Annotated in this window: 45 protein-coding genes, 4 tRNA genes and 3 rRNA genes (2 of these 52 running past the window's edge); 35 read left to right on the forward strand and 17 right to left on the reverse strand. The window is 58.2% G+C overall.

All coding sequences use genetic code 11. The features are described from left to right. From ftsH to AB4P94_RS10865, 15 genes are all read left to right on the forward strand, one after another. A protein-coding gene (gene ftsH, locus AB4P94_RS10795) for an ATP-dependent zinc metalloprotease FtsH (protein WP_395610511.1) crosses the window boundary here: on the forward strand, positions 1–336 show its end. Its footprint begins 1,575 nt before the window's first position; 336 of the gene's 1,911 nt are visible here — the last part of the coding sequence; its start codon lies beyond the left edge, outside the window; the stop codon is at positions 334–336. Between the two features lie 8 nt (positions 337–344). Continuing rightward, positions 345–1,196 carry a dihydropteroate synthase gene (folP, locus tag AB4P94_RS10800; protein WP_395610512.1) on the forward strand — a complete coding sequence of 284 codons (852 nt, stop codon included), beginning with the start codon at positions 345–347 and terminating at the stop codon, positions 1,194–1,196. 16 nt (positions 1,197–1,212) lie between these two features. Next, positions 1,213–2,550, forward strand: a complete 1,338-nt coding sequence (gene glmM / locus AB4P94_RS10805) for a phosphoglucosamine mutase (protein ID WP_395610513.1) — start codon at positions 1,213–1,215, stop codon at positions 2,548–2,550. A gap of 66 nt (positions 2,551–2,616) precedes the next feature. Continuing rightward, a complete protein-coding gene (gene tpiA, locus AB4P94_RS10810; protein ID WP_003194193.1) occupies positions 2,617–3,372 on the forward strand; it encodes a triose-phosphate isomerase in 756 nt (251 codons plus the stop codon). A gap of 4 nt (positions 3,373–3,376) precedes the next feature. Beyond that, positions 3,377–3,760 (forward strand): preprotein translocase subunit SecG, encoded by a 384-nt coding sequence (secG, locus tag AB4P94_RS10815; RefSeq protein ID WP_010206600.1) that lies wholly within the window; start codon positions 3,377–3,379, stop codon positions 3,758–3,760. 22 nt (positions 3,761–3,782) lie between these two features. Continuing rightward, positions 3,783–3,868 (forward strand) — tRNA-Leu (locus AB4P94_RS10820). A 96-nt stretch (positions 3,869–3,964) separates the two neighbouring features. Next, a tRNA-Met gene (locus AB4P94_RS10825) sits at positions 3,965–4,041 on the forward strand. Between the two features lie 139 nt (positions 4,042–4,180). Continuing rightward, positions 4,181–4,639, forward strand: a complete 459-nt coding sequence (gene rimP / locus AB4P94_RS10830; protein ID WP_003235029.1) for a ribosome maturation factor RimP — start codon at positions 4,181–4,183, stop codon at positions 4,637–4,639. Between the two features lie 47 nt (positions 4,640–4,686). Beyond that, positions 4,687–6,168, forward strand: coding sequence for a transcription termination factor NusA (gene nusA, locus AB4P94_RS10835; protein WP_078739144.1), 1,482 nt, complete (start codon positions 4,687–4,689; stop codon positions 6,166–6,168). 27 nt (positions 6,169–6,195) lie between these two features. Continuing rightward, positions 6,196–8,718: a translation initiation factor IF-2 gene (gene infB / locus AB4P94_RS10840; protein WP_395610514.1), complete on the forward strand. Its 2,523-nt coding sequence runs from the start codon at positions 6,196–6,198 to the stop codon at positions 8,716–8,718. 159 nt (positions 8,719–8,877) lie between these two features. Beyond that, positions 8,878–9,273, forward strand: coding sequence for a 30S ribosome-binding factor RbfA (gene rbfA, locus AB4P94_RS10845; protein ID WP_003176137.1), 396 nt, complete (start codon positions 8,878–8,880; stop codon positions 9,271–9,273). A 3-nt stretch (positions 9,274–9,276) separates the two neighbouring features. Beyond that, positions 9,277–10,194, forward strand: coding sequence for a tRNA pseudouridine(55) synthase TruB (truB, locus tag AB4P94_RS10850; RefSeq protein WP_017139248.1), 918 nt, complete (start codon positions 9,277–9,279; stop codon positions 10,192–10,194). A gap of 115 nt (positions 10,195–10,309) precedes the next feature. Beyond that, positions 10,310–10,579, forward strand: a complete 270-nt coding sequence (gene rpsO, locus AB4P94_RS10855; protein WP_003177875.1) for a 30S ribosomal protein S15 — start codon at positions 10,310–10,312, stop codon at positions 10,577–10,579. A 196-nt stretch (positions 10,580–10,775) separates the two neighbouring features. After that, positions 10,776–12,881 (forward strand): polyribonucleotide nucleotidyltransferase, encoded by a 2,106-nt coding sequence (gene pnp, locus AB4P94_RS10860; protein WP_395610515.1) that lies wholly within the window; start codon positions 10,776–10,778, stop codon positions 12,879–12,881. 294 nt (positions 12,882–13,175) lie between these two features. Beyond that, positions 13,176–13,775 (forward strand): BON domain-containing protein, encoded by a 600-nt coding sequence (locus AB4P94_RS10865; protein WP_395610516.1) that lies wholly within the window; start codon positions 13,176–13,178, stop codon positions 13,773–13,775. Between the two features lie 291 nt (positions 13,776–14,066). On the opposite strand, the gene AB4P94_RS10870 is transcribed toward AB4P94_RS10865, so the two are convergent. From AB4P94_RS10870 to dksA, 13 genes are all read right to left on the reverse strand, one after another. Then, positions 14,067–17,000, reverse strand: coding sequence for a DUF748 domain-containing protein (locus AB4P94_RS10870; RefSeq protein WP_395610517.1), 2,934 nt, complete (start codon positions 16,998–17,000; stop codon positions 14,067–14,069). Between the two features lie 87 nt (positions 17,001–17,087). Further along, positions 17,088–18,104, reverse strand: coding sequence for a class I SAM-dependent rRNA methyltransferase (locus tag AB4P94_RS10875; protein WP_395610518.1), 1,017 nt, complete (start codon positions 18,102–18,104; stop codon positions 17,088–17,090). A 111-nt stretch (positions 18,105–18,215) separates the two neighbouring features. Beyond that, a complete protein-coding gene (gene acs, locus AB4P94_RS10880; RefSeq protein ID WP_395610519.1) occupies positions 18,216–20,153 on the reverse strand; it encodes an acetate--CoA ligase in 1,938 nt (645 codons plus the stop codon). A 104-nt stretch (positions 20,154–20,257) separates the two neighbouring features. Next, on the reverse strand, positions 20,258–21,922 hold the full coding sequence (gene pgi, locus AB4P94_RS10885; protein WP_395610520.1) for a glucose-6-phosphate isomerase: 1,665 nt from the start codon (positions 21,920–21,922) through the stop codon (positions 20,258–20,260). Between the two features lie 240 nt (positions 21,923–22,162). Continuing rightward, positions 22,163–23,014 carry a pantoate--beta-alanine ligase gene (gene panC, locus AB4P94_RS10890; protein WP_395610521.1) on the reverse strand — a complete coding sequence of 284 codons (852 nt, stop codon included), beginning with the start codon at positions 23,012–23,014 and terminating at the stop codon, positions 22,163–22,165. Next, positions 23,011–23,811, reverse strand: a complete 801-nt coding sequence (gene panB, locus AB4P94_RS10895) for a 3-methyl-2-oxobutanoate hydroxymethyltransferase (protein ID WP_395610522.1) — start codon at positions 23,809–23,811, stop codon at positions 23,011–23,013. The genes panC and panB overlap by 4 nt, the downstream gene beginning before the upstream one ends. A 369-nt stretch (positions 23,812–24,180) precedes the next feature. Further along, positions 24,181–24,666: a 2-amino-4-hydroxy-6-hydroxymethyldihydropteridine diphosphokinase gene (gene folK / locus AB4P94_RS10900; RefSeq protein WP_395610523.1), complete on the reverse strand. Its 486-nt coding sequence runs from the start codon at positions 24,664–24,666 to the stop codon at positions 24,181–24,183. A gap of 2 nt (positions 24,667–24,668) precedes the next feature. Further along, positions 24,669–26,072, reverse strand: a complete 1,404-nt coding sequence (locus AB4P94_RS10905) for a polynucleotide adenylyltransferase PcnB (protein ID WP_395610524.1) — start codon at positions 26,070–26,072, stop codon at positions 24,669–24,671. A 710-nt stretch (positions 26,073–26,782) separates the two neighbouring features. Further along, positions 26,783–28,213, reverse strand: a complete 1,431-nt coding sequence (locus tag AB4P94_RS10910) for a sigma-54-dependent transcriptional regulator (RefSeq protein ID WP_395610525.1) — start codon at positions 28,211–28,213, stop codon at positions 26,783–26,785. A 22-nt stretch (positions 28,214–28,235) separates the two neighbouring features. Beyond that, the gene (locus AB4P94_RS10915; protein WP_395610526.1) at positions 28,236–31,190 is read right to left on the reverse strand and encodes a sensor histidine kinase; all 2,955 of its coding nucleotides are present in this window, start codon (positions 31,188–31,190) and stop codon (positions 28,236–28,238) included. Further along, positions 31,174–31,350 carry a hypothetical protein gene (locus AB4P94_RS10920; RefSeq protein ID WP_003176118.1) on the reverse strand — a complete coding sequence of 59 codons (177 nt, stop codon included), beginning with the start codon at positions 31,348–31,350 and terminating at the stop codon, positions 31,174–31,176. The genes AB4P94_RS10915 and AB4P94_RS10920 overlap by 17 nt, the downstream gene beginning before the upstream one ends. Before the next feature lie 62 nt (positions 31,351–31,412). Continuing rightward, entirely contained in the window at positions 31,413–32,300 is an 888-nt protein-coding gene (gene gluQRS / locus AB4P94_RS10925; protein WP_395610527.1) for a tRNA glutamyl-Q(34) synthetase GluQRS, read from the reverse strand. Positions 32,301–32,384: 84 nt separating this feature from the next. Continuing rightward, on the reverse strand, positions 32,385–32,825 hold the full coding sequence (gene dksA / locus AB4P94_RS10930) for an RNA polymerase-binding protein DksA (RefSeq protein ID WP_026083092.1): 441 nt from the start codon (positions 32,823–32,825) through the stop codon (positions 32,385–32,387). Positions 32,826–33,145: 320 nt separating this feature from the next. On the opposite strand from dksA, the gene AB4P94_RS10935 reads away from it, so the two are divergent. Further along, positions 33,146–34,318, forward strand: a complete 1,173-nt coding sequence (locus tag AB4P94_RS10935) for a pyridoxal phosphate-dependent aminotransferase (RefSeq protein WP_395610528.1) — start codon at positions 33,146–33,148, stop codon at positions 34,316–34,318. Beyond that, positions 34,318–35,031, forward strand: a complete 714-nt coding sequence (sfsA, locus tag AB4P94_RS10940; protein WP_395610529.1) for a DNA/RNA nuclease SfsA — start codon at positions 34,318–34,320, stop codon at positions 35,029–35,031. Before AB4P94_RS10935 ends, sfsA begins: the two co-directional genes overlap by 1 nt. Here the strand turns inward: sfsA and AB4P94_RS10945 are convergent. After that, a complete protein-coding gene (locus AB4P94_RS10945; RefSeq protein ID WP_395610530.1) occupies positions 35,028–35,345 on the reverse strand; it encodes a Rieske (2Fe-2S) protein in 318 nt (105 codons plus the stop codon). The genes sfsA and AB4P94_RS10945 overlap by 4 nt on opposite strands. Positions 35,346–35,500: 155 nt before the next feature. On the opposite strand from AB4P94_RS10945, the gene AB4P94_RS10950 reads away from it, so the two are divergent. Genes AB4P94_RS10950 through AB4P94_RS10960 form a run of 3 tightly spaced genes read left to right on the forward strand, consistent with a single transcriptional unit; the run spans position 35,501 to position 38,180 of the window. Further along, positions 35,501–36,379 (forward strand): hemin ABC transporter substrate-binding protein, encoded by an 879-nt coding sequence (locus AB4P94_RS10950; protein WP_395610531.1) that lies wholly within the window; start codon positions 35,501–35,503, stop codon positions 36,377–36,379. After that, complete coding sequence (locus tag AB4P94_RS10955) at positions 36,376–37,413, forward strand: FecCD family ABC transporter permease (RefSeq protein WP_395610532.1); 1,038 nt, start codon at positions 36,376–36,378, stop codon at positions 37,411–37,413. The genes AB4P94_RS10950 and AB4P94_RS10955 overlap by 4 nt, the downstream gene beginning before the upstream one ends. Further along, positions 37,413–38,180, forward strand: a complete 768-nt coding sequence (locus AB4P94_RS10960) for a heme ABC transporter ATP-binding protein (RefSeq protein ID WP_395610533.1) — start codon at positions 37,413–37,415, stop codon at positions 38,178–38,180. Before AB4P94_RS10955 ends, AB4P94_RS10960 begins: the two co-directional genes overlap by 1 nt. 243 nt (positions 38,181–38,423) lie before the next feature. On the opposite strand, the gene AB4P94_RS10965 is transcribed toward AB4P94_RS10960, so the two are convergent. The 3 genes from AB4P94_RS10965 to AB4P94_RS10975 form a co-directional block, all read right to left on the reverse strand. Further along, the gene (locus AB4P94_RS10965; RefSeq protein ID WP_395610534.1) at positions 38,424–38,696 is read right to left on the reverse strand and encodes a TfoX/Sxy family protein; all 273 of its coding nucleotides are present in this window, start codon (positions 38,694–38,696) and stop codon (positions 38,424–38,426) included. Between the two features lie 205 nt (positions 38,697–38,901). Beyond that, positions 38,902–39,246 (reverse strand): pentapeptide repeat-containing protein, encoded by a 345-nt coding sequence (locus AB4P94_RS10970; RefSeq protein WP_395610535.1) that lies wholly within the window; start codon positions 39,244–39,246, stop codon positions 38,902–38,904. Positions 39,247–39,339: 93 nt separating this feature from the next. Next, positions 39,340–40,896, reverse strand: a complete 1,557-nt coding sequence (locus AB4P94_RS10975; protein WP_395610536.1) for an AAA family ATPase — start codon at positions 40,894–40,896, stop codon at positions 39,340–39,342. A gap of 118 nt (positions 40,897–41,014) precedes the next feature. Here AB4P94_RS10975 and mrcB point away from each other — a divergent pair, with 118 nt between their 5' ends. The 15 genes from mrcB to recC form a co-directional block, all read left to right on the forward strand. Further along, the gene (gene mrcB, locus AB4P94_RS10980; RefSeq protein ID WP_395610537.1) at positions 41,015–43,339 is read left to right on the forward strand and encodes a penicillin-binding protein 1B; all 2,325 of its coding nucleotides are present in this window, start codon (positions 41,015–41,017) and stop codon (positions 43,337–43,339) included. A gap of 16 nt (positions 43,340–43,355) precedes the next feature. Further along, positions 43,356–44,090 (forward strand): tetratricopeptide repeat protein, encoded by a 735-nt coding sequence (locus AB4P94_RS10985; RefSeq protein ID WP_395610538.1) that lies wholly within the window; start codon positions 43,356–43,358, stop codon positions 44,088–44,090. Then, positions 44,090–44,419: a YqcC family protein gene (locus AB4P94_RS10990; RefSeq protein ID WP_395610539.1), complete on the forward strand. Its 330-nt coding sequence runs from the start codon at positions 44,090–44,092 to the stop codon at positions 44,417–44,419. Before AB4P94_RS10985 ends, AB4P94_RS10990 begins: the two co-directional genes overlap by 1 nt. Before the next feature lie 431 nt (positions 44,420–44,850). After that, positions 44,851–46,575 (forward strand): acetolactate synthase 3 large subunit, encoded by a 1,725-nt coding sequence (locus AB4P94_RS10995; RefSeq protein WP_395610540.1) that lies wholly within the window; start codon positions 44,851–44,853, stop codon positions 46,573–46,575. Positions 46,576–46,577: 2 nt separating this feature from the next. Continuing rightward, the gene (ilvN, locus tag AB4P94_RS11000) at positions 46,578–47,069 is read left to right on the forward strand and encodes an acetolactate synthase small subunit (RefSeq protein ID WP_003176102.1); all 492 of its coding nucleotides are present in this window, start codon (positions 46,578–46,580) and stop codon (positions 47,067–47,069) included. Positions 47,070–47,115: 46 nt separating this feature from the next. Beyond that, positions 47,116–48,132, forward strand: a complete 1,017-nt coding sequence (ilvC, locus tag AB4P94_RS11005) for a ketol-acid reductoisomerase (protein ID WP_003176099.1) — start codon at positions 47,116–47,118, stop codon at positions 48,130–48,132. 144 nt (positions 48,133–48,276) lie between these two features. Next, positions 48,277–49,134, forward strand: a complete 858-nt coding sequence (gene pssA / locus AB4P94_RS11010; protein WP_395610541.1) for a CDP-diacylglycerol--serine O-phosphatidyltransferase — start codon at positions 48,277–48,279, stop codon at positions 49,132–49,134. A 63-nt stretch (positions 49,135–49,197) separates the two neighbouring features. Next, positions 49,198–50,211 carry a protein-methionine-sulfoxide reductase catalytic subunit MsrP gene (gene msrP, locus AB4P94_RS11015; RefSeq protein ID WP_395610542.1) on the forward strand — a complete coding sequence of 338 codons (1,014 nt, stop codon included), beginning with the start codon at positions 49,198–49,200 and terminating at the stop codon, positions 50,209–50,211. Next, a complete protein-coding gene (msrQ, locus tag AB4P94_RS11020; protein WP_395610543.1) occupies positions 50,211–50,831 on the forward strand; it encodes a protein-methionine-sulfoxide reductase heme-binding subunit MsrQ in 621 nt (206 codons plus the stop codon). Before msrP ends, msrQ begins: the two co-directional genes overlap by 1 nt. 545 nt (positions 50,832–51,376) lie before the next feature. After that, positions 51,377–52,913: ribosomal RNA gene (locus tag AB4P94_RS11025) — 16S ribosomal RNA — on the forward strand. An 82-nt stretch (positions 52,914–52,995) separates the two neighbouring features. Beyond that, positions 52,996–53,072: transfer RNA gene (locus AB4P94_RS11030), tRNA-Ile, on the forward strand. A 30-nt stretch (positions 53,073–53,102) separates the two neighbouring features. Further along, positions 53,103–53,178 (forward strand) — tRNA-Ala (locus tag AB4P94_RS11035). A gap of 247 nt (positions 53,179–53,425) precedes the next feature. Then, a 23S ribosomal RNA gene (locus AB4P94_RS11040) occupies positions 53,426–56,317 on the forward strand. 155 nt (positions 56,318–56,472) lie between these two features. After that, positions 56,473–56,588: ribosomal RNA gene (gene rrf, locus AB4P94_RS11045) — 5S ribosomal RNA — on the forward strand. Together the 16S, 23S and 5S rRNA genes with 2 tRNA genes alongside form the textbook arrangement of a ribosomal RNA operon. Before the next feature lie 166 nt (positions 56,589–56,754). Beyond that, positions 56,755–57,671, forward strand: partial view of an exodeoxyribonuclease V subunit gamma gene (gene recC / locus AB4P94_RS11050; protein WP_395610544.1) — the 5' end (the start) only. It continues 2,536 nt past the right edge of the window; only the first 917 of its 3,453 coding nucleotides appear in the window; its start codon is at positions 56,755–56,757; its stop codon lies beyond the right edge, outside the window.

The raw sequence follows: 57,671 nt of genomic DNA on the forward strand, positions 1-57,671 counted from the left end.
GAGGTATTCCTGGGTCGTGGCGGCGGCGGTCAAAGCGCCAGCTTCTCCGGTGAGACAGCCAAGCTGATCGATTCTGAAGTGCGCAGCATCATTGATCAGTGCTACGGCACGGCCAAGCAGATCCTGACCGACAACCGCGACAAGCTGGATGCCATGGCTGACGCGTTGATGAAGTACGAGACGATTGATGCCGATCAGATCGACGACATCATGGCGGGGCGCGCGCCCCGTGAACCTCGCGATTGGGAAGGTGGTTCGGGAACCTCGGGCACTCCCCCTGTCGTTCAAAACGAGCGCCCGGAAACCCCGATCGGCGGCCCGGCGGCTGAGCTCTAAGGTTTGAAATGACTTCTGCTTTATCCTCCACCCGGTTGCCTTGCGGCAACCGGGTTCTTGATTTGGCCCGGACGCACGTCATGGGCATTCTTAACGTAACCCCTGACTCCTTCTCTGATGGCGGCCGCTTCAGTCAGCTGGATGCTGCGCTGCGTCATGCCGAGTCGATGGTGTTGGCCGGTGCGACCTTGATTGATGTCGGTGGCGAATCCACTCGGCCTGGCGCGCGCGTTGTTTCTCCCTTGGAGGAGTTGGAGCGCGTGGCGCCGATAGTCGAGCGTATCGCCCGCGAGTTGGATGTCATTATCTCCGTTGATACGTCGACACCAGCCGTCATGCGCGAAACAGCGCGTCTCGGTGCGGGCCTGATCAATGATGTGCGCTCTCTTCAGCGCGACGGCGCTCTGGATGCAGCAGCGGCCACGGGGTTGCCTGTATGCCTGATGCACATGCTGGGAGAGCCCGGTAATATGCAGGACAACCCGCACTACGACGATCTTGTTGGTGAGGTGAGTGGGTTTCTCTCGGAGCGAATCGCTCAGTGTGCTGCGGTGGGCATAACCCCTGAGCGGATTATCCTTGATCCTGGGTTTGGTTTTGCCAAGACCCTGCAACACAATTTAAGCCTGTTTAAACATATGGAGTCCTTGCATGCCCTTGGTCGGCCCCTGTTGGTCGGTGTTTCGCGCAAGAGCATGATAGGGCTGGCCTTGAATCGTCCTGTGGGCGAACGGTTATATGGTGGGCTTGCGCTCGCGGCGCTTGCGGTGACCAAGGGGGCGCGCATCTTGCGCGTGCATGACGTTGCCGAGACCGTGGATGTGGTTCGCATGATTGCCGCTGTAGAATCCGCCGAATAAGAATGATGGAGTACTTATGACTAAAAAATACTTTGGCACCGACGGTATCCGTGGTCGGGTCGGCGAGTTTCCGATCACTCCTGATTTCATGCTCAAGCTGGGGTGGGCAGCAGGCATGGCGTTCCGCAGCATGGGGGCGTGCCGCATCCTGGTGGGTAAGGACACCCGTATTTCCGGGTACATGTTTGAGTCCGCGCTGGAAGCTGGTTTGTCCGCCGCGGGTGCCGATGTAATGCTGCTCGGTCCTATGCCGACGCCCGCAATCGCCTACCTGACGCGTACCTTTCACGCTGAAGCCGGTATCGTGATCAGCGCCTCGCATAACCCTCATGATGACAATGGGATCAAGTTTTTCTCGGGGCAGGGCACCAAGCTGCCGGACGAGATCGAGCTGATGATCGAAGAGTTGCTGGATGCGCCGATGACGGTGGTTGAGTCCAGCAAGTTGGGTAAGGTTTCGCGTATCAACGATGCGTCCGGCCGCTATATCGAATTCTGCAAAAGCAGCGTGCCGACCAGCACCAATTTCGCCGGGCTTAAAATTGTCGTCGACTGTGCCCATGGTGCGACCTACAAGGTTGCGCCGAGTGTGTTCAAGGAGTTGGGCGCGGTTGTAACTGTGCTTTCAGCGCAGCCGAATGGCTTGAACATCAACGAAAACTGCGGCTCCACCCACATGGAGCAGCTGCAGGCGGCCGTTTTGGCCGAGCACGCCGACCTGGGCATAGCGTTTGACGGCGACGGTGACCGTGTGCTGATGGTCGATCACACCGGTACTGTGGTGGACGGCGATGACCTGTTGTTCATCATCGCTCGCGACTTGCACGAGCGTAACAAGCTCCAAGGTGGTGTCGTCGGTACGCTGATGAGTAATCTTGGGCTTGAGCTGGCTCTGGCTGAGTTGGGGATTCCCTTCGTTCGCGCCAATGTCGGTGACCGCTATGTCATCGCCGAGCTGCTGGAGCGTAACTGGCAGGTCGGTGGTGAGAATTCCGGGCATGTGGTGTGCTTCCAGCACACCACCACGGGCGACGCCATTATTGCTGCGTTGCAAGTATTGTTGTCCTTGCGCCGTCGCGAAGAGAGTCTTGCTCAAGCTCGCCAGGCGCTGCGCAAGTGCCCGCAGGTGTTGCTCAATGTGCGTTTCGCCGGTGGCGAAAATCCAATTGAGCACCCTGCTGTCAAAGACGCCTGCGAGCGTGTGACTCTGGCAATGGCCGGGCGTGGGCGGGTATTGCTGCGTAAGTCCGGCACAGAGCCTCTGGTGCGCGTCATGGTCGAAGGCGAAGACGAAGCACAGGTCCGCGGGCATGCCGAAGACCTGGCAAAACTGGTAACTGAAATTTGCGCCTGAATTCGGCTTGCCAGTGATGATGGGGTTGGGTAACATCTGCGCCCACTTTGACCGACGAGGTACAGCATGCGTCGCACTATGGTAGCTGGTAACTGGAAGATGCACGGTACCCGCGCCAGTGTCGCTGAGCTGATCAATGGCCTTCGTCACTTGGCCTTGCCTAGCGGTGTTGATGTCGCGGTTTTTCCGCCTTGCTTGCATATCAACCAAGTGGTTGATGGCTTGAAAGGCAAGTCGATTCAGGTCGGCGCGCAGAATTCTGCGGTGGAACCGATGCAAGGTGCGTTGACCGGTGAGATTTCACCGAGTCAGCTGGTTGATGCGGGTTGTTCCTATGTGCTCGTCGGGCACTCCGAGCGCCGTCAGATGATGGGCGAGCGTGATGGGACACTCAATCGCAAGTTTGCAGCGGCACAGGCTTGTGGCTTGATTCCAGTGTTGTGCATAGGGGAGACCCTGGAGCAGCGTGAATCAGGCAAAACTCTTGAAGTTGTCTCGCGTCAGCTGGGCAGCATCATTGAGGAGCTGGGTGTTGGTGCGTTTGCAAAGGCAGTGATTGCTTACGAGCCGGTCTGGGCCATAGGTACCGGGCTGACTGCTACACCGCAACAGGCGCAGGATGTGCACGCAGCTATCCGCGCGCAGTTGGCGGCAGAGAATTCTGAGGTCGCGCAAGGTGTGCGGCTTCTATACGGCGGCAGCGTGAAGGCGGCCAATGCGGTCGAACTGTTCGGCATGCCGGATATCGATGGGGGGCTCATTGGTGGAGCTTCCCTGAATGCAGATGAGTTCGGTGCGATCTGTCGCGCCGCGGGAAACTGAAAAAATGCTGGAAACAGTCGTAGTCGTTTTTCATCTGTTGGCTGCCCTGGGCGTAGTTGCCCTGGTTTTGTTGCAACAGGGTAAAGGTGCGGATGCTGGTGCGTCTTTCGGTGCAGGTGCTTCAAATACTGTGTTCGGAAGCCAAGGTTCCTCTACCTTTCTTAGTAAGTTTACTGCTATACTTGCCGCAGGTTTCTTCATAACCAGCTTAGGGTTAGGTTACTTTGCTAAAGAGAAAGCTCATGTGCTGACTCAAGTAGGTTTGCCAAATCCAGCAGTGTTGGAAGTTCCAAAAGCAAAACCGGCTTCTGATGATGTCCCGGTGCTTCAAGAGCAAAAGTCGGCTACTCCAGCGACTGACGTGCCTCCAGCTCAAGAGCAAAAGTAAGAAGGGTTGTAAACGCTGTATTGCCGAGGTGGTGGAATTGGTAGACACGCAACCTTGAGGTGGTTGTGCCCATAGGGTGTAGGGGTTCGAGTCCCCTTCTCGGTACCAATTATCAGGAGAGCCCGCTGTTGCGGGCTTTCTTGTAGGTGGAAGGTTACATTGACCCTGTAAGGGATCGGTCGTATACTTCCGCCCCAGCTTTGTCGCGGGGTGGAGCAGTCTGGTAGCTCGTCGGGCTCATAACCCGAAGGTCGTCGGTTCAAATCCGGCCCCCGCAACCAGTTTTACGGAGCCCCTTTTAAGGGGCTTTTTGTTAGCTGGACACTTTCAACGCCGCTGTTCGACGGCGTTTCAAGGATGGGCGTTTCGCCCATTTTTTTATTTTGCACAGCATGCACATACATGCACGAGGGGGTTCAGGTGTCGAGCAAGCTAGAAGAGTTGCAGGCCTTGTTGGCCCCGGTGGTCGTGGCCCTAGGCTATGAATGCTGGGGTATTGAGTTTTCGGCTCAAGGTCGCCACTCAATGTTGCGCGTTTATATCGATAAAGAGGGCGGCGTGCTGGTGGACGATTGTGCCATTGTCAGCCGTCAGATCAGCGGTGTGCTGGATGTTGAAGATCCAATCTCCGTTGAATACACCCTCGAAGTTTCCTCGCCAGGCATGGAACGCCCACTGTTCACTATTGATCAGTTTGCAAAATTTGCCGGTGAACAAGTGAAGATCAAGCTGCGATCTCCCTTTGAAGGGCGGCGCAACTTTCAGGGCCTTCTGCGCGGTGTAGAAGAACAGGATGTCGTGGTGCAGGTAGAAGACCATGAGTTCCTGTTGCCGATCGATATGATCGACAAGGCCAACATTATTCCCAGTTTTGACTGAGACGCGGATCCCGCGGATCCAATGGCTTGCGAAAGGCGAGGCGTACGATGAGCAAAGAAGTACTGCTGGTTGTTGAGTCGGTATCCAATGAAAAGGGCGTACCGGCAAACGTGATTTTTGAAGCGCTGGAGCTGGCCTTGGCCACTGCTACCAAAAAGCGTTTTGAAGACGAAGTTGATCTGCGTGTGGAAATCAACCGCCACACCGGTGCCTATGAGACTTTCCGTCGCTGGACGGTCGTCGAAGAAGCCGATCTTGATGATCCGGCCATCGAAACCTGGCCGAGCAAGGTTGCCGAAACGCACCCTGGCGCCAACGTCGGTGATGTCGTCGAAGAAAAGATCGAATCCATCGAATTCGGCCGTATTGCTGCACAGACCGCCAAGCAGGTCATCGTGCAAAAGGTTCGCGAAGCCGAGCGCGCTCAAGTCGTTGACGCCTATCGCGAACGCCTGGGTGAAATCATCTCCGGCACCGTGAAAAAAGTGACCCGCGACAACGTGATCGTTGACTTGGGCAACAACGCCGAGGCGTTGCTGGCTCGCGAAGACATCATCTCTCGCGAAACCTTCCGTGTCGGCGTGCGCTTGCGTGCACTGCTCAAGGAAATCCGCACCGAGAACCGTGGCCCTCAGTTGATCCTGTCGCGTACCGCGCCGGAAATGCTGATCGAGCTGTTCCGTATTGAAGTGCCGGAAATCGCGGAAGGCCTGATCGAAGTGATGGCCGCCTCCCGTGACCCGGGTTCGCGTGCCAAGATCGCGGTTCGCTCCAAAGACAAACGCATCGACCCGCAGGGCGCTTGCATTGGTATGCGCGGTTCGCGCGTCCAGGCGGTGTCGGGCGAATTGGGCGGTGAGCGTGTGGATATCGTGCTGTGGGACGATAACCCGGCGCAGTTCGTGATCAATGCCATGTCGCCGGCTGAAGTGGCGGCAATTATCGTTGACGAAGATGCCCATGCAATGGACATCGCCGTTGGCGCAGACAATTTGGCTCAGGCCATTGGTCGTGGTGGTCAGAACGTGCGTCTGGCCAGCCAACTGACCGGTTGGACCCTGAACGTGATGACCGAATCGGACATCCAGGCTAAGCAGCAAGCTGAAACCGGTGACATCCTGCGCAACTTCATCGACGAGCTGGAAGTCGACGAAGACCTGGCGCAGGTGCTGGTAGATGAAGGCTTCACCAGCCTGGAAGAGATTGCCTACGTACCGTTGGAAGAAATGCTCAACATCGACGGCTTTGACGAGGACACCGTCAACGAGCTTCGCGCTCGGGCCAAGGATCGTTTGTTGACTAAAGCCATCGCTACTGAGGAAAAGCTGGCAGACGCCCATCCGGCCGAAGACCTGCTCTCGCTTGAGGGTATGGACAAGGATTTGGCGATGGAACTGGCGGTGCGCGGCGTAATTACCCGCGAAGACCTGGCCGAGCAGTCTATTGACGATCTGCTCGACATCGACGGCATTGACGATGATCGTGCCGGCAAGTTGATCATGGCCGCCCGAGCCCATTGGTTCGAGTAACTAGGCGCGGCCTGAGGAGAGAAGTGCATGACGCAAGTCACGGTGAAACAACTGGCCGATGAGGTCAAAACACCGGTAGAGCGCCTGTTGCAGCAGATGCGTGAGGCAGGTCTGCCGCACACCGCCGCCGATGAAGGTGTGAGCGACAGTGAGAAGCAGTCTTTGCTGACTCACTTGAAGAGCAGCCACAAGGCGAAAGTGGAAGAACCGCGCAAGATTACATTGCAGCGCAAAACCACCAGCACCCTGCGTGTTGCTGGTAGCAAAAGCATCAGCGTTGAAGTACGCAAGAAGAAAGTCTTCGTACAACGCAGCCCGGAAGAAATCGAAGCCGAGCGCAAACGCGAGCTGGAAGAACGTCGCGCAGTAGAAAATGCTGCTCGTCAGAAGGCTGAAGAAGAAGCCAAGCGTCGCGCCGAAGAAGAAGCGCGTCGCCAGCCTGCTGCTGCGCAACCTGCTTCCACTGAGGCGGTCGCAGCGCCTGTCGCTCCTGTTGAAGCTGTGCGTGAGGCCGCTCCGGTTGCCGCTGCACCCGCTCCTGCAGCTGAGCGCAAGCGTGACGAACCGCGTCGTCCGGACAAGCCACGTGCTGACGATAACAATCGTCGCGGCGGTGGTGGCGATGGCGAGCGTAAAAACGCTCCGCATCGTGCTTCGGTCAAAGAGAAAGCGCCTGCTCCACGCGTTGCCCCACGTACTACCGACGAAGAAAGCGATGGCTTCCGTCGTGGTGGTCGCGGCAAGGCCAAGCTGAAAAAACGCAACGCCCACGGTTTCCAGAGCCCAACCGGCCCTGTCGTGCGTGAAGTGAAGATCGGCGAGACCATCACTGTGGGCGATCTGGCCCAGCAGATGTCGGTCAAGGCTGCTGAAATCATCAAGTTCATGTTCAAGCTGGGCACTCCGGCCACCATCAACCAGGTACTGGATCAGGAAACTGCCCAACTGGTTGCTGAGGAGCTGGGCCACAAAGTGACCCTGGTCAGCGACACAGCCCTGGAAGATTCCCTGGCCGAGTCCCTGAAGTTTGAAGGTGAGGCGGTTTCCCGTGCACCGGTTGTGACCGTAATGGGCCACGTTGACCACGGTAAAACATCCCTGCTCGACTACATCCGTCGTGCCAAGGTAGCTGCGGGCGAAGCCGGCGGCATCACCCAGCACATCGGTGCCTACCACGTTGAAACCGACCGTGGCATGGTGACGTTCCTCGACACCCCTGGTCACGCCGCGTTTACCGCGATGCGTGCCCGTGGTGCCAAGGCGACCGACATCGTGATCCTGGTGGTTGCCGCGGATGACGGCGTGATGCCACAAACCATCGAAGCCGTTCAGCATGCCAAGGCAGCTGGCGTTCCGTTGGTAGTAGCAGTGAACAAAATCGACAAGCCGGGCGCCGATCTTGATCGCATCCGTAGCGAACTGTCGGTTCACGGCGTGACATCCGAAGAGTGGGGTGGTGACACTCCATTCGTACCGGTCTCCGCAAAAATGGGTACCGGTGTTGACGAGCTGCTTGAAGCCGTTCTGTTGCAAGCCGAAGTTCTGGAACTCACCGCTACACCATCGGCTCCTGGCCGTGGCGTTGTGGTTGAGTCCCGTCTCGACAAGGGCCGTGGTCCGGTTGCAACCGTTCTGGTTCAAGACGGTACCCTGCGCCAAGGCGACATGGTGCTGGTCGGTTCGAACTACGGCCGTGTACGTGCCATGCTCGACGAGAACGGCAAGCCAATCAAGGAAGCAGGTCCTGCTATCCCGGTCGAGATCCTCGGCCTGGACGGTACCCCGGACGCTGGCGACGAGATGAGCGTAGTGGCCGACGAGAAGAAAGCCCGTGAAGTGGCTCTGTTCCGTCAAGGCAAGTTCCGCGAAGTCAAGCTGGCCCGTGCTCACGCCGGCAAGCTGGAAAACATCTTCGAGAACATGGGCCAGGAAGAGAAGAAGACGCTTAACATCGTCCTCAAATCTGATGTACGTGGTTCCCTCGAAGCGTTGAACGGCGCCCTGAACGGCCTGGGTAACGACGAAGTGCAAGTGCGCGTTGTCGGTGGCGGTGTCGGTGGTATCACCGAGTCCGACGCCAACCTGGCACTGGCTTCCAACGCTGTACTGTTCGGCTTCAACGTGCGTGCCGATGCCGGCGCTCGCAAGATCGTCGAGCAGGAAGGCCTGGACATGCGTTACTACAACGTCATCTACGACATCATCGAAGACGTCAAGAAAGCCCTTACCGGCATGCTTGGCAGCGACGTTCGGGAGAACATCCTGGGTGTGGCCGAGGTGCGTGACGTGTTCCGCTCGCCGAAATTCGGTGCGATCGCCGGTTGCATGGTTATTGAAGGTACCGTGTACCGTAACCGTCCAATCCGTGTACTGCGTGAAGACATCGTTATCTTCGAAGGCGAGCTGGAATCCCTGCGCCGCTTCAAGGATGACGCTTCTGAAGTACGTGCCGGCATGGAATGCGGTATCGGCGTCAAGAGCTACAACGACGTCAAGGCTGGTGACAAGATCGAAGTCTACGAGAAGGTTCAGGTTGCTCGCAGCCTCTAACTCGCGCACTTCCGGAGCCACGCGGCGTGTGGGCATGCAAATGCCCCGCGCAGCGTACGGACTCTAAACGCAACGCCCGGTCTGGCTTTTGTCAGGCCGGGCGTTTGCCGCTTTCAGACCCCACGGGTTTCACCGTGTGGCAGTAACAGGTAACAAGACATGGCAAAAGAATACAGCCGTACCCAGCGTATCGGCGATCAGATGCAGCGCGAGCTGGCCCAACTGATCCGTCGCGAAGTCAAAGACCCCCGTGTTGGCCTGGTCACCATCACCGCCGTTGAAGTGAGCCGTGACGTGGGTCACGCCAAGATCTTCATCACCGTGATGGGTCAGGACAACAGCGAAGAAATTGCACAAAGCATCAAGGTGCTTAACTCCGCCGCTGGTTTCCTGCGTATGCAGTTGGCCCGCGAAATGAAGCTGCGCAGTGTTCCTCAGTTGCACTTCCACTACGACGAAAGTGTCGTGCGTGGTGCGCACCTGTCGGCATTGATCGAGCGCGCCGTGGCTGAAGACAGCCAGCACCCGTCCACACCTGAAGACGCCAAGGAGTAAGCGGTGGCTCAGGTCAAACGTATTCGTCGCAATGTCAGCGGCATCATTCTGCTCGACAAGCCCATTGGCTTTACCTCCAATGCCGCGTTGCAGAAGGTCCGCTGGCTGCTCAATGCCGAAAAGGCAGGGCACACCGGCAGTCTCGATCCATTGGCTACTGGCGTGTTGCCACTGTGCTTTGGCGAGGCCACCAAGTTCTCGCAATACCTGCTCGATTCCGACAAGGGTTATGAAACCCTGATGCAATTGGGCAAGACCACCACCACGGCCGACGCCGAAGGTGATGTTCTGCAGGTTCGTGACGTGACCGTTGGTCGTGCTGACATCGAAGCTGTTTTACCCGCTTTTCGTGGGCAAATCAGTCAGATACCGCCGATGTACTCGGCACTCAAGCGTGATGGCCAGCCTCTTTACAAGTTGGCACGTGCGGGCGAAGTAGTGGAGCGTGAACCGCGTTCTGTTACTATTGCGCGGCTTGAATTGCTCGCCAGTGAGGGCGACACGGCCCGATTGTCGGTGGACTGCAGCAAAGGCACCTATATTCGTACCCTGGTGGAGGATATCGGTGAGCAATTGGGCTGTGGCGCATACGTTGCAGAGCTGCGACGTACTCAAGCCGGACCTTTCACCCTGGCCCAGACGGTCACGCTGGAAGAGTTGGAAGCGGTACATGCCGAAGGCGGCAACGAAGCAGTGGATCGCTTCTTGATGCCATCGGACAGCGGTTTGCTGGATTGGCCATTGCTGCACTTCTCGGAGCACAGCGCGTTCTACTGGCTCAACGGCCAGCCGGTACGTGCCCCGGACGCTCCGAAGTTCGGCATGGTGCGGGTACAGGATCACAATGGTCGCTTCATCGGTATCGGTGAAGTGAGCGAAGACGGGCGCATCGCGCCGCGTCGGCTGATTCGGTCAGAATGACCGAACGAGTGTGGCTGTTAACAGGCACGGTCAACACTCATTTTTAGATACAGGGATTTGTCCCTGGCCTGTTGAAACCGCCCTTTGGGTGGTTTCCTGAAAAAAGGATTGCCTCATGGCTCTCGACGTTCAAGAAAAAGCACAAATCGTTGCTGACTATCAGCAAGCTGTTGGTGACACTGGTTCGCCAGAAGTGCAAGTTGCACTGCTGACCCACAACATCAACAAGCTGCAAGGTCACTTCAAGGCCAACGGTAAAGATCACCACTCCCGTCGTGGTCTGATCCGCATGGTAAACCAGCGTCGTAAGCTGCTGGACTACCTGAAAGGCAAGGATCTGGGTCGTTATCAGACTCTGATCGGTCGCCTGGGTCTGCGTCGCTAATAAGCGATTGCGCTAGAGGTTGGTTGTCTGCCGTGTGTCAGTGGGATTCCCGCTGGCTCATGGTAGGCTCCCAGCCTCAAGTTTTATCTGGATACACGTTTTACCCCTGGACCTGGTTCGGGCCGATTCCCGACATTGCCCAAGAATTTCGCAAGAAGACAAGTTCCCCCAAGAGCCACAAAGAAGGTAGGACACCGTGAACCCGGTTATCAAAAAATTCCAGTTCGGTCAGTCGACCGTTACCCTCGAGACAGGCCGTATCGCCCGTCAAGCCTCCGGCGCAGTGCTGGTTACCGTTGACGACGACGTTACCGTTCTGGTGACCGTGGTTGGCGCCAAGACCGCTGACCCAAGCAAAGGCTTTTTTCCACTGTCCGTTCACTACCAGGAAAAGACTTACGCTGCCGGTAAGATCCCTGGCGGTTTCTTCAAGCGCGAAGGCCGTCCTTCCGAGAAAGAAACCCTGACTTCCCGACTGATCGACCGTCCGATCCGTCCGCTGTTCCCAGAAGGCTTCATGAACGAAGTGCAGGTTGTCTGCACCGTCGTTTCCACCAGCAAGAAGACCGATCCGGACATCGCTGCGATGATCGGTACCTCGGCTGCCCTGGCCATCTCCGGCATTCCTTTCGATGGCCCGATCGGCGCTGCCCGTGTTGCGTTCCACGAAAGCACCGGCTACCTGCTGAATCCGACTTACGAGCAACAGAAAGCATCGAGCCTGGACATGGTCGTTGCCGGTACTTCGGAAGCCGTGCTGATGGTTGAATCGGAAGCCAAAGAGCTGACCGAAGACCAGATGCTGGGCGCGGTACTGTTTGCTCACGACGAGTTCCAGGTTGTGATCAACGCTGTTAAAGAATTGGCGGCCGAAGCGGCCAAGCCAACCTGGGCCTGGGCTCCACAAGCTGAAGCCACCGAACTGCTGGGCGCTATCCGCTCCGAGTTCGGCGCTGCCATCTCCGACGCCTACACCATCACCGTCAAGGCCGACCGTTACGCTCGCCTGGGTGAGCTGAAGGATCAGGTTGTCGCCAAGCTGTCCGGTGAAGAAGGTCAGCCTTCTTCCAGCGAAGTCAAAGCGGCTTTCGGCGAAATCGAATACCGCACCGTTCGCGAAAACATTGTTAACGGCAAGCCACGTATCGACGGTCGCGACACCCGTACCGTACGCCCGCTGAACATCGAAGTCGGCGTGCTGCCGAAGACTCACGGTTCGGCATTGTTCACCCGTGGTGAAACCCAGGCTCTGGTCGTTGCAACGCTGGGCACCGCCCGCGATGCACAACTGCTGGACACCCTGGAAGGCGAGAAAAAAGACCCGTTCATGCTGCACTACAACTTCCCTCCGTTCTCGGTAGGTGAGTGTGGCCGCATGGGTGGCGCTGGTCGTCGCGAAATCGGTCACGGCCGTCTGGCCCGCCGCTCGGTTGCAGCCATGCTGCCTGCCGCCGACGTGTTCCCGTACACCATCCGTGTCGTGTCGGAAATCACCGAGTCCAACGGTTCCAGCTCCATGGCTTCCGTTTGCGGTGCTTCCCTGGCACTGATGGACGCTGGTGTGCCGATGAAGGCGCCCGTTGCCGGTATCGCCATGGGCCTGGTTAAAGAAGGCGAGAAGTTCGCCATCCTGACCGACATCCTGGGCGACGAAGATCACTTGGGCGACATGGACTTCAAAGTAGCCGGTACCTCTAAAGGTGTTACCGCGCTGCAGATGGACATCAAGATCAAGGGCATCACCGAAGAGATCATGGAGATCGCCCTGGGCCAAGCCCTGGAAGCGCGCCTGAACATCCTCGGTCAGATGAACCAGATCATTGGTCAGTCCCGCACCGAGCTGTCGGAAAACGCTCCGACCATGATCGCGATGAAAATCGACACCGACAAAATCCGTGATGTTATCGGTAAAGGTGGCGCGACCATCCGTGCGATCTGCGAAGAAACCAAGGCTTCGATCGACATCGAAGACGACGGTTCGATCAAGATCTTCGGCGAAACCAAGGAAGCGGCTGAAGCTGCACGTCAGCGCGTCCTGGGCATCACCGCTGAAGCCGAGATCGGCAAGATCTACGTCGGTAAGGTTGAGCGCATCGTCGACTTCGGCGCATTCGTCAACATCCTGCCGGGCAAAGACGGTCTGGTGCACATCTCCATGCTGAGCGACGCTCGTGTTGAGAAAGTGACCGACATTCTGAAAGAAGGCCAGGAAGTGGAAGTGCTGGTACTGGACGTGGACAACCGCGGCCGTATCAAGCTGTCCATCAAGGACGTTGCAGCAGCCAAGGCTTCGGGCGTTTAATCACCCCGGGCTTCAAGCTGAAAAAAGGACTCTTCGGAGTCCTTTTTTTGTGGGCGCAGGAAAGTGCCGAAAAATCATGCGTTTAATGAAAGTCAAAAGCCGCAACTTGCATGCAGGCACGATGGGGTTCATGCAAGTTGCACGATTCCGAAAATTGGGTGTTTTTATAACTCGTTGTTTTATAAGAATTTAATCTGTGTGCGAGACTTGGCACACTGCCTGCAATAACCCTGTTAACGCTGCAGCATCAAGGTCCACACGCTGCAGACTTTTTATAAAACAGGAGTTACTCGTATGAAGAAGTTCGCTCTCGCTACTGCTACCGCTCTGACTCTGGCCATGGGTGCTAACGTAGCCTTTGCTCAGACTTCCCAAGCCCCTATGACGTTGGCGGCAGGTGAAGCTACCAAGGCTAAGGAAAGTGTTTCGGATACCTGGATCACCACCAAGGTTAAATCCGACCTGCTGACCGAGAAGGGCATTCCTGGTTCGGACATCAAGGTTGAAACCAACAAAGGTGTGGTTTCCCTGTCCTCTACAGTTGCTATCTCTGACTCGCAGAAAGCCACTGCCGTAGCGATCACCAAGAAAATCAAAGGCGTAACCGCTGTTTCGGCTGACGGCCTGTTGGCCGGTGGCGCAGTTAAAGCTGACAATATCGACAAAACCAAAGATGCCACTTCCGATACCTGGATCACCACCAAAGTGAAGGCTGACCTGGTAACCGAGAAAGGCATTCCTGGCACCGATATCAAAGTCGAAACCAACAAAGGTGTGGTTTCCCTGTCCTCGTCTGTTGCAGTAACCGAAGCACAGAAAACGACTGCGGTGAACATCACCAAGAAGATCAAAGGCGTTAAAGCTGTATCGGCCGACGGCCTGAAAGCGCAGTAACGCTCCACGTTTCGTCTGAACTGGACGGCGGCGGCTTAGGGTGAGTTAGATATCCACCCGATGCACCTCTGGAGTTCATGCGACCGACCACATGGATGTGGTCATTACAGGCCCCGGCACTTGTGTCGGGGCCTGTTCTATTGTGGCTGTAGAAGTTTTCAGGCGTATGAGCAGCAAATGTGGGAGCGGGCTTGCTCGCGAATGCGCAGGGTCAGTTAACAAATGCGTCGACTGATTCACCGCTTTCGCGAGCAAGCCCGCTCCCACAGTTTGAGTTGTGTCGCTTAAGGGTTACTCCGCATCCAGATGCATCGGTGTCACCACTCGGCCATCTTTCTCCGCCTGCCCCAGGTTGGCGTCAATGAAATATACCCGGTCGTCTTCCAGCTGCCCTTTATCCACCAGGTAATCCTTGATGGCGCTGGCGCGGTCCTGGCCCAACTGGCGCAGCAAGACGTCACTGGCGCCCCAGAATTTGATCAAGCCATCACGCAGCTTCGCCGTGCGGTCGTCGCTACTCAGATCTTTCCATTCGGCCGGCGGCTGTTGTTTCAGACGGGTTCGGTAGATGCCTTCGAGCAAAGGCGCTTTTTCCTTCTCAGGAACCACCAGCAACGATGCCTGGGCCGGAACCTTGTCACCACGGCGCTGAAGGATCTTGTAGTAGTTGTACTGGTATTCACGTTCCAGACGTTCAGCGGCTATGAACGGGCCGTCGCTGCTCGCAGCCGCCGTGCCTTCGATTTCCAGGCGCAGGGTAGGGCGCTCTTTGAGTGCCTTGGCCAGGGTGTTCAGGGCGCCTTCAGCGTCCTTGTTCAACTCGCTGGAACCTGCCGCGAAGGACACGTTGCCCAAGTCTTCCGAACCCCCGCCGGTAATCAGCCCGCCAATGAACTTGAAGGGCGCCGTTGCCGCGCGCACCACCAGGTTACGCAGGGTTTGCCACACAATCGGCATCACGCTGAATTGTGGGTTGTTCAGGTCACCGGTCACCGGCAGCTCGATGGAGATCTTGCCGTCAGTGTCCTTGAGCAACGCGATTGCCAGGCGAATCGGCAAGTCCACGGCATCGGCGCTGTCGACTTTCTCACCCAGTTGCAGTTGTTCAACCACCACTTTGTTCTCGGCCTTCAGTTGGCCTTTGGTGATCACGTAGTGCAGGTCGAGGTTGAGACGACCCTTGCGGATGCGGAAGCCGGCAAATTTGCCCGAGTACGGCGTCAGTGTCGTCAACTCGACCCGTTTGAAGCTGGTGGCGATATCCAGCGCCGCCATCGGGTCGAACGGGTTCACACTGCCTTTGATGGTCACCGGCGCGTAGCGATCCACCTTGCCTTTGATGTCGACGCTGGCTGGTTTGGCCTGGCGACTGTCAATGGTGCCGATCTGCCCGTTGAGCTGTTGAATCGCGGTGGCGAAGTTGGGCGTAAGGCTGAAGTCGGCAAAGTTGGCCGAGCCGTCGTTGATCGCAATCTGACCGATATGAATGCCTAGCGGCTTGTCTTTGCTCGCCGCAGGCTTGGCGGCCGATTTGGCACCACTGTCGGCGGGTTGAGGAATCAGCAGGTCATCGACGTTGGTGGTGCGGTCATCGTTGATCATGAAGCGTGCATACGGCTGCAGAAGGTTGACCTTGTCGATCGACAGGCTGTCGCCATGTTGATAATTCAAGCCCTCGAGTACCAGACGCTGCCATTTGAGAAAGTCGCGGGTCTTGAGGGTGTCCAGCGTGTGCAACTGGTCAACCTGAGCACGGCCGGTCACTTGAAGCGCCAGGGGCTCGGTACTTTTCAGGTTAACGTCCAGGTTGCTGCCGAGCATGCCGCTGCGCAGTTCCAGGCGAATAAACGGGCTGATGTAGGCCTGGGCAACCCGCAGGTCGATGTCCTGAGTGTTCACTTTCAGTTTGGCGCTGACCGGGTTGAGGTTGACCTCGCCGGTTGCCTGGATCTTGCCCTGTTTGCCCAGGCCGGTATCAACCTTCAGCGTGAAGGGGTTGCCGTTGAGGCTGTCGAAGTTCTGCACGTCAACGTTCAGCGGGCCCAGTTCCAGCGCAACCTCGGGTTTGACCTGACGGTCGGCCAGGTGCACTTGATAGTTGCGCAGTTGCACATCCTTGAGCAGCACTTGCCAGGGCTTGCTCGGCGCCGCAGGCTCTGCCTTGGGCGAGTCCGCGGTGGCAGGCGCCGTGGCGGGCTCTGGCTTCTTGGCCGGTTTACCGGGCTGGCTGGCAAACAACTTCTGCCAATCCAACTGGCCATCGGCTTCACGGGCGGCCCAGGTTTCCAGCTTGTTGCTGCGAATCTTGCCGACCACCACTTGCTGCTTGGCCAGGTCTACCGTGGTGTCGCTGACGTCCAAGCGCTCCAGGCGTACCAACGGCCGGCCGTCCGGCGCCTTGATGGCAAACGGCGCGATGCTGGCGGTGGTGTCTGTCAGGTTCAGCTCGGTTTCTTTGGCCAGGCTGAATTTATAGCGGGTGCTGAAATTCAGCGCGCCGTCTTCCAGCACCAGTGGCAGTGCGTCGCGCACATACGGCCACCAGGCTTTCATCTTGCCGTCGGTGACTTTCAGCGTGCCCTCGGAGGTGATTGGCACCAGGCTGAAATTACCTTTCCAGTCGATCTGGCCACCCGCAGGACCAGCGGCCACCAGGGTCATATCGGCGTTGTCTTGCGGCAAGGTACTGAGGTTTTTCAGCTCGAAGTCGAGTTTGTCGTAGAGAAATTCAATGGGTTCGTTGGGACGCAGGTCCTGGAAGTGCACATAGCCGCCGGCCAGCTTGATGCTGTCGATGCGCAGCGGGAACGGTTTGGCATCCGGGTCGGCCGGGGTCGGTTCGCTCGGTGGCAGTTTGAACAACTGCGCCAGGTTCAACTGGCCGGATTTGTCGAACAGCACTTCGGTCTTGGGCTGATCCAGTTGCACGTCAGCCAGGTGCAGGGCGCGGGTCCAGAGGCTGTCGATCTGCAGGTTGGCGTAGAGGCGCTCGAAACCGACTTGTTCCTTGCCGGGTTCACCGATCTTCAGGCCCCACAGTGTCACTTCAAGGCTGAACGGGTTGAGCTCGATACGCTCGATGCGCGCCGGCGTTGTGGCGTAATTGGCCAACTGCTGGTTGGCAATGCGAAGGGCGATGCCGGGCAAAATCAGGAAGCCCAGCAAGCTGTACAGGGCTAGAGCAGTCAACAAGGCGCCGATGGCGCGAATCAATCCTTTGGGCATGGGTGACGCCATCTATGTCGAACGAGAGTGCCTTGGAGTATGGCACGGGTTTTCGGTTCCGAAGAACCCGGCCTTTCGAGACAAGTCTTACAGCTGCAGGATCAGGGTCTTCAACGGTGGCTGTTGGTCCTGTGAAGGGAAGTCCGCCCCCGGCGTCATGATCTGCCAGTCGCGTACCGGGCGGCCGGCTTTTTCGGCACAGCGCAGTACCTGATCACGCCAGTCATCCATGCTGACTTTTGCCAGGTTGTTGCAGCAAATAAGTACGCCATTATCGGCAGTGGCCAGCAGCGCGGGCTTGAGCAGGCTTTGGTAATCACGCAGCAGGTCGACGGTACCGAATGCGCTCTTGGCCCAGGCCGGCGGGTCAAGCAACACCAGGTCATATTGGCGCTGTTCAAGGCGCGGATAGCTCGGCAGTTTCTGGCCGCGACGCTGGGTGATCGGCAGGCCTGCCAGTTGGCGAATTGCCGGGAAGTAGTCGGACTGCACGAACTCCATCGTCGGTAATTGCGGGTTCAGTTGGCCATTTTCGCGACCGACTGCCAGGTTGCCTTCGGCAAAATCCAGGTTACACACTTCACGAGCCCCCCCGGCGGCGGCGCTCAGGCCCACGCCACAGGTGTAAGCGAACAGGTTCAGCACGCTTTTACCCTCACTGTGCTCCTTGACCCAGCCGCGTGTATTGCGCAGGTCAAGAAACAGCAACGGGTCTTGCCCGGCGTGGCGCCCGCGCACCCGGTAATTGAGGCCCCATTCGTGGCCAACCAGGTCTTCCAGCGCCGCAGGCTCGGCGCGGTACACCGTATCCTCCCGGTCGATTCGCGAGTTGCCACGGGAGCGGTCGTTGTACACCAACAGCAATTCCAGGCCCATGAACTGGTTGATCAACTCATGCAGGTCCAGCAAGTCGGCGGTTTCCAGCGACTGGTGGAAGCTCTGCACCAGCAATTGCGGGCCGTAACGGTCGATGGTCAGGCCGCCGGCGCCTTCCTGGCTGCCATGGAACAGCCGGTAACAATCGGTGCCTTGGGCATGCAGCTCGTTGATCAGGTCCTGGCGGTAATCGAGGGCGGCGCGCAGCGCCTGATTCAAGGGGGACATGGAGCGCGCCTTACAGGGTAAATGGGGGCGCGGAGTTTAACAGCTATGGGCCGCTGGCTACATCCGCGCAAGCCAGTGCCCCCTGCCCAAAAGCCGGGGGCTTGCTGTAGGTCAACGGTTCAGGCGCTTGTCGATCAGGCCGTCTACCACGCTCGGGTCGGCCAGGGTCGAAGTGTCGCCAAGGCTGTCCAGTTCGTTGCAGGCGATCTTGCGCAAAATACGTCGCATGATCTTGCCCGAACGGGTTTTCGGCAGGGCGGGCGCCCATTGGATCAGCTCGGGTTTGGCGAAGCTGCCGATTTCCTTGCTGACCAGATCCAGCAGGTGTTTTTTCAACGCATCGCTGGGCTCGACGCCATTCATGGGGGTGACAAAAGCGTAGATGCCCTGGCCTTTGACGTCATGGGGGTAGCCGACCACGGCTGCTTCGGCCACCTGATCATGCAGCACCAACGCGCTTTCCACCTCGGCGGTGCCGATGCGGTGGCCGGACACGTTGATGACGTCATCAATGCGCCCGGTGATCCAGTAGTCGCCATCCTCATCACGCCGCGCGCCGTCGCCGGTGAAGTAATAGCCGGGATACGGTTTGAAATAGGTGTCGATCATGCGCTGCGGGTCGCCATAGACGCTGCGAATCTGCCCCGGCCAGCTGGCTTTGATCGCCAGCACCCCACTGCCGGCACCTTCGAGGACTTTGCCTTGCTCATCGAGCAGCACAGGCTGCACACCAAACATCGGCTGGGTCGCGCAGCCGGGTTTGATGCGTTGGGCGCTGACCAGCGGGCTGAGCATGATGCCGCCGGTTTCGGTTTGCCACCAGGTGTCGACAATCGGGCAGCGCTGTTCGCCGACGGCGTTGAAGTACCAGTCCCAGGCTTCCGGGTTGATCGGCTCGCCGACGCTGCCAAGCAGCCGCAGGCTGGCGCGGGAGGTGTTCTGCAGCGGGCCGTGGCCCTCGCGCATCAAGGCACGCAGGGCAGTGGGCGCGGTGTAGAAGATATTGACCTGATGTTTATCGATGACCTGCCAGAAGCGCGAGCTGTCCGGGTAGCTCGGCACGCCTTCAAACATCAGCGACGTCGCGCCATTGGCCAGCGGGCCGTAGACGATGTAGCTGTGGCCGGTGACCCAGCCCACGTCGGCGGTGCACCAGAACACTTCACCGTCGCGGTAGTCGAGCACGTATTTGAACGTCATCGCCGCTTGCAGCAGGTAACCGCCGGTGGTGTGCAGCACGCCCTTGGGTTTGCCGGTGCTGCCGGAGGTGTAGAGGATGAACAGCGGGTCTTCGGCGTCCATCGGCTCGGGCGGGCAGTTGTCGCTGGCGGCGTCCAGCGCTTGCTGGTACTTGAGGTCGCGGCCTTCGCTCCAGTTCACCGTGGCGCCGGTGCGTTCCACCACCAGCACGGTGCTGACGTTCGGGCAACTGGCCAGGGCCTTGTCGACATTTTGTTTCAAGGCCACCGGTTTGCCGCCGCGCACGCCTTCATCGGCGGTGATCACGGTGCGGCAGTCGGCGTCGAGAATACGGTCGCGCAAGGCGTCCGGCGAAAAGCCACCAAATACCACCGAATGCACGGCGCCAATCCGCGTGCAGGCCAGCATGGCGTAGGCCGCTTCCGGAATCATCGGCATATAAATGCACACCCGGTCGCCTTTTTTTACGCCACGGCTTTTCAGCACATTAGCGAGGCGGCTGACGTTTTGGTGAAGTTGGCGGTAGGTGATTGTGGAAGATTTTGTCGGATCATCGCCTTCCCAGATGAAGGCTGGCTGATCGGCGCGTTGCGCCAGGTGACGGTCGATGCAGTTGTAACTGACGTTCAGCTGGGCACCGGCAAACCATTGGGCGGCGCCTGTGCTGATATCCGACTGCTGGACGGTGTGCCAGGGTTTTATCCAATCGAGGAAATGCCTGGCCTGTTCGGCCCAGAAAGTGTCGGGTTGTTCGATGGATTGGCGATAGAGGCGCTGGTAGTCGTCTTGGCTGAGTTGCCCGGCCCGGCGCACGGCATCGGCGGTGGGGAATGTGCTGATATCGAACATGAGCGGTCCTTATTCTTGTTTTGGCGACAAGGCATAAAGATGCACGCAGTAGGGGGAGGGTTCAAGGCCAACGTCCAAACGGACGTTGGCCAAGGATTACTGGATCAGCCGCGGTGACGGCCGCGGAAGTAGTTGATCAGGCCTTGGGTCGAAGCGTCCTCGGCCGAGGTTTCTTCAGCGCCGGTCAGGCGGTTGTACACGCCTTTACCCAGCTCCTTGCCCAGCTCCACGCCCCACTGGTCGAAGGCGTTGATGCCCCAGATCACGCTCTGTACGAACACTTTGTGCTCATACATGGCAACCAGTGCGCCCAGGCGGCGCGGGCTGATGCGTTCGACCACGATGGTGTTGCTCGGACGGTTGCCCGGGATCACCTTGTGCGGCGCCAGCTTCTGCACTTCGGCTTCCGGCAGGCCCTTCTCACGCAGCTCGGCTTCGGCTTCGCTGCGGGTCTTGCCGAGCATCAGTGCCTGGCTTTGCGACAGGCAGTTGGCGTACAGCCACTGATGGTGGTCGGAGACCGGGTTGAAGCTGACGATCGGCACAATGAAGTCGGCCGGGATCAGTTGAGTCCCTTGGTGCAGCAGCTGGTGGTAGGCGTGCTGACCGTTGCAGCCCACGCCACCCCAGATCACCGGGCCGGTATCGGTGGCCACAGGCGTGCCGTCCTGGCGCACGCTCTTGCCGTTGGATTCCATGTCCAGCTGTTGCAAGTGTTTGGTGATGTTACGCAGGTAGTGGTCGTACGGCAGGATCGCGTGGCTCTGCGCGCCCCAGAAGTTGCCGTACCACACGCCCAGCAAGCCCAGCAGCACGGGCATGTTCTGCTCGAACGGCGCGTTCTGGAAATGCTGGTCCATGGTGTAGGCGCCGGACAGTAGCTCCTTGAAGTTGGACATGCCGATTGCCAGCGCGATTGGCAAACCAATGGCGGACCACAACGAGTAACGACCGCCGACCCAGTCCCACATCGGGAAGATGTTTTCTTCGCGGATGCCGAAGGCTACGGCTGCGGCGTTGTTGCTCGATACGGCGATAAAGTGGCGATACAGCTCGGCTTCCGACCCCCCCTGGGCCAGGTACCAAGCGCGGGCGGCCTGGGCGTTTTTCAAGGTTTCGAGGGTGTTGAAGGATTTGGACGAGACGATGAACAGCGTGGTCTCGGCGCGCAGCTTCATGGTCAGCTCGTGGAACTCGCTGCCGTCGATGTTCGCCAGGTAGTGGCAGCGCACGCCTTTATGGGCGTAGGACAATAGTGCTTCGGAGACCAGCTCCGGGCCGAGGAACGAGCCACCGATGCCGATGTTCACCACGTCAGTGATCGGCTTCTCGGTGTAGCCACGCCACAGGCCGTCGTGGATGCGGCCAACCAGATCAGTGATCTGGTTCAGCACCTTGTGCACGTCCGGCATGATGTTCACGCCGTTGACCGACAACTTGTCGCCTACCGGGCGGCGCAAGGCGGTGTGCAGCGCAGGGCGGCCTTCGGAGGAGTTGACTGGCTCGCCGGCATACAGCGAGTTGATCGCGTCTTTAAGCCCGACTTCGTTGGCCAGGCCGACCAGCAAGTTGCGGGTCTCGCCGGTGATCAGGTTTTTCGAGTAATCGAGGAAAAGCCCGCAGCTGCTCAGGGTAAATTGGGAAAAGCGCTGGGGATCGGCATTGAATGCTTCGCGCATGCTGAAATCCTGCATGGCTTGGCGGTGTTGATTGAGCGCTTGCCAGGCGGGCAGAGCGGTAACGTCATGAGGAGTGCGGTAGTACGCCATCGCTGCGGGTTTCCTTTTATTACGGGGACTGCCTTTAGGACACTTCAAAGTCCGGAACGTCCAGTCTTTCAGCAAGCTTGGGTTCCAGACAGCGCTAACCAAGAGCGCAGGGCGATTACATTAAACCTAGCGTGTCGATATGTCTTGGCTTTGTCTGCGCTGTAGCCGGTACTTTTTTATACCGGTACAGCAGGCAGGGCAACAAGCGCGCTGTTTTAAAGCAGCAAAAGGCGGGAATGGTCAGGCCAGGTTCAGGTGCAGGTTATCGATCAAACGGGTTGCGCCCAGGTAGGCCGCCACCAGGATCACCACATCACGGTCTTCAGGTGTGGCGGGGCGCAGGTGTACGCCCTGGCGCACTTCCAGGTAGTCCAGGCGCAAGCCGGCGGCTTCGATCTGGCGGATGTGTTCGGAGCGCAACCTGGCGAAATCGTGGTCACCGCCTTTGATCGCGTCGGCTATCTGGCTGAGGCTGCGGTACAGCGCAGGAGCGATGGCGCGCTGTTCCTCGGTGAGGTAACCGTTGCGTGACGACAGCGCCAGGCCGTCGTCGGCACGCACGGTCGGCTCGCCAATGATCTGGATCGGCATGTTCAGGTCATGGACCATGGCGCGAATCACTGCCAGTTGCTGGTAGTCCTTCTGGCCAAACACGGCCATGTCCGGCTGGACCATGTTGAACAACTTGCTCACTACCGTGGCCACGCCCTCGAAGTGCCCGGGGCGGCTGGCGCCGCACAGGCCTTCGGACAGCTGTGGAACGCTGACACGGGTCTGGCCGGTCATGCCACCGGGGTACATTTCCTCGACAGTGGGCGCGAACAGCAGGTTGCAGCCGGCTTGCAGGAGTTTCTCCTGATCGGCGGCCAGGGTGCGCGGGTATTTGTCCAGGTCTTCACCCGCGCCGAATTGCAGCGGGTTGACGAAGATGCTCGCCACTACAAAGTCCGCCTGTTGGGCAGCCTTGGTCACCAGCGTGGCGTGGCCGCTGTGCAGGTTGCCCATGGTGGGCACGAAGCCAATACGCTTGCCGGCGCTGCGGGCGTGGGTGACGGCAGCGCGCAGTTCTCGGACGGTTTTAACGGTGTTCATGCGGAGAATCCGTGTTCGGCGCCAGGGAAAGTAACGGCTTTGACTTCCGTGACGTACGCGCTCAGCGCTGCCTGGATGCTGTTCTGGCCTTCCATGAAGTTCTTCACGAACTTGGGCGCGCGGCCGGTCAGCGACAGGCCGAGCATGTCGTGCACCACCAACACTTGGCCGTCGGTGTCGGAGCCAGCGCCAATGCCGATCACGGGCACTTTGACCGCCTGGGTGATCTCGGCTGCCAGTTCGCTCGGCACGCACTCCAGCAGAATCATTGCGGCACCGGCCTGTTCCAGGGCGATGGCATCGGCACGCATCTGGCGCGCCTGGGCTTCGTTGCGGCCCTGAACCTTATAGCCACCGAGGATGTTCACCGACTGTGGCGTCAGGCCCATGTGCACGCACACCGGCACACCACGCTCGGCCAGCAGGCGAATCGAGTCGGCCAGCCATACGGCACCTTCGATCTTGACCATATGCGCACCGGCTTGCATCAGCTTGCCGGCGTTCTGGAAGGTTTGCTCGACGGTGGCGTAACCCATGAACGGCAGGTCGGCGATGATGAAGGCGCCATCGTTGCCGCGCTTGACGCTGGCGGTGTGGTAAGCGAGTTCATCCGTGGTTACAGGCAGGGTGCTGTCATTCCCTTGAAGAACCATGCCCAGGGAGTCGCCTACCAGCAACACTTCGACACCGGCCTGGCAACTGGCGTGGGCGAAGGTGGCGTCGTAGCAGGTCAGCATGGTGATTTTTTCACCTTTGAGCTTGAGGCTCTGCAAGGTGGTCAGGGTAATGTCTGGCATGAAAAGGGTCCTCAGTCAGGCGCTTGGAAACAGCGAGTAACGCGCGTGAGTCTTCGTTTATACAGGCGCACTGTCTTGAGAGCAGTGCTTATAAGGCCTGGATTGCGCCCTTTAGCGCCGGGTTGGCGGCAGCGGGACGCCTATAGTCGTGATGAGGACGAGGGAAGTCAATTGGATGTGTTACCGCATTGTTACGCGTGGGGTGTTACCGCTGTTACTGATGCGATTCAGCCTGTGAAACGCCATTCTTAAAGGTGCGTGAGATCAAGTGTGGGAGCGGGCTTGCTCGCGAATGCGATGTGTCAGTAAGCATCTAAGGTGGCTGGCCCACCGCATTCGCGAGCAAGCCCGCTCCCACAGGGGATCGCATCAAGCTGTGGAGATGCGTTCCAGGCCGACAAACGGGCACGCGTCCAAGAGTTCGCTGAGTGGTTTGCCGTCGGGCAGTGGCAGGTCGGCGGGTGCGAGCTCAGCCAGCGGATACAACACGAAAGCCCGCAGGTGCATCTGATAATGCGGCACCTTCAGGCGCGGCTCGTCGATCAGGCGATCGCCAAACAGCAGGATATCCAGGTCGAGCGTGCGCGGGCCCCAGCGCTCAAGGCGCTCGCGGCCCTGGTCGTTCTCGATGGCTTGCAGGGCATCGAGCAGGTCCAAAGGCGCGAGGTTGCTGTCCAGAGCCGCCACCGCGTTGGTGTAGCGCGGCTGGCCCGGTAGCAAAGAGTCACTTTGGTAAAACGCCGACACGCCGGCAAGCGTGGTGCCAGGTAATTGCGCCAACGCTGCGATGGCGTCGCGCAATTGCTGGTCCGGGGCAGCCAGGTTGCTGCCCATGCCGATGTAGATGCGTTCCACGTTTATTCGCCCACGGCGCCCGAGGCATCGGCGCTGCGCTTACGCTTGCTGCCGGAGCTGCGGCGACGCTTTTTCGGGCCTTCGCCGGCACCATCGCCTTTGCCACCCAGATCGCGAATCATGTCGCGGCGCTGGCTGTCATTGGCGTCCTGATAGTCGGTCCACCAGTCGCCCAAGCCGTCGGTCTGCTCGCCAGCGCTTTCGCGCAACAGCAGGAAGTCGTAGCCGGCGCGGAAACGCGGGTTGTCGAGCAACAGGTCGGCACGTTTGCCGCTGCGGCGTGGCAGGCGTTCCTGCATGTCCCAGATCTCGCGGATCGGCATGGTGAAGCGTTTTGGAATGGCGATGCGCTGGCACTGTTCGGCGATCAGCTCGTGCGCGGCTTCCTGCATGGCCGGAATCGGCGGCATGCCACGGTCTTGCAGGCGCAGTACGCGTTTGGGCAGAGCCGGCCACAACAGGGCGGCAAACAGGAACGCTGGGGTCACCGGTTTGTTCTGTTTGATGCGCAGGTCAGTGTTGATCAACGCTTCGCTGATCAGGGTGTGGGTGTACGTCGGGTTGTATTCCAGTGCCTCGGCGCTGGCCGGGAACAGTGGGTCGAACAGCTGCAGATCGACGAGCATCTCGAACGTGTCAGCGGCGTAACCCGAAAGGAACAACTTGAGCACTTCTTCGAACAGGCGTGCCGACGGGATTTCCCGGAGCATCGGTGCCAGCTCGCGAATCGGCGCGGCAGTGTGTTTCTCGATGCCGAAGTTCAGCTTGGCGGCAAACCGCACCGCGCGCAGCATGCGCACCGGGTCTTCCTGGTAGCGCTGCGTCGAGTCACCGATCAGGCGGATCAGGTTGTTGCGAATGTCGTGTACGCCATTGGCGTAATCAAGAATGCGCTCGCTGACCGGGTCGTAATACAGGGCGTTGATGGTGAAGTCGCGGCGTTGCGCGTCTTCTTCCAGCGTGCCGTAAACGTTGTCACGCAGGATACGGCCGCTCTCGTTGCGGGAAGACTGATTGGTGTCTTCCTCTTCATCGTTTTGCGGGTGGCCTGCGCGGAAGGTCGCGACTTCAATGATTTCGCGACCAAAGTGGATATGCACCAGCTTGAAGCGGCGGCCGATGATCCGCGCGTTGCGGAATTCGGCGCGCACTTGTTCAGGCGTGGCGCTGGTGGCGACGTCGAAATCCTTCGGCGTGATATTGAGCAACATGTCACGTACACACCCGCCCACCAGATAAGCCTGGTAGCCGGCGTTCTGCAAACGTTCGACGATGTTCACCGCATAACGGCTGAATTGAGCGCGCTGCAATGAATGCTGATTGCTGTTAAGCACTTCAGGCGTGCTGCGAATGTGTTGCGTACGACGCAAGGGAGAACGGAATGACTGGAACAACTTCTTCAGCATGGGATGCACTGTTTGAAGGAATGTTCGGCCATAACGAAGAATGACCGCATGATGGGCGGGGATTCTAGCATTTAGTCGGGGGATGGTGTAGGAACAAGCTGCAGGCCTTGCGCCATAAGCCTTGAATCGATGAATGGCCGTGGCCAAACGGCGGAAACTACAAGGGGAGCCGAAGCTCCCCCAGAAGTAGTTGCGTGCTCTATTTTTATTATTGATTTCGGGCTTCTTGTTTTTGTTGATCGCCCTCGCCATGAAGCTTCACCTTCATGACACTCCCAATCGGGAGTCAAGAGCAAACGGATTGCTTTGGTCGCTGTGTTGCTGATCTACGATCCAACCAGTTCAGGCTCTGCCTTAGGGCAGTTTTTGTTGTTCTCGGCCTGGTTGCGGGGCAAGCCCCAAATGCAACGCCTCTCCAAAAGAATCAGTTAGCTGCGCCTCCGCCGTGTTGTTTTTGTTATGCGTGAGTCGATTCGTCTTATTTTTATTGTCTGGTACAAAGCTTGTTATTGTTTTTGTACTAAGCATATAGCAGGGTGCGTGCCAACTTTTGTACGGCCCAGCAAAAGCAGGGGTTTGGAGGGTTTTCAGCTTTCCTGAGCGCAAAAAAAGCCGGAGCTTCGTTACCGTAAACCCCGGCTTTTGTTACGTGAAAATTCAGCGGTAACAGTTTTTTCACATCTGAGGGTGTTACCTGTGGGGGCGCACCCTCAACTCTCGCTGGCTACCCCGGTCTTGCGCCGCGGAATACCCAGGCGCTGGCGCCGCTCCCACAGGCACTTGCGGCTCACGCCAAGCTTGCGCGCCAGCTCGGTCTCGGTCATATGGTCCTGATGTTCGAGGACGAAATGCTGGAAGTAGTCTTCCAATGACAAATCTTCCGTCGGCTCATGGCTGGTATTGCTGCCACCACTCTGTTGTGGGGCCAGCCCGATGAAGTCGTCGTCTTCCAGATCGCTCAGTTCGATATCGATACCCAGCAACTCAGCGGAGATTTCCGGGCTTTCCGACAGAATCACCGCGCGCTCAACGGCGTTCTCCAACTCCCGCACGTTACCCGGCCATGAGTAGTGTCGAATCGCCTGCTCGGCGTCCGGGGCAAATTTCAGGTCGGTGCGGTTGATACGCGCGCTCTGACGCAGCAGGAACGCGCTGGCGATCTCGTTGACGTCGGCGCCACGCTCGCGCAGGGCCGGCAACTTAAGGGCGATCACGTGGAGGCGGTAATACAAGTCTTCACGGAATTGGCCGATTTTGGCCAGGCTCTTGAGGTCCCGGTGGGTGGCCGCGATCAGGCGCACATCGACCTTCTGCGACTGCACGGAGCCGACACGGCGAATCTCGCCTTCCTGAAGCACGCGCAGCAGACGCGCCTGGGCTTCCAGGGGCAACTCGCCGATTTCGTCGAGGAACAAGGTGCCGCCGTCCGCCGCTTCCACCAGGCCCGCACGCCCGGCACTGGCGCCGGTAAACGCGCCTTTTTCGTGGCCGAACAACTCGGACTCGATCAGGGATTCAGGGATGGCGGCGCAGTTCACCGAAATCATCGGCGCCTTGGCGCGTTTGGACAGGTTGTGCAGGGCGCGGGCGACCAGTTCCTTACCGGTGCCCGATTCGCCCTGGATCAATACATTGGAGTCAGTCGGCGCGACTTTGCGGATCTTGCTGTACAGGTCCTGCATCGGTGGGCAGGAGCCGATAATGCCGATCTCGCCATTGCTGTTGTCGACACCCGGCTTGTCGGCGGCCTTGCCGACAGGGCGTTGCTCGGCAGGCGTACTGCCAGCCGACTGACGGTCACGCAGGATACGGGCCACGGCCTGAAGCATTTCGTCGTGGTCGAAAGGCTTGGCGATGTAGTCCACCGCGCCCATCTTCATCGAGTCCACCGCCGAACGCAGGCTGGCGTAGCTGGTCATGATCAGCACCGGGGTGCCCTGGCCAAGCTTGATCAGCTCGGTGCCCGGCGCGCCTGGCAGGCGCAGGTCGCTGACAATCAGGTCGAACGTGGGAATGCTGAAACGCTCCTGGGCTTCCTGCACCGAGCCGGCTTCGCTGACCTGGTACTGATTACGTTCAAGCAGGCGACGCAAGGCAGAGCGGATAATGGTTTCGTCTTCGACGATCAAAATGTGCGGCATTGATTCAATTCTCTCGACGGTCTCAGTTCACAGCGGACGTCGCTTCGACATGACGCGGCAAGGTCACCCGGATACGGGTGCCGCGTTGGCTTTCAAGGTCAGCCGGGCTGTCGATGGTGATTTGTCCATAATGCTCTTCAACGATGGAATAGACCAGTGCAAGGCCCAGACCGGTACCTTCACCCGGATCCTTGGTGGTGAAGAAAGGTTCGAACAATCGGTCCATGATGTTCTGTGGAATACCACTGCCTTCGTCTTCGACGATCAGATCGACCGTGTGCTCGAAAGCCTCGCTCTTGACGCGTACCGCACTGCCGGCCGGTGTCGCGTCACGGGCGTTTGACAGCAGGTTGATCAGCACCTGCGCCAAGCGTTGGGAGTCGCCGTCAACCCAATGGTCCGGGTCGCACAGGTTGAAAAACTGTACTTCGAAATTACGCCGGTTCAAGGCCAGCAGCCCAATGGCATCCTGCGCCACTTCGGCCAGGCACACGGCTTCGTCCTGATTCTGATGGGCGCCCGCGTGGGCAAAGCTCATCAGCGACTGCACGATGCGCGACACGCGCTTGGTCTGCTCAAGAATCTGCCCGCTGATCTCGGTGATTTCGTCGTCTTCCTCGCGCTCTTCGCGCAGGTTTTGCGCCAGGCACGCGATACCGGTGATCGGATTGCCGATTTCGTGGGCCACGCCGGCTGCCAGTCGACCAATGCTGGCCAGGCGCTCGGAGTGCACCAGTTTGTCTTCGAGCATTTGGGTTTCGGTGAGGTCTTCCACCAGCAACACCAGGCCGCTGTTACCGGGCGCCAGGGGCTCGTCGATGGCGGCTTTGTGCAAGTTAAGCCAGCGAGTCTGGCCATCGAGGGCCAGATGTTGTTTGTGCAAGTGCTCGTCGGGCAGGTTGATGAAGCCTTGCAGCAGTTCTTTCCACGGCTCGCCCAAGGTATTCAAGCGTGAGCCCACCACCCGCTGCGCGGCGATGCCGGTGAGTTCTTCCATGGCCTTGTTCCACATCAGGATCTCTTGATCCTTGGCCAGGGAACACACGCCCATCGGCAGTTCCTGCAAGGTCTGGCGATGGTAGCGGCGCAGGGCATCGAGCTCGGCGGCGAGGCCGGTGAGGCGCGAGTGGTAATCCTCCAGCCGGCTCTCGATGAAGTGAATGTCTTCAGTCACATAGTTTTCACCGCCGGCCTTGTAAGGCAGGAAGGTTTCCACCATGTCCTGGGACACGCTCGGGCCCATCAGGCCGGACAGGTTGGCTTCGATACGGTCGCGCAAGCGGCGCAGCGCGTAGGGGCGGCGCTCGTCGAATGGCAGGTAAAGATCGCGCAGTGCTTGTTCGACTTCCTTTTGCGCCGCTTTCGCACCCAGGGGCTTGGCCAGTTGTGTGGCGAACTCCTGAGGCGACGCCGCGTGCAGCTCGCGGCGTTGCGGGCGGCGTACGTTGTCCACGGCGCAGGCTTCGGCGGCGCTGGTTTCCTCAGGGCTGGCGTTGGTGAACAGCGAGATCAGGGTGAACATCAATACGTTGGCCGCCAGGGATGCGATCGCCGCCATGTGCCAGCTGGTATCGTCCAGCACGTAAATCATGTTGAGCAACGGGATGTAGAAGCCCTGCAGGTTGCCGACTAACGGCAGCAGCATGGTGACGATCCATACCAGGATTCCCGCCAGCAACCCGGCGATAAAGCCACGGCGATTGGCCGTCGGCCAGTACAGCACCGACAACACGCCTGGCAGGAACTGCAACGTGGCGACGAATGCGACGATGCCGAGGTTGGCCAGGTCTTGCCCGGCGCCCAGCAACAGATAGAAGCCGTAGCCTGCCATGATGATCGCGACGATCAGTGCGCGGCGCGTCCATTTCAGCCAGCGGTAGATATTGCCCTCAGCCGGTGGTTGGTACAGCGGCAGCACCAGGTGGTTGAGCGCCATGCCCGACAGGGCCAGGGTGGTCACGATGATCAACCCGCTCGCCGCCGACAAACCGCCCACGTAGGCGAGCATCGCCAGTGCCGGGCTATTCGCCGCAATACCGATGCCGAGGGTGAAGTATTCGGGGTTGGTGGTAGCACCGAGTTTCAAGCCTGCCCACAGGATCAGCGGCACCGCCAGGCTCATCAACAGCAGGAACAGTGGCAAGCCCCAGCTGGCGCTGACCAGTGAACGCGGGTTGAGGTTCTCGGTGAAGGTCATGTGGTACATGTGCGGCATCACGATCGCCGAGGCGAAGAACACCAGCAGCAATGTGCGCCACGGGCCTTCTTGCAGCGGCGTGTGCAAGGCAGCGAGGGCGGTCTGGTTTTGCAGCAGCCACAGTTCCAGCTGTTGCGGGCCGTCGAATACACCATAGAGCGCATACAAGCCGACGCCGCCGATAGCGATCAGTTTGATCACCGACTCAAAGGCAATCGCAAAGACCAGGCCTTCGTGTTTTTCGCGGGTGGCGATATGGCGTGAGCCGAAAAAAATCGTGAACAGTGTGATCAGTGCGCAGAAGGCCAGGGCTACGCGATGTTGCACGGGCTCGCGGGTCAGGATGCTGATGGAGTCGGCTACGGCCTGGATTTGCAAGGCCAGCAACGGCAGCACGCCGATCAGCATGAAAATGGTGGTCAGCGCGCCGGCCCAGGTGCTGCGAAAGCGGAAGGCAAACAAGTCCGCGAGGGACGACAACTGATAGGTGCGGGTGATTTTCAGGATCGGGTAGAGCAACACCGGCGCGAGCAGGAATGCACCGGAAACACCGAGGTAGCTGGAGAGAAAACCATAGCCATACTGGTAGGCCAGGCCCACGGTTCCGTAAAACGCCCACGCACTGGCATAAACGCCCAGGGACAAGGTGTAGGTCAACGGATGGCGAATGATCGCCCGCGGAATCATTCCGCGCTCACTGATCCAGGCGACGCCGAACAACGCCGCCAGGTAGGCGGCGCTGATCAGCAGCATCTGGGTGAGGCTAAAGCTCATCGGCATCTTTTTGGCTCTGCAGGATGAAGGTCACGACGATCAATATCAGCCACAGCAGATACGGGCGGTACCAGGCGCCCGTGGCGTCGATCCACCAATCCATGATGGCAGGGGAAAACAGGTAGATCCCGACGACCAGCAGCAGGACCAATCGATAGATGTACATGTTGGCCTCTGTGTAAAAACGTGCGGCGATGGTAACGGATGGTGGCCAAGCTGCAAGCGCCTTCAGCTCAATTGCGCTTCGGCCAGCGTGAGTGTGCGCGGGATCTTGCCGGCATCCCAGTGCCGGATGCCCCAATCCAGCAGTTCCCGTGGGCTGGCGTGCAGCAATTCATCACCGGATTGCTGGCCGAGGGCGCGCAATGCCCTCACCAGCAAAGGCGTGGCTTGGTCCGGTGTCAACGGCGGGGAGCGGTAGGACTTGCCCAGCTTGTTGCCGTCCGGCTGGATGATCAGCGGTACATGCAGGTAGCGCGGTTGGCGCAGGCCCAGCAGTTCCTGTAAATACAGCTGGCGCGCAGTGGAGTCGAGCAGGTCGGCGCCGCGTACGATGTCGGTGACGCCTTGCCAGGCATCGTCGAGCACCACCGCGAGTTGATAGGCATACAGGCCGTCGCGGCGACGGATGATGAAATCGCCTGATTCGCGGCCCAAGTGTTGTCGGAATTCGCCTTGTACGCGGTCGGTGAAGTGGTACTCAAGCTCCGGGACACGCAAACGAATGGCTGCGTCCTGCTGGTCGTGACCGGCATTGCGGCACAGCCCGGGGTAAATCCCGTTGTAGGCTTCCAGTTGTTTGCGCGAGCAGGTACAGGCGTAGGCCAGGCCGTGGTTGAACAGGTCGTTCAGCACTTTGGCGTAGGCTTCATGCCGTTCGCTTTGTCGGACCAGTTCGCCGTCCCACTCAAAACCATAGCTTTCCAGGGCGTGCAGAATCGCCGCCTGGGCGCCGGGTTCTTCACGGGGTGGGTCAAGGTCTTCCATGCGCATCAACCAGCGGCCGTGATTGGCGCGGGCATCAAGGTAGGAGGCGAGGGCGGCAACCAGCGAGCCAAAATGCAAATGGCCGCTGGGCGTAGGGGCGAAACGCCCTATATAGGTAGAAGCTGTCATGGGCCGGATACTACTGGAAAAACGGCAAACGCCAGAAACAAAAATGGGGCGTTTTCACGCCCCATTCGTTCAGTTCGGTAGAGATTACTTACCGACCTGTTTTTCCTTGATTTCAGCCAAGGTCTTGCAGTCTACGCAGAGGTCCGCAGTGGGGCGGGCTTCCAGGCGACGGATACCGATCTCGACGCCGCAGGATTCGCACCAGCCGTATTCTTCGTCTTCGATCAGTTGCAGCGTTTTGTCGATTTTCTTGATGAGCTTGCGTTCACGATCACGGGCGCGCAGTTCGAGGGCGAATTCCTCTTCCTGGCTGGCACGGTCTGCCGGGTCCGGGAAGTTGGCGGCTTCGTCCTTCATGTGGTCAACCGTACGGTCGACTTCCTGCATCAAGTCCTGCTTCCACTTTTGCAGGATCTTGGTGAAGTGCTGGCGCATGGGCTTGCCCATGTACTCCTCACCCTTCGCTTCGACGTAAGGTGTGAAGCCACTGAGGCTCTGCTGCTGTTGCTTTGCTTGGGTGGACATGAATAGACCGCCTCTCACTCTTCTAATCCATTGCGCAGGATTGCAACGTCACCGACACCTGCCGGCCCTGCGGCTGCAAGCGGGCGAACTTACCAGATAGATTCGGGGTGCGCCACTCCCGGTTGTCGAGGGGCCATCATGCCGGGGTTGCAAACTGCAATAGCCCGCCATGGCTGGACATGTAACGCCTCGAATGTTGATTTTAGTCGTTTTGCGCGCGCTTGCCCGGGCCGCCTGAGTGGCCGGGCAGGCAATAGAACATGTTTTACCGCGCGGGTTCGGTAGAATCCTGATTTTGTCCTCACGGTTAAGGAAGGCTAATGGCTCAGCCCTACAGTGCGCGCAGTCGCGCCATCGAACCTTTTCATGTCATGGCGTTGCTGGCGCGGGCCAATGAGCTGCAAGCAGCCGGCCATGACGTGATCCACCTGGAAATCGGCGAGCCGGATTTCACCACGGCCGAGCCGATCATTCAGGCCGGCCAGGCGGCGCTGGCCAACGGCAAGACCCGCTACACCGCCGCTCGCGGCTTGCCGGAGTTGCGCGAGGCCATCAGCGGCTTCTACGGGCAGCGCTACGGCCTGAGCGTGGACCCTGAACGCATTCTGATCACCCCCGGCGGCTCCGGCGCCTTGTTGCTCGCCAGCAGCCTGTTGGTTGATCCGGGCAAGCATTGGTTGTTGGCCGATCCCGGTTATCCGTGCAATCGTCACTTCCTGCGGCTGGTGGAAGGCGCGGCGCAACTGGTGCCGGTCGGCCCGGACGTGCGTTACCAATTGACCGCTGACCTGGTGGGCAAACACTGGAACCAGGACAGCGTGGGCGCGCTGGTCGCGTCGCCGGCGAACCCTACCGGCACGATCCTCACTCGGGATGAATTGGCTGGGTTGTCGAGCGCTATCAAAGCGCGTAACGGCCATCTGGTGGTCGACGAGATCTATCATGGCCTCACCTACGGCACCGAGGCGGCCAGCGTGCTGGAAGTCGACGACGATGCCTTTGTCTTAAATAGTTTTTCGAAGTATTTCGGCATGACCGGCTGGCGCCTCGGTTGGTTGGTAGCACCACCGGCTGCCGTGGGCGAATTGGAGAAGCTGGCGCAAAACCTCTACATCAGTGCGCCGAGCATGGCCCAGCACGCGGCATTGGCCTGTTTTACCCCGCAAACCCTTAGCATCCTGGAAGAACGTCGTTCGGAATTCGGGCGCCGTCGCGATTTCCTGTTGCCAGCCCTGCGCGAACTGGGCTTCGGCATCGCCGTAGAGCCGGAGGGCGCGTTCTATTTGTATGCCGATATCAGCGCGTTTGGCGGTGATGCCTTCGCGTTCTGCCGCCACTTCCTTGAAACCGAACACGTAGCCTTCACGCCCGGGCTGGATTTCGGACGCTTTCAGGCGGGCCACCATGTGCGCTTTGCCTACACGCAAAACCTCGATCGGCTACAGGAAGCGGTGGAGCGCATTGCCCGTGGCCTGCAGAGCTGGCAAGCCTGATGCGCTTTCATCCTCCCCTCGAAGAAGCGCGACTGATTCGACGCTACAAGCGTTTTCTCACCGATATCGAAACCGTTAGCGGCGAGTTGCTGACCATTCACTGCCCGAACACCGGCTCGATGCTCAATTGCATGGTCGAAGGCGGGCAGGTCTGGTTCAGCCGTTCCGATGACCCAAAGCGCAAGCTGCCCGGCACCTGGGAAATTGCCGAAACGCCGCAAGGTCGACGGGCGTGCGTCAACACAGCGCGCGCCAATCAACTGGTCGAAGAAGCGTTGCGTGCCGGGGTAATCACCGAACTCAACGGTTTTACGGCGTTGAAGCGTGAGGTGCCTTACGGTCTGGAAAAAAGCCGCATCGATTTTCGCCTGGATTACCCACAGGGCGCTGCGTATGTGGAGGTCAAGAGCGTCACCCTGGGCTTCGATGGCTCGACGGTGGCGGCGTTTCCCGATGCTGTCACCCAGCGCGGCGCCAAGCATTTGCGCGAGTTGGCGCATTTGGCGCGTGAAGGTGTGCGGGCGGTGCAGCTGTATTGCGTGAATCTCTCAGGCATTGATGCCGTGCGCCCAGCGGTGGAAATCGACCCCGGCTATGCCGCCGCCTTGCATGAAGCCAAAGCCGCCGGTGTGCAAGTGCTGGCCTATGGTGTGCACGTCACGCCAGAGGAGATTTTTATCGACCGCCGCCTGGACGTATTGATGGGTGACTAGAGTTCCACCCACAGGCCTTGTTGGTCTTCGCGGCTTGGCAGGGCGGTGAGGTGTTGGCCTGCGCACGGGCCGGCGATGCATTCGCCGCTTTCGATCAGGAACAGCGCGCCGTGGGTGGCGCACTGGATCAGGCTGGCGCTGGCATCGAGAAACCGGTCGGGCTGCCATTCCAGCGTAATGCCGCGATGGGGGCAGCGGTTGATATAAACGTAAGCCACGCCACCTCGGCGCACGGCCAACAGCTTACAGCCGTCGATCTCGAAACCGCGGCTGCTGTCTGGTGCGAGACTGTCTGAGGGGCAGAGAAACTTCATTTCAATCCTTAAGTGCCTTGACGTTCAAATGCAAACAATTATCAAATGCCCGCTTCGCCCATAGCTGACCGGGCGCTCAGTACGATGCCAGACAGGTCCCGTCTGTCACATCGGTGAGTGCCTGCGCGGCCCTGCCCTTGGAAGGAAACCCTGTTATGCGCCTGAGTACCAGCGCTATTGCGCTTGTTGCCTTACTGCTGGTCAACCACGGGGCCCAGGCCTCCGAACTGCCACAACGCTGGGTCAGTGCCGGTGGGGCGCTATCGGAATGGGTCGCGGCGCTGGGCGCCGAGTCGAAGTTGGTGGGGGTCGATACCACCAGCCAACATCCGGAATCACTCAAGGCGTTGCCGAGCATTGGTTACCAGCGGCAATTGTCGGCAGAAGGCATCCTGAGTTTGCGTCCGCAGGTGCTGATCGGGACCGAAGAAATGGGCCCGCCGCCCATACTGTCGCAGATTCGCGGCGCGGGCGTTCAGGTTGAAATGTTTTCGGCCCAGCCGGATTTGCCGACCTTGAAAGGCAACCTTCAGCACTTGGGTAAATTGCTCGGTAATGAAGCCAGGGCCAATGAATTGTTTACCGGATATGAACAGGCGCTGGACCAGCAGAAAAGCTGGGTCGCCAAGGCCCAGGCCACGCAGAAAGCGCCGGGTGTGCTGCTGTTGCTGGGCCACGCGGGTGGCAAGCCGCTGATTGCGGGTAAAGACACCGCTGCCGATTGGCTGTTGCAGCAGGCGGGCGGACATAACCTGGCGACCCACACCGGTTACAAGCCGTTTTCGGTGGAGTCGCTGGCGGGGTTGAGCCCGGATGTATTGGTATTTGCCGATCGCGCATTGACTGGCGATGCGGCGCGCGCGGCCCTGTTCAAGGAAAATCCGATTCTGGCGTCAACGCCGGCCGCAAAGAATGGTCGAGTGTTTGAGCTGGACCCGACCTTGCTGGTCGGTGGGCTTGGGCCGCGGCTGCCGCAAAGCCTGGTGACGCTGGCTGCCGGGTTTTACCCGTCCCAGGCTAAACCTGCCCCATGACCACTTTGGTTAAGCCGAAAACGTTGTTTGTCGGGCTGGCGCTGCTGTGTGCGCTGGCGATTTGGCTGTCGTTGGCGCTGGGCCCGGTCAGCTTGCCATTGCTGGACACACTTAAAGCGGCATTGCGCTTGATCGGCGTGCCGATAGAGGCGCAGGGGCTGGAGCAAGCCGAGTTGATCTTGGGGCAGATCCGCCTGCCGCGCACTTTGCTGGGGCTGGCGGTCGGCGGCGTGCTGGCCTTGTCGGGTGTGGCGATGCAGGGTTTGTTTCGCAACCCGCTGGCCGACCCGGGGTTGGTCGGGGTGTCCAGTGGGGCGGCGTTGGGTGCGGCCATCGCCATCGTCGGCGGTTCCTTTTTCGGCGGTTTGCCGGATGCGTTTGGGCCTTACTTGTTGTCGCTGTGTGCATTTCTCGGCGGGTTGGGTGTCACCGCATTGGTTTATCGGCTCGGGCGTCGCAACGGCCAGACCAATGTCGCGACGATGTTGCTCGCCGGTATCGCCCTCACCGCCCTTGCCAGCTCGGCGGTGGGGTTGTTTACCTATCTGGCGGATGACGCCACGTTGCGCACCCTGACCTTCTGGAATCTGGGTAGCCTCAACGGCGCCAGTTATTCGCGGTTGTGGCCATTGCTGCTGGTGAGCGCCGGGGTGGCGCTGTGGTTGCCGCGCCGAGCCAAGGCACTGAATGCGTTGTTGCTCGGTGAGTCTGAAGCCAATCACTTGGGCGTCGATGTTGAAGGTCTCAAGCGTGAACTGGTGTTCTGCACCGCCCTGGGTGTGGGCGCGGCGGTGGCGGCGGCGGGGATGATCGGGTTTGTCGGGCTGGTGGTGCCGCATTTGGTGCGGCTGCTGGCCGGGCCGGACCACCGCGTGCTGTTGCCGGCGTCTGTGCTGGCCGGGGCCAGCCTGTTGTTGTTCGCCGATTTGGTCGCGCGGCTGGCGTTGGCGCCGGCGGAGTTGCCGATTGGCATCGTGACCGCGTTTATTGGCGCGCCATTCTTTCTCTATCTGTTGTTGCGGGGGCGTGCCTGATGCTGCGTGTGGAAGAGCTGCAGATCCGGCGCGGCCGCAAAGTTGTATTGGCAGATGTCACTCTTGAACTGGTGCCGGGGGAAGTGTTGGGGGTGCTCGGGCCCAATGGCGCGGGTAAAAGCACTCTGCTGGGGGCTTTGTGCGGTGAACTGCAACCGGATCAGGGGAATGTGTGGCTGGATGAGCAGGCGCTGAAGGACTGGAGTGGTACGCAGCGTGCCCAGCGGCTGGCGGTATTGCCGCAGGCATCCACGCTGGATTTCGCCTTTCGTGTCGAGGAAGTGGTCGGCATGGGGCGCTTGCCTCATCAAACCGGGCGGGTGCGTGATGATGAAATCATCGAGGCGGCTTTGCAGGCGGCGGATGTCGGGCATTTAAGTGGGCGCAGCTACCTGGCATTGTCCGGCGGTGAACGCCAGCGTGTGCACCTGGCGCGGGTGTTGGCGCAGTTATGGCCGGGCGAAGCAGGGCAGACGCTGTTGCTGGATGAGCCGACCTCAATGCTCGACCCCTTGCATCAACACACCACTTTGCAAGCTATCCGTAGTTTTGCCGATCGCGGGGCGGCGGTGTTGGTGATACTTCATGACTTGAACCTGGCTGCGCGTTACTGCGATCGCATTCTGCTGCTGGAAGGTGGGCGCCCGCATGCCTTGGACACGCCGCAAGCGGTGCTGAGGCCGGAGCCGCTGAAGGCGGTGTTTGGCCTGGATGTGTTGGTGCAGCCGCATCCGGAGCGTGGGCACCCGTTGATCATTGCGCGCTGAAATCCACTTTTCCCAAGGCAAAAAAAGACCCGGCAAGAGCCGGGTCAAATAACCGTGATTAGCCTGATGAGGAGATAATCTGAGAGTCCGAACCAATGGTCTTTCAGTTATCGGCTGATCTCGCGACCAGTTGTGATAATCATAACGATTCTCATTTGAGAGTCAACCTTTGTTTTGCGTCTCTAGCGAGTTTTGTTCAGCGCCTATTTGCAGCGCCCGTAAACAGTGGGCTTTGTTGCCGATCTAATTTTTCTGACGCGTCGAGATCGCATCCAGCTGACGGTTCAAAGCCTCCTTGCGCTCCGTCGGGATGTCGTTCCAGTGCACGTCCATCAATGCGCCTTCAATTGCATACAGCAGTACTTTCGATGCACGGAACCCGCGAGTACGCACGGCGCGGTAGGCATCAACCGCCCCCAGGCGGCGCAAGTCGGAAGCGCTGTGGATGCCCACCGCGTGCAGCCACTGTGCCGACGTCTTGCCCAGGTTTTTCAGGTGTTGCAGCTCATCGTTCATCAAGCCTCCTTGCGACGGCCGAATGGTGCGGTGGGTATCGTGACCAGGCAAGCCTGAAAAAGAGTGTAGCGCTCAGTAGGAAAAGCGTGGTTCTTTGGTCAGCAATGGCTGAAAAGCTTATAAGAGTGCGTTGGGAGAGGTTTGGCGATAAGCAGGCGAGAAACGCCCGGCCCGCAGGGTGGGGGCCGGGGTTTGGGTTGAGGTGTTACTTGGTGCGGTAGCGCAGGCGAGTACCGAAATTGACCGACATGAGGATTTCGTCGGCGGTCAGGTCCGGGGAAAAGTAGGTGCCGGAGATCTGTGCATGGGCCAGGCTCGCGCCTTCCAGCGAACAGTCGCGCAAATCCAGGCCGCGCAAGTCGGCGGAGCGGAAGTAGGCGTCGGTGAAATCTATGCCGGTGGCGTTCAGGTCACGCAGGTCCAGCCCTCGAAAGTCGCCGCCACGCATGTCGATGGCGCCTTCTTTGGGGCGCTCCTGGTTGAAGCCGCGAATGTCGTCTTTATGCAGGAGCGCGTAGAGCGGGGTGTCGAGAAGCTTGGGCTGACTCATGATGGCGACTCCTGTTGGAATTATGACGCCATTATAGTGCCACTATTGCTCGGCCGTGCACCGAAGAACGGTGACACGACCAAGAAATATTTCTTACAGGCCGGGCAGGCGCTGGCGGATGTGCGCCACGAGCGCGTCGAGTGTGCCGCTTTCGTTGGTCTCCACACGCTTGCTCAGCAGCAGTTCTTCGGCCGACAACGGGTCGCGGTTCGCTTGCTGCCCTTCGATTACGGCCAGTGTTGCGTCGGACGGATCGTTTTGATCTGCCTGACGTTGTGCCAGCCAACTGCTGATAACCGCTTGCGGTGCGTTGCAATCCAGAATCAGGAACGGCGCGCCTGTGGCTTCGGCAATCCTGGCGGCGGCGTCACGTTGCTCACGTTTCAGGAAGGTGGCATCCAGTACCACCGGGTAACCGGCACGTAAAACGGTATCGGCTATTTCGTTCAGGCGAGCGTAGGTGGCTGCGCTGGCGTCGGCCGCATAAATACCGGATTGTGGCGTGTTCTCGACCTTTTGCTCACCGAACAGGCGCTTGCGCTCGACGTCCGAACGCAGGCGCACCGCACCGAGTGCTTCTACCAGGCGCATTGCGACGTGGCTTTTGCCGACGGCCGAAACCCCGTGGGTAATCGCCAGGAAGCGTGAAGGAATGGTGCTGTAGCTCTCCGCCAGGTTGGCGTAGTTGCGGTACTGGCGCAGGGTGGTGGCGCGTTGTACCGGGTCGGCTTCGCTCGGCATGCTGAACAGCGCCACCTTGGCGCGCACCAGGGCGCGGTAGGCTTTGTAGAAGTTCAGTACTTCAAGGCCTTGGTAGTCGCCAGTCAGTTCCAGGTACTGGCTGATAAAGCGGCGTGCCAGGGATTTGAGGCCACGGTCTTCCAGGTCCATCGCCAGGAAGCCGGTGTCGGCGTACACGTCGGTGAAGCGGAAAGGCTCATTGAACTCGATGCAGTCGAAAATCACCACTTTGCCATCGATCAGGGTGGCGTTGCCCAGGTGGATGTCGCCGTGGCACTCGCGGGTGAAACCGTCGAGTTTGCGCTGTTGAAACAGCGGCTTGAGGCGCTCGAAACTGCTTTCAGCCCAGGCTTGCAACGCTTCGAGTTGCACCAGGTCAGCCTTGTCGCTGAGGAAGGGGCGGATCTGTTCGAAATTTTGACGAACCGGTGCCATCACTTCATTTGGCGTACCGGCGGGGTGTTCTTGTGGCACTTTAGGCGCCGTAAGGTGGAAATGCGCAATCTGCCGGGCCATCTCATCGATGTGCGCGCTGGTCAATTCGCCGTTGGCTTGCAAGGTGCTGAGCATCTGGCTTTGCGGGAACTGGCGCATTTTCAGTGCGTACTCGATCACCGGGCCGTCGCCGCCCAATTGCGGGGCTTCGGCTGTGCCGGTGATCGGCAACACTTCAAGATACAAATCTTCGGTGAGGCGCGCGTTGAGGCGCAGCTCTTCCCGGCAGAAGTGGCCACGGTCTTCCAGAACGGTGAAATCGAGAAAGCCGAAGTTCATCGGCTTCTTCAGTTTATAAGCATAGGGACCGGTCAGGACCACCCAGGAAATATGGGTTTCGATGACTTGAAATGCTTCAACCGGGTGAGGGTATAAAGCCGGGTTTTGCAGGGCAGCGATCAGGGACTGGCTCACGGGCGATCCTTCAAAGTCTGGGGGAAAACATGGCGGGCATTATGGCCGCTACGAGCGGTCGTGCAAACCGCTGTCCGGCTCATGTTGATCATCAATAAAGTGCGTATAATCCGCCGCCATGACTCGAACCCGATCTCCCCGTTCCCGTAAAAAACCTCCTTCCCGTGGCCTGCGCCCGTGGCTGGGCTGGGCGCTCAAGCTCAGCCTCGTGGGCCTTGTGGTGCTCGCCGGCTTTGCGGTGTACCTCGACGCTGTGGTCCAGGAGAAGTTCTCCGGCAAGCGCTGGACCATCCCGGCCAAGGTGTACGCTCGCCCGCTGGAACTGTTCAACGGCCAGAAGCTGAGCAAGGATGATTTCCTCACCGAACTCGACGCTCTGGGCTATCGCCGCGAGCCTGTGAGTAACGGCCCGGGGGCGGCAGCCGTCAGTGGCAATACGGTCGACCTGAATACCCGTGGCTTCCAGTTCTATGAAGGCCTGGAAAAAGCCCAACCGGTTCGCGTGCGTTTCTCCGGCGATTACGTCGCCGAGTTGTCGTCGCTCAATGGCGCCAAATTGCCGGTTGTGCGCCTGGAACCGCTGCTGATCGGCGGCATTTACCCGAAAAACCTCGAAGATCGGATCCTGATCAAGCTTGATCAGGTGCCACCGTATCTGCTCGAAACCCTGGTGGCCGTAGAAGATCGCGATTTCTACAGCCACTGGGGCGTCTCGCCCAAATCCATTGCTCGCGCGATCTGGGTCAACACCTCCGGCGGGAAGATGACCCAAGGCGGCAGTACGCTGACGCAACAATTGGTCAAGAACTTCTACCTGACCAACGAGCGCAGCCTGACCCGCAAACTCACCGAAGCCATGATGGCCATGTTGCTGGAGTTGCATTACAGCAAGCAGGAAATCCTTGAGGCGTACCTCAACGAGGTGTTCGTCGGTCAGGATGGCCAGCGCGCGGTGCACGGTTTTGGCTTGGCCAGTCAGTTCTTCTTCGGGCAACCGTTGTCCGAGTTGAAACTGCACCAGGTCGCCTTGCTGGTGGGTATGGTCAAGGGCCCGTCCTACTACAACCCGCGCCGCAACCCTGAACGTGCGTTGGAGCGCCGCAACCTGGTACTCGATGTGCTGGAGCAACAGGGCGTCGCTACCGCTGAGCAAGTGGCCGCCGCGAAGAAAATGCCACTGGGTGTGACCACGCGCGGCAAACTGGCCGACAGTTCCTTCCCGGGCTTTATCGACCTGGTTAAACGCCAACTGCGTGAAGACTACCGCGATGAAGACTTGACCGAAGAAGGCCTGCGAATCTTCACCAGTTTCGACCCGATTCTGCAGATGAAGGCCGAGGCTTCCGTCAACGACACCTTCAAACGCCTGACGGGCCGCAAGGGAGCCGACGAGGTCGAAGCCGCCATGGTCGTGACCAACCCGGAAACCGGTGAAGTACAGGCCATGATCGGCAGTCGCCAGGCCAGTTTCGCCGGTTTCAACCGTGCGCTGGATGCAGTGCGGCCGATTGGGTCGCTGGTCAAGCCGGCGGTGTATCTCACGGCACTGGAAAAACCGAGCAAATACACCCTGACCAGTTGGCTCTCGGACGAGCCGCTGTCGGTCAAGCTGGCTGACGGCCAGGTGTGGACGCCGAAGAACTTTGAACGTCGTTCCAACGGTACGATTTTCCTGTACCAGGGCCTGGCGCATTCCTACAACATTTCCACCTCGCGTCTCGGGCTGGAAGTGGGCGTGCCGAACGTGTTGAAAACCCTGGGTCGCCTGGGCATCAATCGTGAGTTCCCGGCTTTCCCGTCGATGCTGCTGGGCGCTGGCGCCATGACGCCGATGGAAGTGACCACGATGTACCAAACCATCGCCAACGGTGGCTTCAATACGCCGATGCGCGGTATTCGCAGCGTGCTGACCGCCGAGGGTGAGCCACTCAAGCGTTATCCGTTCCAGATTCAGCAGCGCTTCGATGCGGGCTCCATCTACCTGATCCAGAACGCCATGCAGCGCGTGATGCGTGAAGGCACCGGGCGTTCGGTCTACAACGTGCTGCCGGCGAACCTGACGCTGGCGGGCAAGACTGGCACCAGTAACGACTCTCGGGACAGCTGGTTCGCAGGTTTCGGCCAGGACGTACTGGCGGTGGTGTGGCTGGGTCGGGATGACAACGGCAAAACACCGTTCACCGGCGCGACCGGCGCGTTGCAGGTGTGGACAAGTTTCATGCGCAAAGCCGACCCGCTGCCGCTTAATATGCCGCAGCCGGATAACATCGTGCAGGCGTGGATTGATCCGCACACCGGGCAGGGCTCTGATGCCAACTGCCCGGGCGCGGTGCAGATGCCGTATATTCGCGGCAGCGAGCCACCTGCCGGGCCCGCCTGCGGTGGCGGTGCCCCTGCCAGTGCGGAATCGGTGATGGATTGGGTCAAGGGCTGGATGAATTAAGCAAAGAGGGTTTCAAGTGAACAAGTGGTGGATTCCAGCTATTACAGCTCTGGCTTTGCTCAACGGTTGCGCCAGCGTGCAACGCGGCTCGATTCCGGTGGTGGACTCGAGCACTAACGTTTCCAATAACGACCGTATCTCGGCCACGGGCGGCTTCCGCCAGACCGTGGTCAAGCGCCCAGCCCAGGCCACGCCTCAGTCGATTCCGCAGGATTCGGGTGTGGTGGTGATGGTGCCGGGCGGTGGTGCGGCAACGTCGGCACCGATCAGTGCCGAGCCGTGGACCCCAGGCCCAAGCACTTCGGGGCCGGTGGATTCCACGCCAATTCAGACGGCGCCGATCAATCAGGGCTCTTACAGCATGCCATCGACGCCGAGCGGTATTCCGTCGTCGTCCGGCTCCGGCGGCTTGTCGGCTGACGAGCAGCTGGATGGTCCGGTACTGGCCCTGTTGACCACCGCCCAGCAGCAACAGGCCGGTGGCGACTTGAACGGCGCATCCTCGAGCCTTGAACGTGCCCAGCGCGTGGCGCCTCGTGAGCCACAAGTGCTGTATCGTCTGGCCCAGGTACGCATGGCTCAGGGTGATGCTCCGCAAGCCGAGCAGTTTGCCCGTCGCGGCCTGACCCTGGCTAACGGTCGCCCGGACCTGCAAGCCAACCTGTGGGCCCTGATTGGCGATGCGCGTGCCGCCCAGGGCGATGCCGCCGGCGCCGCTCAGGCTCGGCAAAAAGGCAAGGTTACTTACTGATGGATGCGCGTTTTCCAGCAATTGCCGAACAGTTATTGCTGATCGAGCGTGAGTTGCGCGTGCAGGGCTGGTGGGACGAGGTGTCCCCCAGCGTGGAAGCGCTGAGCAGCGTGGAGCCTTTTTCAGTCGACACGCTGGACTTCCACCAGTGGCTGCAATGGATCTTCCTGGCGCGCATGAAGCAGATTCTCGAACAGGACCTGCCATTGCCCAATGCGTCGGGGATCATGGAGATGGCCGAGATGGTCTACGCGGATCGCCCGCAAGAGAGCCTTGGTTTACGTAACGCGCTGAAAAAGTTCGACCAATTGATCGTCGACGCTCGTTAATTGCCTGACTGCCGGGTTTTCCGGCAGCCTTGCGCACATTTCTACCGCTTCACGACATTCAGGCGAGTTTTATCCCTCCTCAAAGCCCTTTCTTCTACGTTCTCATGCGCTTAGTTGGAAAAAAGCGCAATTATTGCTTGACTTGAACGGCCTGAAACAGAAGAATCCAAAGTCCGCTGTATCGGGACTGCCAGAAGCAGGCCCGCTCAGCAGATCATGAGGCGCACATCCGCGCCGACCTGTAACACCCGCAACGCGTTACCTCGCGCTGGGTGGGAAAAGCCCGCAACACTTGGGACGATCCCAATACTTGCTCAGTCAGTGCTGACGTAGTCGGCGACCACCGTCGCTCATGCTCTGTTGAGAAGTAAACCTATTAAGACCCGTCGGTTTTCAACGGACGGTATTCTGGCGTTTTAGAGGTGAACAACGTGGAGCTTTTATCTGGTGGTGAGATGCTCGTCCGCTTTTTGCGTGACGAAGGCGTCGACTATATCTACGGGTACCCAGGTGGTGCTCTGCTGCATGTTTACGACGCACTGTTCAAGGAACCGGCTGTTACCCACATCCTGGTTCGCCACGAACAGGCCGCGACCCATATGGCTGACGGTTACGCCCGTGCCACCGGTAAAGCCGGTGTGGTACTGGTAACGTCCGGCCCAGGCGCAACGAATGCCATTACCGGCATCGCGACTGCGTATATGGACTCCATCCCGATGGTGATCATTTCCGGCCAGGTCCCAAGCACCATGGTGGGGACCGATGCATTCCAGGAAACCGACATGATCGGTATCTCCCGGCCGATCGTGAAACACAGCTTCATGATCAAGCATCCCTCGGAAATTCCGGAAGTCATGAAAAAGGCCTTCTACCTCGCGCAGTCCGGTCGCCCGGGCCCTGTCGTTGTAGACATCCCGAAAGACATGACCAACCCGGCCGAGAAGTTCGAATACATCTTCCCGAAAAAAGCCAAGCTGCGCTCTTACAGCCCGGCCGTTCGTGGGCATTCGGGGCAAATCCGCAAGGCGGCAGAAATGCTCCTGGCGGCTAAGCGCCCTGTACTGTACTCGGGTGGTGGCGTGATTCTGGGTGGCGGTTCCGCACCTTTGACCGAATTGGCCAAGCTGCTCAACCTGCCGGTGACCAACACCTTGATGGGCCTCGGCGCATTTCCGGGTACCGACCGTCAGTTCGTCGGCATGCTGGGCATGCACGGCAGCTACACCGCCAACCTGGCCATGCACCACGCTGACGTAATCCTGGCCGTGGGCGCGCGGTTCGATGACCGTGTGATCAACGGCGCGAGCAAATTCTGCCCGAATGCCAAGATCATCCATATCGATATCGACCCGGCGTCCATTTCCAAGACCATCAAGGCCGACGTGCCGATCGTAGGTCCCGTGGAAAGCGTGTTGACCGAAATGGTTGCCGCGCTCAAGGACATCGGCGAAACACCGAACAAAGAGTCTGTTGCCAGTTGGTGGAAGCAGATCGACGAATGGCGCGGTGATCGTGGCCTGTTCCCTTACGACAAGGGCGACGGCAGCATCATCAAGCCACAAACCGTGATCGAGACCCTGTGCGAAGTGACCAAGGGCGACGCCTTTGTGACCTCCGACGTGGGCCAGCACCAGATGTTTGCCGCGCAGTACTACAAGTTCGACAAGCCTAACCGCTGGATCAACTCCGGTGGCTTGGGCACGATGGGCTTTGGTTTCCCGGCGGCCATGGGCGTGAAGCTGAGCTTCCCTGACACCGACGTGGCGTGCGTCACCGGTGAGGGCAGCATCCAGATGAACATCCAGGAACTGTCGACGTGCCTGCAGTACGGCCTTCCGGTGAAGATCGTCTGCCTGAACAACGGCGTGCTGGGCATGGTTCGTCAATGGCAGGACATGAGCTACAACAGCCGTCACTCCCATTCCTACATGGAGTCGCTGCCGGATTTCGTAAAATTGGTTGAAGCCTATGGCCACGTCGGCATGCGCATCACTGATTTGAAAGATCTGAAGCCGAAGATGGAAGAGGCGTTCGCCATGAAGGACCGTCTGGTGTTCCTGGATATTCAGGTGGATACCAGCGAGCACGTCTACCCGATGCAGATCAAAGACGGCTCTATGCGCGACATGTGGCTGAACAAGACGGAGCGTACTTAATCATGCGGCACATTATCTCCCTGCTTCTGGAGAACGAACCCGGCGCTCTGTCTCGTGTTGTCGGCCTGTTTTCGCAACGCAACTACAACATCGAAAGCCTGACCGTGGCCCCGACCGAAGACCCGACCCTGTCGCGCCTGACGTTGACCACCGTGGGCCACGATGAGGTGATCGAGCAGATCACCAAGAACCTCAACAAGCTGATCGAAGTGGTCAAGCTGGTCGACTTGTCGGAAAGTGCCCACATCGAGCGCGAGCTGATGCTGGTTAAAGTCAAGGCCACGGGTGCCCAACGTGCCGAGATCAAACGCACTACCGACATTTATCGCGGGCAGATCGTTGATGTGAGCGCCAGCGTTTATACCGTTCAACTGACCGGTACAAGCGACAAACTGGACAGCTTCATCCAGTCGATCGGGACGGCCTCGATTCTGGAAACTGTACGCAGTGGTGTCACCGGGATTGCCCGTGGCGACAAAGTACTCAGCATTTAACCCAATTAGTGAATGGCCTTACGGCCTGGATATATAGAGGAACCTCATGAAAGTTTATTACGATAAAGATTGTGACCTGTCGATCATCCAGGGCAAGAAAGTCGCCATCATCGGCTACGGCTCCCAGGGTCACGCGCAAGCTTGCAACCTGAAAGATTCCGGCGTTGACGTGACTGTTGGCCTGCGCAAAGGCTCGGCCACTGTTGCCAAGGCTGAAGCCCACGGCTTGAAAGTGACTGACGTTGCTTCTGCTGTTGCAGCTGCCGACCTGGTCATGATCCTGACCCCGGACGAGTTCCAGTCCGCGCTGTACAAAAACGAAATCGAGCCGAACATCAAGAAAGGCGCCACCCTGGCCTTCTCCCACGGCTTCGCGATTCACTACAACCAGGTTGTTCCACGTGCCGACCTCGACGTGATCATGATCGCGCCGAAAGCACCGGGCCACACCGTGCGTTCCGAGTTCGTCAAAGGCGGCGGCATCCCTGACCTGATCGCGATCTACCAGGACGCATCGGGCAACGCCAAAAACGTTGCGCTGTCCTACGCAGCCGGTGTTGGTGGCGGTCGTACCGGCATCATCGAAACCACCTTCAAGGACGAGACTGAAACCGACCTGTTCGGTGAACAAGCCGTTCTGTGCGGCGGTACCGTTGAGCTGGTCAAAGCCGGTTTCGAAACCTTGGTTGAAGCTGGCTACGCGCCGGAAATGGCCTACTTCGAATGCCTGCACGAACTGAAGCTGATCGTTGACCTCATGTACGAAGGCGGCATCGCCAACATGAACTACTCGATCTCCAACAACGCCGAGTACGGCGAGTACGTGACTGGCCCGGAAGTGATCAACGCCGAGTCCCGTCAGGCCATGCGCAACGCCCTGAAACGTATTCAGGACGGCGAATACGCCAAAATGTTCATCAGCGAAGGCGCTACCGGCTACCCTTCGATGACCGCCAAGCGTCGTAACAACGCCGCTCACGGTATCGAAGTCATCGGCGAGCAGCTGCGCTCCATGATGCCGTGGATCGGTGCCAACAAGATCGTCGACAAAGCCAAAAACTAAGTCGTACGCATCAAGAGAAAACGCGGCCCAGGCCGCGTTTTTTCGTTTGGGGGCGGGTTCTGGTATAAAGCTGCATCGTTTGCGGGCGAACATGTGCCGCGAGTATTTGTCGAATTCTTTTCACACCGTTGCAAGGTAAAGTCCATGACCGAACGTCCCGAAGAGCCAAACCAGGCCTCTGACGCCGAAAGCCTGCTGCCGATCGATGAGCATGTCGAAGAAGGGCATGATGCGGAAGGTCGCAAGGTCCGGCATCGTGGCATCTATCTGCTGCCCAACCTGTTCACCACGGCGAACCTGTTTGCCGGTTTCTATTCCATCATCAATTCCATGAGCGCTCAGAGCGCGCTGGCAGCGGGTGATGCGGCGAGTGCCAGCAAATATTTCGGTTTTGCGGCCATCGCCATTTTCGTGGCCATGGTACTCGACGGCCTTGATGGTCGTGTGGCGCGCATGACCAATACCCAGAGTGCCTTCGGTGCCGAGTACGACTCGCTGTCGGATATGGTCGCCTTCGGTGTTGCACCCGCGTTGCTGGCGTTTGCCTGGGCATTGGGTGATATGGGCAAGGTCGGTTGGATGGTTGCCTTCATTTATGTCGCGGGTGCAGCTTTGCGTCTGGCGCGCTTCAATACCCAGGTGGGTACCGCCGACAAGCGTTACTTCATTGGACTGGCCAGCCCGGCGGCTGCGGGTGTAGTGGCGGGTATTGTGTGGGCGTTCAGTGATTACGGCATCCAGGGTTCGAAGATGTCGTTTCTGGTGGCGTTGATGGTTGCGGCGGCTGGCATGCTGATGGTCAGTAACATTAAGTACAACAGCTTCAAGGAGTTCGATCTCAAGGGGCGCGTGCCTTTTGTGGCGATTCTGGTCGTGGTACTGGTATTTGCGGTGGTATTCAGCGATCCACCGCGCATTCTGCTGTTGGCGTTCCTTGTCTACGCGGCTTCGGGGCCAGTTCAGTACCTGCTGCATTTGCGCCGCGACAAAACATTGTCTTAATGTAATTTCCCCCATACTCCGCAGTCTATTGGTGCATCAGTCCTCCAATGCTGCGGAGTTGCCATGTTAATCAAATTGCCCAAAGCGTCCGATTGCCACGAATCGGACGTCACGCCTGAATCCTTCTACCTCTCACGCCGCAGTTTGCTCGGTGGTGCGCTTGCCGGTGTCGCAGCCAGTAGCTTGCCGCGTTGGGCCAGTGCCGAAGAGGCTGCCCGCTACGTCGATGTTGAGCCGGGTAACGCGCCGAAATGGTTTGCCGAGAAGCTGCCAGCTACAAAATGGCAGGCGGTCACCGTGAAGGACGAGGCAATCACTCCGTTCAAGGATGCGACCCACTACAACAACTTCTATGAGTTCGGCACAGGCAAAGGTGATCCGGCGACGAATGCGGGCTCTCTCAAGACCGAGCCGTGGAGTGTTGTGATTGATGGCGAGGTAGCGAAGCCGGGGCGTTACGCCCTGGAGGACTTCATGAAGCCTTATCAGCTGGAAGAGCGGATCTATCGTTTGCGCTGTGTTGAGGCGTGGTCGATGGTCATTCCCTGGATGGGTTTCCCGATTTCGGCCTTGCTCAAGCAAGTTGAGCCAACGTCCAAAGCCAAGTACATCCGCTTTGAAACCCTGCAAGACCCTAAAAGCATGCCGGGTCAGCGCTCAAGCTTTGGTTTGATCGACTGGCCTTATGTAGAGGGGCTGCGTTTGGATGAGGCGATGAACCCATTGGCGATTCTTGCTGTGGGCATGTATGGGCGAGAGTTGCCAAACCAGAACGGCGCGCCGTTGCGTTTGGTGGTGCCTTGGAAGTATGGCTTCAAGAGTGTGAAGTCCATCGTGCGGATCAGTCTTGTCAGTGAGCAGCCGAAAACAACCTGGCAGAGCATTGCTGCGGATGAATATGGGTTTTACGCAAATGTGAATCCGACGGTTGATCATCCTCGCTGGACCCAGGCGCGCGAGCGGCGCCTCCCTAGTGGTTTGTTTAGCCCTAATGTGCGTGAAACGCAGATGTTCAACGGCTACTCGGATGAGGTTGCTTCTCTCTATACCGGTCTCGATCTGCGGAAGAACTACTGATGCGCTATCCCGTCTGGCGCATTGGCGTCTTTATAGCTGCGGCGGTGTGGCCGTTGTTCTGGCTTTATGAAGCGTGGAGCTCGGCGCTAGGGCCTGATCCGGGGAAAGTAATGGTTGACCGGTTGGGGTTGGGCACCTTGATCCTGCTGCTCATCACTTTGGGGATGACACCACTGCAAAAGTTGAGCGGTTGGGCGGGGTGGATAGCCGTTCGCCGGCAGTTGGGGCTGTGGTGCTTTGCTTATGTGGTGCTGCATTTGGCGGCCTACTGCGTGTTCGTCCTTGGGTTGGATTGGTCGCAGCTGGGGGTGGAGCTGCGTAAGCGGCCTTACATCATTGTGGGGGCCTTGGGTTTTCTGTCTTTATTGGTATTGGCGGTAACGTCGAATCGTTACAGTCAACGCCGGCTTGGTAGTCGCTGGAAGAAGCTGCACCGTCTGGTCTACGTGATTCTCGGGCTCGGTTTGCTGCATATGTTGTGGATTGTTCGAGCGGATCTCAAGGAATGGGCTATCTATGCTTCTATAGGTGCGCTGCTTTTAGTGCTGCGGATTCCCCCTGTCATGCGCCGGATCCCCCGCGTTATTGCGAAAAAACCACTTTCTGCAACAAAAGCGTAATTAGGGGTTGACGGCAGATTCTGGAAGTCTATAATTCGCCCCACTTCCGGCGCAGTCGAAACGGAAAACTCCTTGGTAAACAAAGAGTTATGCGAGATTCGACAGCGAGTTGCTTCAGTTCATCGAAGCCCAGAAGGAGTTGATAGAGCGGTGTTGTTTGGCTCTATTAACGTTTCGATCTTCTCGGTCGAAAGCGGAGAAAAAGAGGTGTTGACAGCAGCGTGTAACGCTGTAGAATTCGCCTCCCGCTAACGAGAGATCGGAAGCGCAAGTGGTTGAAGTTGTTGAAGAAATCTTCGAAAACTTCTGAAAATAATCACTTGACAGCAAATGAGGCTGCTGTAGAATGCGCGCCTCGGTTGAGACGAAAGATCTTAACCAACCGCTCTTTAACAACTGAATCAAGCAATTCGTGTGGGTGCTTGTGGAGTCAGACTGATAGTCAACAAGATTATCAGCATCACAAGTTACTCCGCGAGAAATCAAAGATGTAACCAACGATTGCTGAGCCAAGTTTAGGGTTTCTTAAAAACCCAAAGATGTTTGAACTGAAGAGTTTGATCATGGCTCAGATTGAACGCTGGCGGCAGGCCTAACACATGCAAGTCGAGCGGTAGAGAGAAGCTTGCTTCTCTTGAGAGCGGCGGACGGGTGAGTAATGCCTAGGAATCTGCCTGGTAGTGGGGGATAACGTTCGGAAACGGACGCTAATACCGCATACGTCCTACGGGAGAAAGCAGGGGACCTTCGGGCCTTGCGCTATCAGATGAGCCTAGGTCGGATTAGCTAGTTGGTGAGGTAATGGCTCACCAAGGCGACGATCCGTAACTGGTCTGAGAGGATGATCAGTCACACTGGAACTGAGACACGGTCCAGACTCCTACGGGAGGCAGCAGTGGGGAATATTGGACAATGGGCGAAAGCCTGATCCAGCCATGCCGCGTGTGTGAAGAAGGTCTTCGGATTGTAAAGCACTTTAAGTTGGGAGGAAGGGCAGTAAATTAATACTTTGCTGCTTTGACGTTACCGACAGAATAAGCACCGGCTAACTCTGTGCCAGCAGCCGCGGTAATACAGAGGGTGCAAGCGTTAATCGGAATTACTGGGCGTAAAGCGCGCGTAGGTGGTTTGTTAAGTTGGATGTGAAATCCCCGGGCTCAACCTGGGAACTGCATTCAAAACTGACTGACTAGAGTATGGTAGAGGGTGGTGGAATTTCCTGTGTAGCGGTGAAATGCGTAGATATAGGAAGGAACACCAGTGGCGAAGGCGACCACCTGGACTAATACTGACACTGAGGTGCGAAAGCGTGGGGAGCAAACAGGATTAGATACCCTGGTAGTCCACGCCGTAAACGATGTCAACTAGCCGTTGGAAGCCTTGAGCTTTTAGTGGCGCAGCTAACGCATTAAGTTGACCGCCTGGGGAGTACGGCCGCAAGGTTAAAACTCAAATGAATTGACGGGGGCCCGCACAAGCGGTGGAGCATGTGGTTTAATTCGAAGCAACGCGAAGAACCTTACCAGGCCTTGACATCCAATGAACTTTCTAGAGATAGATTGGTGCCTTCGGGAACATTGAGACAGGTGCTGCATGGCTGTCGTCAGCTCGTGTCGTGAGATGTTGGGTTAAGTCCCGTAACGAGCGCAACCCTTGTCCTTAGTTACCAGCACATAATGGTGGGCACTCTAAGGAGACTGCCGGTGACAAACCGGAGGAAGGTGGGGATGACGTCAAGTCATCATGGCCCTTACGGCCTGGGCTACACACGTGCTACAATGGTCGGTACAGAGGGTTGCCAAGCCGCGAGGTGGAGCTAATCCCATAAAACCGATCGTAGTCCGGATCGCAGTCTGCAACTCGACTGCGTGAAGTCGGAATCGCTAGTAATCGCGAATCAGAATGTCGCGGTGAATACGTTCCCGGGCCTTGTACACACCGCCCGTCACACCATGGGAGTGGGTTGCACCAGAAGTAGCTAGTCTAACCTTCGGGAGGACGGTTACCACGGTGTGATTCATGACTGGGGTGAAGTCGTAACAAGGTAGCCGTAGGGGAACCTGCGGCTGGATCACCTCCTTAATCGACGACATCAGCTGCTCCATAAGTTCCCACACGAATTGCTTGATTCATTGAAGAAGACGATAAGAAGCAGCCCGAAATTGGGTCTGTAGCTCAGTTGGTTAGAGCGCACCCCTGATAAGGGTGAGGTCGGCAGTTCGAATCTGCCCAGACCCACCAATTTTGTGTGGGAAACGCCTGTAGAAATACGGGGCCATAGCTCAGCTGGGAGAGCGCCTGCCTTGCACGCAGGAGGTCAACGGTTCGATCCCGTTTGGCTCCACCACTACTGCTTCTACGTTATGAAAGCTTAGAAATGAGCATTCCATCAGGTTGATGGTGAATGTTGATTTCTAGTCTTTGATTAGATCGTTCTTTAAAAATTTGGGTATGTGATAGAAAGATAGACTGAACGTTACTTTCACTGGTAACGGATCAGGCTAAGGTAAAATTTGTGAGTTCTCTTAGTTGAGAAATTCGAATTTTCGGCGAATGTTGTCTTCACAGTATAACCAGATTGCTTGGGGTTATATGGTCAAGTGAAGAAGCGCATACGGTGGATGCCTTGGCAGTCAGAGGCGATGAAAGACGTGGTAGCCTGCGAAAAGCTTCGGGGAGTCGGCAAACAGACTTTGATCCGGAGATGTCTGAATGGGGGAACCCAGCCATCATAAGATGGTTATCTTACGCTGAATACATAGGCGTAAGAGGCGAACCAGGGGAACTGAAACATCTAAGTACCCTGAGGAAAAGAAATCAACCGAGATTCCCTTAGTAGTGGCGAGCGAACGGGGACTAGCCCTTAAGTGGCTTTGAGATTAGCGGAACGCTCTGGAAAGTGCGGCCATAGTGGGTGATAGCCCTGTACGCGAAAATCTCTTAGTCATGAAATCGAGTAGGACGGAGCACGAGAAACTTTGTCTGAATATGGGGGGACCATCCTCCAAGGCTAAATACTACTGACTGACCGATAGTGAACTAGTACCGTGAGGGAAAGGCGAAAAGAACCCCGGAGAGGGGAGTGAAATAGATCCTGAAACCGTATGCGTACAAGCAGTGGGAGCAGACTTTGTTCTGTGACTGCGTACCTTTTGTATAATGGGTCAGCGACTTATTTTCAGTGGCGAGCTTAACCGAATAGGGGAGGCGTAGCGAAAGCGAGTCTTAATAGGGCGTCTAGTCGCTGGGAATAGACCCGAAACCGGGCGATCTATCCATGGGCAGGTTGAAGGTTGGGTAACACTAACTGGAGGACCGAACCGACTACCGTTGAAAAGTTAGCGGATGACCTGTGGATCGGAGTGAAAGGCTAATCAAGCTCGGAGATAGCTGGTTCTCCTCGAAAGCTATTTAGGTAGCGCCTCATGTATCACTGTAGGGGGTAGAGCACTGTTTCGGCTAGGGGGTCATCCCGACTTACCAAACCGATGCAAACTCCGAATACCTACAAGTGCCGAGCATGGGAGACACACGGCGGGTGCTAACGTCCGTCGTGAAAAGGGAAACAACCCAGACCGTCAGCTAAGGTCCCAAAGTTATGGTTAAGTGGGAAACGATGTGGGAAGGCTTAGACAGCTAGGAGGTTGGCTTAGAAGCAGCCACCCTTTAAAGAAAGCGTAATAGCTCACTAGTCGAGTCGGCCTGCGCGGAAGATGTAACGGGGCTCAAACCATACACCGAAGCTACGGGTATCACGTAAGTGATGCGGTAGAGGAGCGTTCTGTAAGCCTGTGAAGGTGAGTTGAGAAGCTTGCTGGAGGTATCAGAAGTGCGAATGCTGACATGAGTAACGACAATGGGTGTGAAAAACACCCACGCCGAAAGACCAAGGTTTCCTGCGCAACGTTAATCGACGCAGGGTTAGTCGGTCCCTAAGGCGAGGCTGAAAAGCGTAGTCGATGGAAAACAGGTTAATATTCCTGTACTTCTGGTTATTGCGATGGAGGGACGGAGAAGGCTAGGCCAGCTTGGCGTTGGTTGTCCAAGTTTAAGGTGGTAGGCTGAGATCTTAGGTAAATCCGGGATCTTAAGGCCGAGAGCTGATGACGAGCTAACTTTTAGTTAGCGAAGTGGTTGATGCCATGCTTCCAAGAAAAGCTTCTAAGCTTCAGGTAACCAGGAACCGTACCCCAAACCGACACAGGTGGTTGGGTAGAGAATACCAAGGCGCTTGAGAGAACTCGGGTGAAGGAACTAGGCAAAATGGCACCGTAACTTCGGGAGAAGGTGCGCCGGTGAGGGTGAAGGACTTGCTCCGTAAGCTCATGCCGGTCGAAGATACCAGGCCGCTGCGACTGTTTATTAAAAACACAGCACTCTGCAAACACGAAAGTGGACGTATAGGGTGTGACGCCTGCCCGGTGCCGGAAGGTTAATTGATGGGGTTAGCTAACGCGAAGCTCTTGATCGAAGCCCCGGTAAACGGCGGCCGTAACTATAACGGTCCTAAGGTAGCGAAATTCCTTGTCGGGTAAGTTCCGACCTGCACGAATGGCGTAACGATGGCGGCGCTGTCTCCACCCGAGACTCAGTGAAATTGAAATCGCTGTGAAGATGCAGTGTATCCGCGGCTAGACGGAAAGACCCCGTGAACCTTTACTATAGCTTTGCACTGGACTTTGAATTTGCTTGTGTAGGATAGGTGGGAGGCTTTGAAGCGTGGACGCCAGTCTGCGTGGAGCCATCCTTGAAATACCACCCTGGCAACTTTGAGGTTCTAACTCAGGTCCGTTATCCGGATCGAGGACAGTGTATGGTGGGTAGTTTGACTGGGGCGGTCTCCTCCTAAAGAGTAACGGAGGAGTACGAAGGTGCGCTCAGACCGGTCGGAAATCGGTCGTAGAGTATAAAGGCAAAAGCGCGCTTGACTGCGAGACAGACACGTCGAGCAGGTACGAAAGTAGGTCTTAGTGATCCGGTGGTTCTGTATGGAAGGGCCATCGCTCAACGGATAAAAGGTACTCCGGGGATAACAGGCTGATACCGCCCAAGAGTTCATATCGACGGCGGTGTTTGGCACCTCGATGTCGGCTCATCACATCCTGGGGCTGAAGCCGGTCCCAAGGGTATGGCTGTTCGCCATTTAAAGTGGTACGCGAGCTGGGTTTAGAACGTCGTGAGACAGTTCGGTCCCTATCTGCCGTGGACGTTTGAGATTTGAGAGGGGCTGCTCCTAGTACGAGAGGACCGGAGTGGACGAACCTCTGGTGTTCCGGTTGTCACGCCAGTGGCATTGCCGGGTAGCTATGTTCGGAATAGATAACCGCTGAAAGCATCTAAGCGGGAAACTAGCCTCAAGATGAGATCTCACTGGAACCTTGAGTTCCCTGAAGGGCCGTCGAAGACTACGACGTTGATAGGTTGGGTGTGTAAGCGCTGTGAGGCGTTGAGCTAACCAATACTAATTGCCCGTGAGGCTTGACCATATAACACCCAAGCAATTTGACTACTCGAAAGAGCATCAGATTGCGGTGTGTGAAGACGAGATGAACCGAAAGTTCGACGTTCACAAAACACTGAAAGCTGTCACATACCCAATTTGCTGAAGCGAGGCATAAGCCACGACTCAGTACCCGAATTTCTTGACGACCATAGAGCATTGGAACCACCTGATCCCATCCCGAACTCAGTAGTGAAACGATGCATCGCCGATGGTAGTGTGGGGTTTCCCCATGTGAGAGTAGGTCATCGTCAAGATTAAATTCCAGAACCCCTGTTTGCTAACGCAAACAGGGGTTTTGTTTTGGGCGGTCGGAAATATTCCTGCGGCCTGCGCTTGATCCGGCCGGCCTCGCTTGCAGCTTGCAGTCGCCTTCAATGCTAAAGTCTTTCCCTCGATTTTGCTTTTCCCAAGGAAGCCGTTATGCCGGATGCGACGTCCCTCAGCGCTGGATTCATGGTGGTTCATGGCAACCGCCTGGACGAACTGCGCAGCTTGGTCGTCAGTTGGATGCGTCGTTATCCCCTGGCACCGTTGGAAAATGAAATAGCCTTGGTTCAAAGCAATGGTATCGCCCAATGGCTCAAGCTGGCCTTGGCCGAAGACCCGGAGGAGGACGACATGGGAGGGTGCGGCATCGCCGCCGCAGTCGACGTCCAACTGCCCGGCAGCTTTATGTGGCAGCTTTACCGCATGGTTCTGGGCAAAGATGAGATCCCGCAAAAGTCCCTGCTCGATAAGGCCCCACTGACTTGGCGCCTGATGCGCTTGCTCCCCGAACTTATCGATCAACCGCATTTCGAGCCGCTGCAGCGCTTCCTCACCCACGACACCGACCTGCGTAAACGCTACCAACTCGCCGAACGCCTGGCTGACCTGTTTGACCAATACCAGGTCTATCGCGCCGACTGGCTCGAAGACTGGGCTGCTGGCCGCCACCAACTGCGCAGCGTTCGAGGCGAACCCAAGCCCCTCAACCCCGCAAATTGCTGGCAAGCTGAGTTATGGCGCGCGTTGCTGCTGGATGTGGGTGAAGAGGGTATGGCCGAAAGCCGAGCCGGCGTTCACCAACGCTTCATCGAGCGCATCAATACCCTGGAACAAGCCCCCTCGGGCCTGCCGCCCCGGGTGATCGTTTTCGGTATTTCTTCGTTACCGGCGCAGGCACTGGAGGCACTCGCTGGCCTGGCGCGCTTCAGTCAGGTTTTGCTGTGCGTACACAACCCTTGCCGTCATCACTGGTCCGACATCGTTGCCGACAAAGACTTGCTGCGTAACGAATACAAACGCCAAGCGCGCAAGGCCGGGATGCCGGTGACTATCGACCCGCAAGCCCTGCA

The sequence above is a fragment of the Pseudomonas sp. B22129 genome (assembly GCF_044218875.1).
GTDB lineage: Bacteria > Pseudomonadota > Gammaproteobacteria > Pseudomonadales > Pseudomonadaceae > Aquipseudomonas.

Coding starts and splice junctions, on each gene's coding strand:
- mrcB (WP_395610537.1), top strand. CDS start 41,015: ATGACTCGAACCCGATCTCCCCGTTCCCGTAAAAAACCTCCTTCCCGT.
- folP (WP_395610512.1), top strand. CDS start 345: ATGACTTCTGCTTTATCCTCCACCCGGTTGCCTTGCGGCAACCGGGTT.
- pssA (WP_395610541.1), top strand. CDS start 48,277: ATGACCGAACGTCCCGAAGAGCCAAACCAGGCCTCTGACGCCGAAAGC.
- pgi (WP_395610520.1), bottom strand. CDS start 21,922: ATGGCGTACTACCGCACTCCTCATGACGTTACCGCTCTGCCCGCCTGG.
- AB4P94_RS10960 (WP_395610533.1), top strand. CDS start 37,413: ATGCTGCGTGTGGAAGAGCTGCAGATCCGGCGCGGCCGCAAAGTTGTA.
- AB4P94_RS10950 (WP_395610531.1), top strand. CDS start 35,501: ATGCGCCTGAGTACCAGCGCTATTGCGCTTGTTGCCTTACTGCTGGTC.
- ilvC (WP_003176099.1), top strand. CDS start 47,116: ATGAAAGTTTATTACGATAAAGATTGTGACCTGTCGATCATCCAGGGC.
- AB4P94_RS10970 (WP_395610535.1), bottom strand. CDS start 39,246: ATGAGTCAGCCCAAGCTTCTCGACACCCCGCTCTACGCGCTCCTGCAT.
- AB4P94_RS10915 (WP_395610526.1), bottom strand. CDS start 31,190: ATGCCGATGAGCTTTAGCCTCACCCAGATGCTGCTGATCAGCGCCGCC.
- tpiA (WP_003194193.1), top strand. CDS start 2,617: ATGCGTCGCACTATGGTAGCTGGTAACTGGAAGATGCACGGTACCCGC.
- AB4P94_RS10990 (WP_395610539.1), top strand. CDS start 44,090: ATGGATGCGCGTTTTCCAGCAATTGCCGAACAGTTATTGCTGATCGAG.
- dksA (WP_026083092.1), bottom strand. CDS start 32,825: ATGTCCACCCAAGCAAAGCAACAGCAGCAGAGCCTCAGTGGCTTCACA.
- nusA (WP_078739144.1), top strand. CDS start 4,687: ATGAGCAAAGAAGTACTGCTGGTTGTTGAGTCGGTATCCAATGAAAAG.
- rbfA (WP_003176137.1), top strand. CDS start 8,878: ATGGCAAAAGAATACAGCCGTACCCAGCGTATCGGCGATCAGATGCAG.
- panB (WP_395610522.1), bottom strand. CDS start 23,811: ATGCCAGACATTACCCTGACCACCTTGCAGAGCCTCAAGCTCAAAGGT.
- panC (WP_395610521.1), bottom strand. CDS start 23,014: ATGAACACCGTTAAAACCGTCCGAGAACTGCGCGCTGCCGTCACCCAC.
- AB4P94_RS10910 (WP_395610525.1), bottom strand. CDS start 28,213: ATGCCGCACATTTTGATCGTCGAAGACGAAACCATTATCCGCTCTGCC.
- msrQ (WP_395610543.1), top strand. CDS start 50,211: ATGCGCTATCCCGTCTGGCGCATTGGCGTCTTTATAGCTGCGGCGGTG.
- ilvN (WP_003176102.1), top strand. CDS start 46,578: ATGCGGCACATTATCTCCCTGCTTCTGGAGAACGAACCCGGCGCTCTG.
- secG (WP_010206600.1), top strand. CDS start 3,377: ATGCTGGAAACAGTCGTAGTCGTTTTTCATCTGTTGGCTGCCCTGGGC.
- AB4P94_RS10965 (WP_395610534.1), bottom strand. CDS start 38,696: ATGAACGATGAGCTGCAACACCTGAAAAACCTGGGCAAGACGTCGGCA.
- gluQRS (WP_395610527.1), bottom strand. CDS start 32,300: ATGACAGCTTCTACCTATATAGGGCGTTTCGCCCCTACGCCCAGCGGC.
- glmM (WP_395610513.1), top strand. CDS start 1,213: ATGACTAAAAAATACTTTGGCACCGACGGTATCCGTGGTCGGGTCGGC.
- AB4P94_RS10870 (WP_395610517.1), bottom strand. CDS start 17,000: ATGCCCAAAGGATTGATTCGCGCCATCGGCGCCTTGTTGACTGCTCTA.
- AB4P94_RS10875 (WP_395610518.1), bottom strand. CDS start 18,104: ATGTCCCCCTTGAATCAGGCGCTGCGCGCCGCCCTCGATTACCGCCAG.
- acs (WP_395610519.1), bottom strand. CDS start 20,153: ATGTTCGATATCAGCACATTCCCCACCGCCGATGCCGTGCGCCGGGCC.
- sfsA (WP_395610529.1), top strand. CDS start 34,318: ATGCGCTTTCATCCTCCCCTCGAAGAAGCGCGACTGATTCGACGCTAC.
- AB4P94_RS10955 (WP_395610532.1), top strand. CDS start 36,376: ATGACCACTTTGGTTAAGCCGAAAACGTTGTTTGTCGGGCTGGCGCTG.
- AB4P94_RS10935 (WP_395610528.1), top strand. CDS start 33,146: ATGGCTCAGCCCTACAGTGCGCGCAGTCGCGCCATCGAACCTTTTCAT.
- AB4P94_RS10905 (WP_395610524.1), bottom strand. CDS start 26,072: ATGCTGAAGAAGTTGTTCCAGTCATTCCGTTCTCCCTTGCGTCGTACG.
- AB4P94_RS10945 (WP_395610530.1), bottom strand. CDS start 35,345: ATGAAGTTTCTCTGCCCCTCAGACAGTCTCGCACCAGACAGCAGCCGC.
- msrP (WP_395610542.1), top strand. CDS start 49,198: ATGTTAATCAAATTGCCCAAAGCGTCCGATTGCCACGAATCGGACGTC.
- infB (WP_395610514.1), top strand. CDS start 6,196: ATGACGCAAGTCACGGTGAAACAACTGGCCGATGAGGTCAAAACACCG.
- AB4P94_RS10920 (WP_003176118.1), bottom strand. CDS start 31,350: ATGTACATCTATCGATTGGTCCTGCTGCTGGTCGTCGGGATCTACCTG.
- rpsO (WP_003177875.1), top strand. CDS start 10,310: ATGGCTCTCGACGTTCAAGAAAAAGCACAAATCGTTGCTGACTATCAG.
- AB4P94_RS10865 (WP_395610516.1), top strand. CDS start 13,176: ATGAAGAAGTTCGCTCTCGCTACTGCTACCGCTCTGACTCTGGCCATG.